This window comes from Frankia sp. ACN1ag (genome assembly GCF_001414035.1).
Lineage (GTDB): Bacteria > Actinomycetota > Actinomycetes > Frankiales > Frankiaceae > Frankia > Frankia torreyi.
Window position 1 is genome coordinate 173,015 of the sequence record NZ_LJPA01000006.1, and the last position, 55,243, is coordinate 228,257.

Annotated in this window: 59 protein-coding genes, 1 other RNA gene and 4 pseudogenes (2 of these 64 cut by a window edge); 37 read left to right on the forward strand and 27 right to left on the reverse strand. The window is 71.4% G+C overall.

Going from position 1 to position 55,243, the window contains the following annotated elements; translation table 11 throughout:
* From UK82_RS07255 to UK82_RS33535, 6 genes are all read left to right on the forward strand, one after another.
* Window positions 1–297, forward strand: the 3' portion of a protein-coding gene (locus tag UK82_RS07255; protein WP_055406681.1) for a hypothetical protein. The gene continues 111 nt to the left of window position 1, outside the view; only the last 297 of its 408 coding nucleotides appear in the window; its start codon lies beyond the left edge, outside the window; it ends in the stop codon at window positions 295–297.
* Complete coding sequence (locus UK82_RS07260) at window positions 294–563, forward strand: hypothetical protein (RefSeq protein WP_044884588.1); 270 nt, start codon at window positions 294–296, stop codon at window positions 561–563. The genes UK82_RS07255 and UK82_RS07260 overlap by 4 nt, the downstream gene beginning before the upstream one ends.
* Window positions 560–1,756 carry a hypothetical protein gene (locus UK82_RS07265; RefSeq protein ID WP_055406682.1) on the forward strand — a complete coding sequence of 399 codons (1,197 nt, stop codon included), beginning with the start codon at window positions 560–562 and terminating at the stop codon, window positions 1,754–1,756. The genes UK82_RS07260 and UK82_RS07265 overlap by 4 nt, the downstream gene beginning before the upstream one ends.
* Complete coding sequence (locus UK82_RS07270; RefSeq protein WP_044884586.1) at window positions 1,753–1,980, forward strand: hypothetical protein; 228 nt, start codon at window positions 1,753–1,755, stop codon at window positions 1,978–1,980. Before UK82_RS07265 ends, UK82_RS07270 begins: the two co-directional genes overlap by 4 nt.
* On the forward strand, window positions 1,977–4,148 hold the full coding sequence (locus UK82_RS07275; RefSeq protein ID WP_055406683.1) for an FtsK/SpoIIIE domain-containing protein: 2,172 nt from the start codon (window positions 1,977–1,979) through the stop codon (window positions 4,146–4,148). The genes UK82_RS07270 and UK82_RS07275 overlap by 4 nt, the downstream gene beginning before the upstream one ends.
* 585 nt (window positions 4,149–4,733) lie before the next feature.
* The gene (locus UK82_RS33535) at window positions 4,734–4,895 is read left to right on the forward strand and encodes a hypothetical protein (RefSeq protein ID WP_161849097.1); all 162 of its coding nucleotides are present in this window, start codon (window positions 4,734–4,736) and stop codon (window positions 4,893–4,895) included.
* 30 nt (window positions 4,896–4,925) lie between these two features.
* Here the strand turns inward: UK82_RS33535 and UK82_RS07290 are convergent, their stop codons facing one another.
* Genes UK82_RS07290 through UK82_RS07300 form a run of 3 tightly spaced genes read right to left on the reverse strand, consistent with a single transcriptional unit; the run spans window position 4,926 to window position 6,703 of the window.
* Window positions 4,926–5,645, reverse strand: a complete 720-nt coding sequence (locus tag UK82_RS07290) for a hypothetical protein (protein ID WP_055406686.1) — start codon at window positions 5,643–5,645, stop codon at window positions 4,926–4,928.
* Complete coding sequence (locus UK82_RS07295; protein WP_055406687.1) at window positions 5,642–6,031, reverse strand: hypothetical protein; 390 nt, start codon at window positions 6,029–6,031, stop codon at window positions 5,642–5,644. The genes UK82_RS07290 and UK82_RS07295 overlap by 4 nt, the downstream gene beginning before the upstream one ends.
* Window positions 6,032–6,073: 42 nt before the next feature.
* Window positions 6,074–6,703 carry a hypothetical protein gene (locus UK82_RS07300; RefSeq protein WP_055406688.1) on the reverse strand — a complete coding sequence of 210 codons (630 nt, stop codon included), beginning with the start codon at window positions 6,701–6,703 and terminating at the stop codon, window positions 6,074–6,076.
* On the opposite strand from UK82_RS07300, the gene UK82_RS07305 reads away from it, so the two are divergent.
* Window positions 6,684–7,124 (forward strand): hypothetical protein, encoded by a 441-nt coding sequence (locus UK82_RS07305; RefSeq protein ID WP_236705609.1) that lies wholly within the window; start codon window positions 6,684–6,686, stop codon window positions 7,122–7,124. The genes UK82_RS07300 and UK82_RS07305 overlap by 20 nt on opposite strands.
* On the opposite strand, the gene UK82_RS07310 is transcribed toward UK82_RS07305, so the two are convergent.
* A partial coding sequence (locus tag UK82_RS07310; RefSeq protein ID WP_236705610.1) for a hypothetical protein occupies window positions 7,121–7,669 on the reverse strand: 549 nt, incomplete at its 5' end. The genes UK82_RS07305 and UK82_RS07310 overlap by 4 nt on opposite strands.
* A gap of 329 nt (window positions 7,670–7,998) precedes the next feature.
* Between UK82_RS07310 and UK82_RS07315 the strand changes: the two genes are divergently transcribed.
* Window positions 7,999–9,216 (forward strand): helix-turn-helix domain-containing protein (locus UK82_RS07315; RefSeq protein ID WP_236705611.1); only part of this gene is annotated, 1,218 nt, incomplete at its 3' end.
* 119 nt (window positions 9,217–9,335) lie between these two features.
* Window positions 9,336–9,905, forward strand: a complete 570-nt coding sequence (locus UK82_RS07320; RefSeq protein ID WP_055406690.1) for a GNAT family N-acetyltransferase — start codon at window positions 9,336–9,338, stop codon at window positions 9,903–9,905.
* A gap of 3 nt (window positions 9,906–9,908) precedes the next feature.
* Here the strand turns inward: UK82_RS07320 and UK82_RS32480 are convergent, their stop codons facing one another.
* A complete protein-coding gene (locus tag UK82_RS32480) occupies window positions 9,909–10,526 on the reverse strand; it encodes a hypothetical protein (RefSeq protein WP_152989819.1) in 618 nt (205 codons plus the stop codon).
* 188 nt (window positions 10,527–10,714) lie between these two features.
* Between UK82_RS32480 and UK82_RS33540 the strand changes: the two genes are divergently transcribed.
* Together UK82_RS33540 and UK82_RS07330 are read left to right on the forward strand one after the other, a co-directional pair.
* Complete coding sequence (locus UK82_RS33540; protein ID WP_161849098.1) at window positions 10,715–10,882, forward strand: hypothetical protein; 168 nt, start codon at window positions 10,715–10,717, stop codon at window positions 10,880–10,882.
* 91 nt (window positions 10,883–10,973) lie between these two features.
* Window positions 10,974–11,423 (forward strand): hypothetical protein, encoded by a 450-nt coding sequence (locus UK82_RS07330; RefSeq protein ID WP_055406692.1) that lies wholly within the window; start codon window positions 10,974–10,976, stop codon window positions 11,421–11,423.
* Between the two features lie 99 nt (window positions 11,424–11,522).
* Here UK82_RS07330 and UK82_RS07335 read toward each other — a convergent pair whose 3' ends face one another.
* From UK82_RS07335 to UK82_RS31075, 11 genes are all read right to left on the reverse strand, one after another.
* Window positions 11,523–12,065 (reverse strand): BRO family protein, encoded by a 543-nt coding sequence (locus tag UK82_RS07335; protein ID WP_055406693.1) that lies wholly within the window; start codon window positions 12,063–12,065, stop codon window positions 11,523–11,525.
* A gap of 46 nt (window positions 12,066–12,111) precedes the next feature.
* Window positions 12,112–12,789, reverse strand: a complete 678-nt coding sequence (locus UK82_RS07340; protein WP_063897445.1) for a recombinase family protein — start codon at window positions 12,787–12,789, stop codon at window positions 12,112–12,114.
* A 70-nt stretch (window positions 12,790–12,859) separates the two neighbouring features.
* A complete protein-coding gene (locus UK82_RS07345) occupies window positions 12,860–13,111 on the reverse strand; it encodes a hypothetical protein (protein WP_152989820.1) in 252 nt (83 codons plus the stop codon).
* Window positions 13,112–13,190: 79 nt separating this feature from the next.
* Entirely contained in the window at window positions 13,191–13,571 is a 381-nt protein-coding gene (locus UK82_RS07350; protein ID WP_152989821.1) for a hypothetical protein, read from the reverse strand.
* Window positions 13,572–13,645: 74 nt separating this feature from the next.
* Entirely contained in the window at window positions 13,646–14,236 is a 591-nt protein-coding gene (locus tag UK82_RS07355) for a hypothetical protein (RefSeq protein WP_055406697.1), read from the reverse strand.
* Window positions 14,237–14,286: 50 nt separating this feature from the next.
* Window positions 14,287–14,526, reverse strand: coding sequence for an AlpA family transcriptional regulator (locus UK82_RS07360; RefSeq protein WP_152989822.1), 240 nt, complete (start codon window positions 14,524–14,526; stop codon window positions 14,287–14,289).
* Window positions 14,527–14,875: 349 nt separating this feature from the next.
* A complete protein-coding gene (locus tag UK82_RS07365) occupies window positions 14,876–15,751 on the reverse strand; it encodes a hypothetical protein (protein WP_055406698.1) in 876 nt (291 codons plus the stop codon).
* Window positions 15,752–17,802: 2,051 nt separating this feature from the next.
* On the reverse strand, window positions 17,803–18,996 hold the full coding sequence (locus UK82_RS07375) for a hypothetical protein (protein WP_152989823.1): 1,194 nt from the start codon (window positions 18,994–18,996) through the stop codon (window positions 17,803–17,805).
* 83 nt (window positions 18,997–19,079) lie between these two features.
* Entirely contained in the window at window positions 19,080–19,298 is a 219-nt protein-coding gene (locus tag UK82_RS32485) for a hypothetical protein (RefSeq protein WP_152989824.1), read from the reverse strand.
* Between the two features lie 396 nt (window positions 19,299–19,694).
* Window positions 19,695–19,874 (reverse strand): hypothetical protein, encoded by a 180-nt coding sequence (locus tag UK82_RS31070; protein WP_083507082.1) that lies wholly within the window; start codon window positions 19,872–19,874, stop codon window positions 19,695–19,697.
* Window positions 19,871–20,131, reverse strand: a complete 261-nt coding sequence (locus tag UK82_RS31075) for a helix-turn-helix domain-containing protein (RefSeq protein ID WP_083507083.1) — start codon at window positions 20,129–20,131, stop codon at window positions 19,871–19,873. The genes UK82_RS31070 and UK82_RS31075 overlap by 4 nt, the downstream gene beginning before the upstream one ends.
* Before the next feature lie 636 nt (window positions 20,132–20,767).
* Between UK82_RS31075 and UK82_RS07380 the strand changes: the two genes are divergently transcribed.
* From UK82_RS07380 to UK82_RS36405, 6 genes and pseudogenes are all read left to right on the forward strand, one after another.
* Entirely contained in the window at window positions 20,768–21,949 is a 1,182-nt protein-coding gene (locus UK82_RS07380; protein WP_055406701.1) for a tyrosine-type recombinase/integrase, read from the forward strand.
* Window positions 21,950–22,324: 375 nt separating this feature from the next.
* Window positions 22,325–22,433 (forward strand): tautomerase family protein (locus tag UK82_RS41375; protein ID WP_255354263.1); only part of this gene is annotated, 109 nt, incomplete at its 3' end.
* Between the two features lies 1 nt (window position 22,434).
* Window positions 22,435–22,549: pseudogene (locus UK82_RS36395) on the forward strand (4-oxalocrotonate tautomerase family protein); the annotation flags it as partial.
* 70 nt (window positions 22,550–22,619) lie between these two features.
* A complete protein-coding gene (locus UK82_RS33545; RefSeq protein ID WP_157871709.1) occupies window positions 22,620–22,925 on the forward strand; it encodes a hypothetical protein in 306 nt (101 codons plus the stop codon).
* Between the two features lie 232 nt (window positions 22,926–23,157).
* A partial coding sequence (locus tag UK82_RS36400) for an RCC1 domain-containing protein (RefSeq protein WP_396230480.1) occupies window positions 23,158–23,819 on the forward strand: 662 nt, incomplete at its 3' end.
* 1 nt (window position 23,820) lies between these two features.
* A pseudogene (locus tag UK82_RS36405) lies at window positions 23,821–24,348 on the forward strand (RCC1 domain-containing protein); the annotation flags it as partial.
* A 115-nt stretch (window positions 24,349–24,463) separates the two neighbouring features.
* Here the strand turns inward: UK82_RS36405 and UK82_RS32490 are convergent.
* Complete coding sequence (locus tag UK82_RS32490) at window positions 24,464–24,652, reverse strand: hypothetical protein (protein ID WP_152989825.1); 189 nt, start codon at window positions 24,650–24,652, stop codon at window positions 24,464–24,466.
* 1 nt (window position 24,653) lies between these two features.
* On the opposite strand from UK82_RS32490, the gene UK82_RS07395 reads away from it, so the two are divergent.
* The 5 genes from UK82_RS07395 to UK82_RS07415 all read left to right on the forward strand — a co-directional run bounded on the left by UK82_RS07395 (window position 24,654) and on the right by UK82_RS07415 (window position 29,718).
* Window positions 24,654–24,926 carry a hypothetical protein gene (locus UK82_RS07395; protein ID WP_044884557.1) on the forward strand — a complete coding sequence of 91 codons (273 nt, stop codon included), beginning with the start codon at window positions 24,654–24,656 and terminating at the stop codon, window positions 24,924–24,926.
* 308 nt (window positions 24,927–25,234) lie between these two features.
* Window positions 25,235–26,224, forward strand: a complete 990-nt coding sequence (locus UK82_RS07400; protein WP_128423273.1) for a terpene synthase family protein — start codon at window positions 25,235–25,237, stop codon at window positions 26,222–26,224.
* A gap of 323 nt (window positions 26,225–26,547) precedes the next feature.
* Window positions 26,548–27,210 (forward strand): response regulator transcription factor, encoded by a 663-nt coding sequence (locus UK82_RS07405; protein WP_011602538.1) that lies wholly within the window; start codon window positions 26,548–26,550, stop codon window positions 27,208–27,210.
* Window position 27,211: 1 nt separating this feature from the next.
* Entirely contained in the window at window positions 27,212–28,786 is a 1,575-nt protein-coding gene (locus UK82_RS07410; protein WP_055406702.1) for a HAMP domain-containing sensor histidine kinase, read from the forward strand.
* Window positions 28,783–29,718, forward strand: coding sequence for a TAXI family TRAP transporter solute-binding subunit (locus UK82_RS07415; protein ID WP_044884555.1), 936 nt, complete (start codon window positions 28,783–28,785; stop codon window positions 29,716–29,718). Before UK82_RS07410 ends, UK82_RS07415 begins: the two co-directional genes overlap by 4 nt.
* Before the next feature lie 37 nt (window positions 29,719–29,755).
* Here the strand turns inward: UK82_RS07415 and UK82_RS07420 are convergent, their stop codons facing one another.
* Both UK82_RS07420 and UK82_RS07425 read right to left on the reverse strand, forming a co-directional pair.
* A complete protein-coding gene (locus UK82_RS07420) occupies window positions 29,756–30,565 on the reverse strand; it encodes an ABC transporter permease (protein WP_236705612.1) in 810 nt (269 codons plus the stop codon).
* Window positions 30,558–31,571, reverse strand: a complete 1,014-nt coding sequence (locus tag UK82_RS07425) for an ATP-binding cassette domain-containing protein (protein ID WP_055406703.1) — start codon at window positions 31,569–31,571, stop codon at window positions 30,558–30,560. Before UK82_RS07425 ends, UK82_RS07420 begins: the two co-directional genes overlap by 8 nt.
* Before the next feature lie 142 nt (window positions 31,572–31,713).
* Between UK82_RS07425 and UK82_RS07430 the strand changes: the two genes are divergently transcribed.
* Window positions 31,714–32,565: a TetR/AcrR family transcriptional regulator gene (locus UK82_RS07430; protein ID WP_236705613.1), complete on the forward strand. Its 852-nt coding sequence runs from the start codon at window positions 31,714–31,716 to the stop codon at window positions 32,563–32,565.
* An 88-nt stretch (window positions 32,566–32,653) separates the two neighbouring features.
* Here UK82_RS07430 and UK82_RS07435 read toward each other — a convergent pair whose 3' ends face one another.
* Entirely contained in the window at window positions 32,654–33,646 is a 993-nt protein-coding gene (locus UK82_RS07435; protein WP_236705614.1) for an SPFH domain-containing protein, read from the reverse strand.
* 436 nt (window positions 33,647–34,082) lie between these two features.
* Between UK82_RS07435 and UK82_RS07440 the strand changes: the two genes are divergently transcribed.
* Window positions 34,083–34,580, forward strand: a complete 498-nt coding sequence (locus UK82_RS07440) for a pilus assembly protein TadG-related protein (RefSeq protein WP_044887728.1) — start codon at window positions 34,083–34,085, stop codon at window positions 34,578–34,580.
* Here the strand turns inward: UK82_RS07440 and UK82_RS07445 are convergent.
* Complete coding sequence (locus UK82_RS07445) at window positions 34,522–35,640, reverse strand: hypothetical protein (protein WP_055406704.1); 1,119 nt, start codon at window positions 35,638–35,640, stop codon at window positions 34,522–34,524. The two genes, UK82_RS07440 and UK82_RS07445, sit on opposite strands and share 59 nt — an antisense overlap.
* Window positions 35,641–36,449: 809 nt before the next feature.
* On the opposite strand from UK82_RS07445, the gene prfB reads away from it, so the two are divergent.
* Together prfB and UK82_RS07455 are read left to right on the forward strand one after the other, a co-directional pair.
* A complete protein-coding gene (prfB, locus tag UK82_RS07450; RefSeq protein WP_044887729.1) occupies window positions 36,450–37,550 on the forward strand; it encodes a peptide chain release factor 2 in 1,101 nt (366 codons plus the stop codon).
* A 568-nt stretch (window positions 37,551–38,118) separates the two neighbouring features.
* Window positions 38,119–38,955 (forward strand): polysaccharide deacetylase family protein, encoded by an 837-nt coding sequence (locus UK82_RS07455; protein WP_052681426.1) that lies wholly within the window; start codon window positions 38,119–38,121, stop codon window positions 38,953–38,955.
* 120 nt (window positions 38,956–39,075) lie between these two features.
* Here the strand turns inward: UK82_RS07455 and UK82_RS07460 are convergent, their stop codons facing one another.
* On the reverse strand, window positions 39,076–40,233 hold the full coding sequence (locus tag UK82_RS07460; RefSeq protein WP_055406705.1) for a uroporphyrinogen-III synthase: 1,158 nt from the start codon (window positions 40,231–40,233) through the stop codon (window positions 39,076–39,078).
* Between the two features lie 311 nt (window positions 40,234–40,544).
* On the opposite strand from UK82_RS07460, the gene nirB reads away from it, so the two are divergent.
* The 3 genes from nirB (at window position 40,545) to cobA (ending at window position 44,491) form a co-directional block, all read left to right on the forward strand.
* Window positions 40,545–43,217: a nitrite reductase large subunit NirB gene (gene nirB / locus UK82_RS07465; RefSeq protein WP_055406706.1), complete on the forward strand. Its 2,673-nt coding sequence runs from the start codon at window positions 40,545–40,547 to the stop codon at window positions 43,215–43,217.
* A complete protein-coding gene (gene nirD, locus UK82_RS07470; RefSeq protein ID WP_044887703.1) occupies window positions 43,214–43,558 on the forward strand; it encodes a nitrite reductase small subunit NirD in 345 nt (114 codons plus the stop codon). Before nirB ends, nirD begins: the two co-directional genes overlap by 4 nt.
* A 126-nt stretch (window positions 43,559–43,684) precedes the next feature.
* Window positions 43,685–44,491, forward strand: coding sequence for a uroporphyrinogen-III C-methyltransferase (cobA, locus tag UK82_RS07475; protein WP_055406707.1), 807 nt, complete (start codon window positions 43,685–43,687; stop codon window positions 44,489–44,491).
* Between the two features lie 1,420 nt (window positions 44,492–45,911).
* On the opposite strand, the gene UK82_RS07485 is transcribed toward cobA, so the two are convergent.
* Complete coding sequence (locus tag UK82_RS07485; protein WP_236705617.1) at window positions 45,912–47,153, reverse strand: sorbosone dehydrogenase family protein; 1,242 nt, start codon at window positions 47,151–47,153, stop codon at window positions 45,912–45,914.
* Window positions 47,154–47,311: 158 nt separating this feature from the next.
* Window positions 47,312–47,497: a hypothetical protein gene (locus UK82_RS07490; protein ID WP_044887705.1), complete on the reverse strand. Its 186-nt coding sequence runs from the start codon at window positions 47,495–47,497 to the stop codon at window positions 47,312–47,314.
* Between the two features lie 423 nt (window positions 47,498–47,920).
* Here UK82_RS07490 and ftsE point away from each other — a divergent pair, with 423 nt between their 5' ends.
* The 5 genes and pseudogenes from ftsE (at window position 47,921) to UK82_RS07510 (ending at window position 51,461) form a co-directional block, all read left to right on the forward strand.
* Window positions 47,921–48,694 carry a cell division ATP-binding protein FtsE gene (gene ftsE, locus UK82_RS07495; RefSeq protein WP_044887733.1) on the forward strand — a complete coding sequence of 258 codons (774 nt, stop codon included), beginning with the start codon at window positions 47,921–47,923 and terminating at the stop codon, window positions 48,692–48,694.
* Window positions 48,694–48,803 (forward strand): annotated as a pseudogene (locus UK82_RS36415) (cell division protein FtsX); the annotation flags it as partial. The gene ftsE and the pseudogene UK82_RS36415, both read left to right, overlap by 1 nt.
* Window position 48,804: 1 nt before the next feature.
* A pseudogene (locus UK82_RS07500) lies at window positions 48,805–49,566 on the forward strand (permease-like cell division protein FtsX); the annotation flags it as partial.
* A gap of 132 nt (window positions 49,567–49,698) precedes the next feature.
* A complete protein-coding gene (gene smpB, locus UK82_RS07505; RefSeq protein ID WP_044887707.1) occupies window positions 49,699–50,178 on the forward strand; it encodes an SsrA-binding protein SmpB in 480 nt (159 codons plus the stop codon).
* Window positions 50,179–50,240: 62 nt separating this feature from the next.
* Window positions 50,241–51,461, forward strand: a complete 1,221-nt coding sequence (locus tag UK82_RS07510; RefSeq protein WP_083507084.1) for a class I SAM-dependent methyltransferase — start codon at window positions 50,241–50,243, stop codon at window positions 51,459–51,461.
* A gap of 76 nt (window positions 51,462–51,537) precedes the next feature.
* Here UK82_RS07510 and UK82_RS07515 read toward each other — a convergent pair whose 3' ends face one another.
* Both UK82_RS07515 and UK82_RS07520 read right to left on the reverse strand, forming a co-directional pair.
* A complete protein-coding gene (locus tag UK82_RS07515; RefSeq protein ID WP_055406765.1) occupies window positions 51,538–52,224 on the reverse strand; it encodes a YoaK family protein in 687 nt (228 codons plus the stop codon).
* A gap of 87 nt (window positions 52,225–52,311) precedes the next feature.
* Window positions 52,312–52,785 (reverse strand): VOC family protein, encoded by a 474-nt coding sequence (locus UK82_RS07520; protein ID WP_055406709.1) that lies wholly within the window; start codon window positions 52,783–52,785, stop codon window positions 52,312–52,314.
* Window positions 52,786–53,000: 215 nt separating this feature from the next.
* On the opposite strand from UK82_RS07520, the gene ssrA reads away from it, so the two are divergent.
* Window positions 53,001–53,368, forward strand: a transfer-messenger RNA (tmRNA) gene (gene ssrA / locus UK82_RS30675).
* 343 nt (window positions 53,369–53,711) lie between these two features.
* On the opposite strand, the gene UK82_RS33550 is transcribed toward ssrA, so the two are convergent.
* Window positions 53,712–53,867 carry a hypothetical protein gene (locus UK82_RS33550; protein ID WP_157866984.1) on the reverse strand — a complete coding sequence of 52 codons (156 nt, stop codon included), beginning with the start codon at window positions 53,865–53,867 and terminating at the stop codon, window positions 53,712–53,714.
* 380 nt (window positions 53,868–54,247) lie between these two features.
* Here UK82_RS33550 and UK82_RS34310 point away from each other — a divergent pair, with 380 nt between their 5' ends.
* On the forward strand, window positions 54,248–54,388 hold the full coding sequence (locus UK82_RS34310) for a hypothetical protein (protein WP_199865498.1): 141 nt from the start codon (window positions 54,248–54,250) through the stop codon (window positions 54,386–54,388).
* Between the two features lie 395 nt (window positions 54,389–54,783).
* On the forward strand, window positions 54,784–55,243 hold part of the coding region annotated (locus UK82_RS36420; protein WP_236705618.1) for an SDR family NAD(P)-dependent oxidoreductase (this coding region is incomplete at its 3' end). The annotated region continues 26 nt past the right edge of the window; 460 of 486 annotated nt are visible.

The window sequence follows — 55,243 nt, forward strand, 5'->3', positions numbered from 1 at the left end:
GCGGGCCGCTTCGACCCGACTCGGTCGCCGGCCGAGCAGCGCGAAGCCTGGCAGCGCGCGCTCGGCATGTGCCAGGCCCGCGACACCATCCCCGACGTCTTCGAGGGGCGCCCGCAGGCGCTGGCCGATGGCCTTCTGGCCCTGCGGGCGAAGGCGGACGACCCGACGCTGCTCGACGACGAGCGGCAGGACTTCGACTGGCAGTCCGACGGCTACGCGGACGCCCTGCTGACCTTCGACGCCGCCGTGCGCCCTCTGCTCGGGAGCACGGCGACCAGCACGGAGGAGGCCCGATGACCGCGAAGACGATCCCGCTTACCGACCTGCTCCCCGACGACGTTGTTCAGGGGTTCGCCGATCGGACGTTCGCGCGGGCGATGACGGCCGAGCAGCTCCAGGTGCAGACGGCGTACGGCTCGATCTACGCGGAGGTCCTGGTCGACGCGATTGACACGAACGACGTCGAGCTGGCCGCGGCGGCGGTCCGCTGGCTGGTCGCGCACGTCCGTGCCGGCCGGGCCCGCTGGCACGAGCTCGACCAGCGCGCCGGGGGTGCCCAGTGAGCGGCTGGGCGACGCAGCGGTTGGCCGACCGGATGGCGGCCCGCGAGCAGAACCGGCTCGACCTGGATGCGGCTGCCGCACGGCAGGCCGTGGCGCTGGCCCAAGCCGACGAGCGAGCCGAGAAGCAGCGGGCCGCGCGGGATGCGGCCATGTCTCGCCGGCGGGCGCGGCGGAGTGCGGCCCGGCAGGCGGCAGCCGGCTGGCTCGCCGTGCACACCGTCGAGGTGCTCATCTACTCCTTGGCCGTGCTCTGCGCGGCGATGGCGGTCCCTGCGATGGCCGTCTACGGGCTGCGGATCTACGGGGCCGTGACCGGCGTCCTGCTGCCCGCGTTGACCGAGCTGGGCGCGTGGGCGTTCGCCGGCGCGGTGCAGGCGTCCCGGCGGCGGCACCCGGACCGGCCGGTGCGCTGGCTCGCGGTCGGCGTCATCGTCTTCGCGGCGACCGGCGCGGCGCTGAACCTGGCGCACGGCTGGTCGACTCACGGCCCGCTCGCCGGCGTGGTGATGGCCGCGGTGTCGGTGGCGGGCATCGTCGCCCATCAGCTCGCCGTCGCCTCGCCGCCGCGCTCGCGCGCCGAGCGGACGGCGGCTCGGCATGGCCGGCTAGTCGAGCGGCGGTTGGCGCGGGCGCGGCGGGCGGCGGTGCGCCGCGCGGTGGTCGAGCTGTCCCCCGACGGCACGGTCCGTCTCGTCTACCAGACCGGCGTCTACGGGACGCGCCGCCGCGGCCTGGCCCCGGCGGTCGCTCCCGGACTGCCCGTCGACCCGGTGGACGGCTGGGATGCCGGCCTGTCCGTGCTGCTCGCCAGCGCCCTCCCTGAGGGTGTCGTCGAGCCGGCCGGAACGGACCTGACCGACCCGACTCCCGCGCACCCGACTACCGAGCTCGACCAGCAGGTTTCCGACGGGGAGTCGGCCGACTCGGTGGGCCGGTCGGGTGGGGTGGCGCTCGCGGACCCGCCGCCGTCCGATCCGCCGGCGACGAAGACGGGTGGACGCCGGGTGAACCCGCAGGCGCGGCGGAAGCTGACCGCTGACGAGGCGCTCGCCGCCGCCCGGCGCTACGCCCGCCGTAAGGGCCGCCCGGTGACCGCGGAGGAGCTGCGGGAGCGGCTCGGCGTCGGCGCGGTGACCGCCCGCCGGCTCCGCGACAAGGTCAACGCCGAGCAGGCCGACGGCGGTGCCAAGTGACCGGCGGGGGAATCCGCGCGGACCTGCGCGCGCTGCCCTGGTGGGTGGCGACCGGGCTCGTCGTCCTGGCCGTGGTCGTACTGGCGGTCCGTGCGGCCGGTCTGGTCGTGCTCGCGGTCGTCGACGCGGCGGAACGGTTCGAGGCCGCGGTGTCCGGCGCGGCCGGGGTCCGGCCGCTGGCAGCGTCGGTCGTCGTGCTCCCGCCCGGTGGTGAGGGCCGATGACCGAGCTCGACGAGGCGCCTGCGGCGCACGGGGGCACGGTCGTCACCGGGCCCTGGGCGGCCGAGCCGATGGTGGAAGCCGGGCCTGTCGTGGGCGAGGTGCTGCCCGCGGCCGGTCCGGTGGCGGCCGGTCCGGTGGCGGCCCGCCCGGCGGTGCCGCTACGGCTCGACGATCCGCTGCGGCTACCGGTGTGGATGACCGACCGTGCGGTCGCCCGGGCCCGTGCTCGGCGTGCCGGGCTGGTCGCCGGCCGGCTGGCGGTGCGCTCGACGTGGCGGACCCCGGCGGCGGTGGCGCGGGGCTCGTGGCAGCTCGGGCGCTGGTGGTGGATGTGGGTGCGCGCGGAGGATCTGGCCGTCGAGCTCCGCGACCCCGCCGGCCGGCTCGGCAAGGAGATCTTCGTCGTCCGTGAGCACCGCAAAGCCCGGTGGATCATCAGCGGTGGGGTGTTCGGCGGCAGCAGTCTCGCTGAGGCGCTGGGCGCGGTGATGGTCGGCGACTGGCTGCCCGTGCTGAGCGTCGCCGTCGGGGCGGGCGCGGCCGGCCTCGCCGGGCGGCGCCGGGCCCCGGGTGGTGTACTGGCCGTGGGCGGGATGGAGCCGGACCCGCGGGCGGATCTGGCCCCGGAGCATCTCAACGCGGCGTTCCGCGCCGCCGGGCTACTCAAGCCGGGCACGACGCTGGTGCTGTGCGCGCCGATCGTGCGGGACCGGCACGGCCGCGGCTGGGAGACCGTCCTGGACCTGCCCCGCGGGGCGGGGAAGACCGCCGCCCACGCGATCGCCAAGCTCGACGTGCTCGCCGCCGAACTCGGCGTCGACGAGATCCAGCTCATCCTGAGCCGGGTCCGCGCCCACGAAGGCGGCCACGGCCGGCGGCTGTCCCTGTGGGTCGCCGACGACGACCCCTACCTTGGCACCCCGATCCGCTCCCAGCTCATCGACCTCGACCGGTTCGACTTCTGGAAGCCGGTGCCGTTCGGTCGGGACGCCCGCGGGAACCGCATCGACGTCCTGCTGCTGTGGCAGTCCGCGTTCTTCGGTGGGCTTCCCAGACGCGGCAAGACGTTCTCCATGCGGCTCCTCGTCGCCGCCGCCGTCCTGGACCCGTGGTGTCAGCTCTGGCTCGCCGACGGCAAGGGCGGCGCCGACTTCCGCGCCGTCGCCGGCGTCGCCCACCGCTACGTCTCCGGCGCCGACCCGGACGACCTGACCGCCTTCGAGGCGATGCTCGACGAGCTGATCTCGGAGATGTCGCGGCGGTTCGCGTTGCTCGCGAGCCTGCCCGCGTCGGTCTGCCCGCAGGGGAAACTCACCCCGGAGATCATGCGCCGCTACCGGCTGCCGCTGATCCCGCTGGTGATCGACGAGTTGCAGGAGTACTTCGAGGCCGTCGAAGACGAGAAGGACCGTCAGCGGATCATCGGGAAGCTCGCCCGGATCGCGCGGCGCGGCCCGGCCGCGGGAATCATGCCGGTGTACGCGTCGCAGCGGCCGGACGCGAAGAGCGTCCCGACGAAGCTGCGGGAGATCGTCACCTACCGGTACTGCACCCAGGTCACCGACAAGACGTCGTCGGACATGGTGCTCGGGGACGGGAAGGCCCGCGCCGGCGCGGACGCGTCGATCCTTTCCGAGTCGGAGCATCACAAGGGCGTCGGCGTGCTGGTCACCGGCCCGGCGTCGTTCGTCGTGGTGAAGGCCGACCTGCTCGAGAACCCGGACTTCGAGGCCGTGTGCCAGCGCGGCCGGGAGCTACGCCTGGCCGAGGGCACGCTGACCGGGGAAGCCTGCGGCGATCTCGCCTCAGCCGCCGCGAGCGTCCGGTTCGTGATCCCCACGGTGATCGCCGACGTGCTGGAGGCGTTCGGCCGCCGCTCCCGTATGTGGACCGAGGATCTCCTGTCCGCCCTGGTCAACATCGACGAAGACACCTACGGCGAATGGGACGGCACCCGCCTCGCCTCCGAGCTGGAGGACGCCGGCGTCGTGCGGAGCATGAAGCAAGTCAAGATCGACGGGGAGAACCGGGCCGGCTGGCTGCTGCGCGACCTCGAAGGCGCGATCCCACCCGAAGCGCTCGCCGCACGGCCGGTAGACGGGGCCCCGTCTACCCGCGCCGCCAGCGAACCCCCCGCTACCCCGCTCGGCTCCACACCCGCCCCGTAGACGGGGCCCTCTACCCCAGTAGCGGGCCCGGTAGACCCCTCTGACCTGCACGGTAGCGGCAGTAGAGGGGTCCCGGGCCTGCCCTCAACCNCCCCCGCCAGGTCCGACCTGACGGGCTCGCCAAGGGAGACCCGATGCCCCTGCGACGTACCCGGGCCGACCGCCAGATGCCGGCGGCCGGCACGACCCCGCCCGAGCACTGCGCGGCCTGCGGCCACCCCGGCGGCCCGACCCGACCCCTGCGGTTCGACACGGGCAGCTGGGTGCACCACCCCGGCCAGCACGGCCCCCACGGCACCATGCTGATGCCCTCCGAGACCGACGGCGAGTACTGATGGGCCTAATCGACTGGCTCGCCGCCGGCCCGGCGAGGTCCGCGAGACGGAGCTGGGCGCGCGCCGACCGTGACCGGGCCCGCGCCCAGGTACGCGAGGTGACCGAAGGCCGGGGCCTGTCGCCTCGCGGAACGCCGACCCGCGCGCCGATGCCGACCTGTGAGAAGTGCGGCCGGACCGGACGCCCGCTCACCGTCCGCCGCGGCAGAGCCGTCTGCCGCACACGCTGCTGACCCGGAAGGAATCGCACATGGCCAGAAGGAAGATCACCCCGCATCCGGGCAATCAGGTGATCGTGTCGAACGGTGGGCCCTGCACGGTGTGCGGGCAGCACGCGACCACCCACATCGACGGCACGTGGATCCACGAGACGTGCATCCCCGCCTTCGTGAACTACTGCTCCGGCCAGTAGGAAGCCCCTCCAGCCAGCGCGACCCGACATCTACGGGGCGGCTGCGGCCCCGAGCAGCAGCCGCCCGGCGATGGTCAGCACCAGCGCGCCGCCCTTCGCGCGGGCCAGGGCGCCGGCCCGTACAGCCTGATCGGTCCACTCGTCGAATCTGGGCAGGGTGATGCCCAGCCGGCGGGCGACCGCGTCCGGGTTGATCGGCCGGTCGAGGTGCTCGGCGGCGATCGCGGCCCACGCTTCCCCGTCGCCGAGGCGGGCGGTGCGGACCTGCTCGGCGCGGGCGAGACCGGCCCGGGTCAGCGTCCACCGGTGCCCGTTGGTGAGCGCGAGCAGTTCCGCGGCCGTCCAGGTCGCCAGGCGCAGCGCGAGCCAGGTCCGATCGACCGGGCCGGCGGGCGCGTCGAGCGCGACGGCGATGGTCTGCGTGGTGGCGTTGCCGGTGCTCCGCCACACCCCGGCGACCGCCGCCCACAACTCCCGGCGGCTGATCCGGGCGGGCGGCCGGCAGCCGGCTGGGGTGAGGTCGTCGAGGCCGGCCCGGTAGTAGATCGACAGGCCGTGGCGGGTGCGCTGGGTGGCGAGGACGTCGAAGGCGGCGGTGAGGCCGGCCACGGAGGCGTGGAGGCGATCCGCGGCGCGCTGGGCGGTGAACCCACCCGACGCCCCGGCGGCCTGGTTGTGCGCCCAGAGCAGGACCCGGTGCAGCTCGGCGGGGTCGATGGCGCCGATCGGCCGGACCGGCGCGGGGCTCACGATCCGCTCCGCATGTCGGCGAGTTCGTGGTCGTCGGCGTGGGGCAGCTGGTCCAGCGCGCCGACGCGGACGGCGGCGGCCAGTGCCCGCCACACCGGTGCGGGTAGTTCGACGGTCCACCGGTTCAGGTAGCCGTAGTCGAGTTCGACCCGGCCGTCGTGGAGCCGGACCCGGCCGCCCGACGCCGTGAGCGACGTCCACGCCTCGCCGAGCTGGTCGAGCCGGCCGGCGCGGACCGCGCGGACGACGCCGAACCAGACGACCAGCGGCAGACGAAGGTCACACCGGGTGTGGCCGGTGTGGTGGCGGATGACGACGTCGGCGCCGGAGCGGGCGACGCGGACTGTCGGTGCGTCCGAGGCGACCGGGGTGGTCTGCCAGGACATGTGATCTCCCCCGTACGGTGGGTGCCGGACGGCTGCCGGCGGTCAGGTGGTGGCGGTCTCGGCGTCGCGGACGAGCGTGTCGAGCTCGGCGGCGAGGGTGGTGGGGATCCGGTGAGCGGTGGCCGTGTGGAAGGCCCGCAGGTACGGCACCAGGTCCAAGAACGGCCGCCGTGCCGCCCAGTAGGCGGCCGGGTCGGTGGCGTGCTTGGCGCCGCGCAGCACATACCCCACGCTGACGATCTTGTCGGCGGTGAGTGCGGCGGCGACCAGGTCGGGAAGCCGTTCCAGGCGGCGCAGCGCCATCGCCGGCGCGGTGTCGTAGCTGTCCATGGCGGTGTGCTCGCCGTACATCAGCCACACCATCGTCAGGGTGCGTTGGCCGCACTGGCGGGCGATGGTGCTGTCCACCATGTCGCTGCCGCGGTAGTCGAGCACGTCGTGCAGGAGAATCGCCGCGGTCAGCTCGGGTGGGACGGCGGGCAGGTGCCGGCCGAGGGTGAGTGCGACCCGGACCGCGTGGCCGAGCGCCGGCGCGCCGTCGATGATCTGTCCGGCGCACCAGTCGCGGGCGATGCCGAGCGCGTGCTCGATGACCGGCGCCCGTGGCCGGGTGAGTACGGACCTGCGGGTGGGGTGTGGCGATGATGGGCGGGTGGGGTTCGGCGAGGTCATGGATCATCCCTGGGATGAGGATGCGCTGTGCGCGGTCTGCCCGGGTCAGGTCCACGACCCGGGCCGGTTCGACGTGGTCGACGGCCCGCAGCCCGGCTGCCGGTACGACGCGGCCACCGGGTATCGGCGGGAGGCGGCGAGCGGGGTGCCGGTGTGCATCCACCCGGACCGGATCGGGGTGCGGCCCGGCCGGTACGCCACCGCGGGTGAGCGGTGGCCCGCGCCGACGTCGCCGGCCGCAGCGGCGGGGCCGATGCCGACCGACGCTGGCGCGCTGGCCGGGTGGATGACGGCGCTGGTCCGCCACGCCGGCCCGGCCCGGGTGGATGCGGTGCTCGGTGACGCCGAGCGGGAGGCGGCCCGCAGCTTCCCCGCCGTCGTGGTGGTCGAGGCACTGCGGGCCGCGCTCGGCGCTCTCTAACGGCCGAACGTGAAGAAGTGCGACCGGCCGCCGGCCTGGATCCCGATCGACTCGTAGTGCTCGAACAGGATGTCGAGACGCCGCTTCGTCTCGGCCTTGCCGAGCCAGTAGCGGCGCGGCAGCTCACCCCAGCCGGCGGCCCGGTACACCTCGTCGGTGTAACCGTTCTCGTCGTAGACGAACCGCTCGTTGTCCGTCGAGTGGATGAACGTCAGCGAAAGATCGACCTGGACCCGGGACAGGATCGTGAACTGCGCGGTCAGCGCGTGGACCATCTCGTCGACCGGCGCGGACACGTCGAGCTCGGCGGCCCGCTCATCTTGGGTGAGCTCGAACACGGCGGCCTTCATCGCCATCGTGCGCAGCGCCTCGACGAACAGGTGCGGCCCATCGGCGTCGAGGTCCCACTCGGCGATCAGCGGATAGCCGGTGAACGTCGCCCAGCACGTCGGGTACTGCAGGGTGCTCGCCCGCAGCCGACCGAACTCCGGGTGCGCCTCGATCCCGTCGAGGATCACCGCGGCACGCTCGCCGGCAGTGTGCGGNCTCGGCAGGTCGACGAGTGCCACGGCGCCCTGAGGCGGAGCCGGGGCGGTCGTGGCCGTGTTCTCGTGGTTCATGGCCGGGTCTCCTTTTCGATGGTGTGGGTTGAGGCTCCCCACCCGCGGCGTGTGGACACGACGAGGGCGCCGCGGGTGGGGGCTTCGCACGCAGGGCGATGACCGGTCCATATGGGGAAGTGGCCGGACTGTTTCCCGCCGTGCACGACCCATGACACAGCGGGTGACGTGGCGCCGGAACGGTGAGATCGTTCGCCCTGGGGGTGGGAGATGATGTCCCNCCCGACGCCCGCCGACGGCTGAGGGGAACCGCCGTGGATGCTGACGACGTCGAGGGCCTGAAGCAGCAGCTCGCGGCCCGGTTCCGACAGCTTCAGCACCAGCACGGTCTGTCCGGTGTCCAACTGGAAGCACGCACCCGCTACGACCGCAAGAACGCCTCCGCAATCCGGAACAACGGCCGGCTCCCGGCCCGGCATGTTCTCCAGGCCTATGACGACGTGTTCGGCACCGGCGGAGAGCTGACCGGGCTGGGTGATCGGATCCGCGCGGCGGACCAGGCGCTGCGACTCGGTGAACTACGAGCCCGCGCGGAGGCAGGCGGCGGCCAGGACCAGGACGGTCCGGCCCGAGAGGCCGAGGAGGAGACGACCACGGACCGACGAGAGTTCGTCCAGGCCGGCGCGTTGACGGTCGCCGCGGGGATCGCCGCCGAGGTGTCCCGGCGGGTCGCCTCCGCCGACCCGGATCCGCTGACCCTCGACGAGCTCGACGAACGGCTCGACGACATCGGCAGCAGATACACCACGATGCCGCACGCGACCCTGACCCCGCTGGTCCTCGGCGGGTGGCGGGACGCCGAACGGCTCCTCGACAGCCGGCTGTCAGCGCGGGTCCGTACCCGGGTGACGGTGATGGCGGGCCTGTTCTCGTTCACCGCCGGCCGGCTCGCCTTCAACCTCGGCGACGACGCGGCCGCCCGCCGCTTCGCCTCCCTCGCCGAGCTCTACGCCCGCGACGTCGACGACCCGCTCCTCAGCGGCTCGGTGGCAACGTTGAAGACGTCGATCGCCTACTACACCGGCCGGCACACCGCCGCCGCGGACATCGCCGGCCAGGCCCGCGCCGGTGCCCACCCCTACCTGCGCGCTCGGCTCGCCGCCTACGAAGCGCGGGCCCGCGCCGCCGCCGGCCAGCACGACCAGGCCCGCCAAGCCCTGCGCGACATGCAGGACGCCGTCTGGCTCGGCGAGCCGATGGTCGGCACCGAACCGTTCGGCGAAGAAATGATCCACTGCTTTCTGGCCGTCGTCTCCGGCCGGCTCGGAGATGGCGAACTCGCCGAACCGCACGCCCGGCGGTCGCTGGCGATCCTGCAGGCGACCGGCGGCGGGTACGAGGACATCGGCGGCACCTTCAACGCGCTCGCGCAGGCGTTCCTACGCCGCCACCGGCCGGATCCGGAACAGGCGGCCGACGCGGCGTCGCACGCCCTCGCCGCTCTGGAAGGCAGACCGACCAGGACCGTGATTNAGCGAACCGGCCAGCTCTGGCAGGAACTCGGCGCACGCTGGGAAGGCCAACGGGCCGTCGTCGAACTCGGCGAACGACTCCAGGTGCACCGACAGGCACTACCGGCAGGGAGCGGCGGATGACCCTCGACTACAGCACCCCCGACGACCAGGGTGTTCCCACCGTGCTCACGCCTCGATTGGTGCTGCGCGGCTGGCGAGCCGAGGACGTGCCCGCCTACCTGGAGATCGTCTCCGAGGAAGGGATGGCCGCGCACACCCCGCAGCCGAGCACCGAGGCCGCGGCATGGTCGCAGACCGCCTTCCAGATCGGACACTGGGCGCTGCGCGGCTACGGTATGTGGGCCGTCGAGGACCGGGCCACCGGGCAACTTCTCGGCCGCGCGGGCCTCTACGAGGCGCTCGGCTGGCCCGGCTGCGAGGTCGCCTGGACGATCCGCCGCGACCGGTGGAACCAGGGGCTCGCGACCGAGGCGGGCCGCGCCGCGCTCGAGTTCGCTTGCGACGTCATCAAACGAGACGACCTGATCTCCATCATGACCGCGGACAACATCGGGTCGATCAGAGTCGCCACGAAGCTCGGTCTCGCGTTCGATCGAGCCGAGACGATCCAAGGCGGCGAATACTCCATCTACACGATCACCCGCGCCGAGTGGGCGGCACGACCCGCGTCGGCCGCCGGGGGCTGACGTCTACGCGGCATCCTCGGTCGGGCGCTCAGCCTCACGCAGATAGGCCGCAGCCCGCTCCGGTAGACCATGACACCACTGCACATACTCGCGGAACGCACGCGCTTTCCGGGTTTCCTCACTGTCATAGCTCCGGCCCGGATCCCGCGGTGTTCCCATAACCTCGACCTCGTAGAACCGTTCCGCTGTCCGCGCCGCCTCGTAGTAGATGCCCGGTGCGGTCCACAGTGGGCCGACGATCCGCGCCCGTTCGGCGACCGTCTCCCCTACGATCAGTGGGTGCTTGAAGCCGGTGGTGATCCGGCCGATCAGCTCGATGCGGCCGACACAGTTCAGCGCGAGCGGGAGGCCCGCGGCGAGTAGTGCGGGGGCGCTGCGGGCCATGTCCGCGCACAGGGCTTCGAGGTCGTCGACGGAGTAGAACCCGCAGCCGCATCCGGTCGTAGGCGGATTTTCACAGCCCTTATCGCATTTCGGCCGGTTCTCGTGCGGCTGCCACCGGTACGGCGGAAGCCGGTTAACACCGGGCATCGAGTAGAGATAGCCGTATGGCTCCTTGACTGGGAAGGAACGCAAGTGTGGTCCGTTGATCGTGAAGAACCGCCAGCCGAGTGTAGGCATGATTCCCGTCTCCTGACACGCCGAAATAGAGCGGCGTGCTCGACGGCGGATTCGCCTGCCCGCGGCCTGACGGAAGCTACGCTCCCGGAGCCATGCTGATCGTACCGTCCACGGACTTTCCGGATGCTTTGGCGCGCCGCAGGTGCGACGGGATATACGTACATCCCCAGTTCCGCGCCCGGACCGGAGTGGATGATCGGAGCATCGGTGCGACCCTGGCCACTGCCCGGGTTGAGTTCGTCGCCACGGTGGCCGCGGGCGGCGCCGAGGAGGCCGAGGCCCGGCTACGGTCGGCGGCGGTGGGGGCGATCGCTGCGGCAGGGGAGGATCTGACCGGCTGGCAGACAGCCGGCTGACCGGCGTCGCCCATCCGACAGGCCACCCGATCAGCATGATGACGGCACGATAAGGTGCATCCCTCACGGAACGGAACACGGGGGGAACACCATGCACAAATCGATCATCCCTGCGCTGACTCTGGCCGCAGTCGCCGCACTCGCAGGCTGTAACGGCAGCTCAGGGGGCGGCTCAACGCCCAGCAGCAGCGGTGCGGCAGGCAGCAGCACGGCATCCGCGGCGGCGGTACAGCAGGCCCCGGCGACCACCGCCGCACCTGCGGCGCTGCTACAGAAGACGGGCACCGGGATCAACACGACCGAGCAGTTCACCACCAAGGGTCCGTGGACGTTGGACTGGTCGTACGACTGCTCCAAGTTCGGCACCGATGGGAACTTCATCGTCACCGTCGAGAAGGACAGCGGGGACAAGCTGACGACCGACGCGGGAGTGAACCAGCTCGGGCCGAAGGGGACCGGAACCGAGCATTTCTACGACAAGGCGACATTCCACCTGTCAGTCAACTCGGAGTGTGCGTGGACGGTCGCCGTCAAGGGGTGACAGATAGCGGGGTGTGCCGCCGCCCTGCCCGGGGTTGGGTGGGGCGGCGGTCGGCGTTCGGGGGTGTGTTGCGGGGCGCGCCACCTCAAGGGGTCCGAACTAGACCGGACCCCGCCGCGGCAGAGAGTCGAGGTCTTCGGCCTTCGGCTCCAGGACCTCGACCCGCGCCTCAGCTTCGACCCGCGCCGAGGACTCCAGCGCGAGCCGGGCTGCGAGCGTCCGCTCCCTCTGGAGCGCGGCCACGTACCGCTCGGCGACCTCCAGCTCATCGAGCGGCTTCGCCACCACCGCTGGCCGGGTCTCTGCCTCCCGGGTCTTCACCGCGAAGTACGTCTGCGCTGCGGCGATCTCCCGTTTGCGGGGGTCGCCGTTCATTGCGACCAGATAGGCGCCGTACCTGCTCAGGTGGACGTCGGGGATGGACCGGCGCTGGCCGCGAGCATTCGTAGCGATCTTATGGGCGCCCATAAGATCACGATCCGGATCGCCTCCGGCGTTCGCGCACGACACCCGGGCCCGCTCGATCGCGCTCAGGAGATCCTGCCACTTAGAGTACCCGAGCAGTCGCATCAGGTCCCGTCCGGACCAGTGCTCCCGCCCGTGCTCGTCGACCTGCCGTAGCGCGTCGAACGGGCTCCCCACCGTAGAGACGATCTCGCTCGGGCGGCAAAGCGATCCGGTGGGCTGCTCATGACTCGGCTGCCGCCGCCTCAGCGTGGCGTGAACGTAGAACGGACTGGATTGTCGAGGCATGCCAGACGACCCCGCCGCGGGCGGTGGGCACTCCCTCCTCGGTCAACGCACGGGCGATGGCGGTCAGGCCCATGCCTGCGGCGTAGTCGTCGCCGATCCGGCGCACCACGTCCGGCGGGAGCGCAGGCCGGCGGCCGAGGCGAACACCGGCCTTGCGCTTCTCGGTGAGCGCATCCCGGGTTCGCGCGCCGATCATCCGCCGTTCGTACTGAGCGATCTGGGCGACGATCCCGGCGAACATCTCACCGGCCGGGGTGGTGAGGTCGGCGCCGATGTCGAGGACGGTCAACTTCCACTGTTGCCGGTCGGCTCGCTGCAGGAGGGTCGCGAAGTCGAGGGTGGAGCGGCTGACGCGGTCGACCTTCGCGGCGACGAGGACGTCAACCTGGTGCCGGTCGAGCATGTCGAGTGCTCGGGTCATCCCTGGCCGGTCGAGGGTCTTGCCGGAGGCGACGTCTTCGATGACCTCGACGAGGGTCCAGCCGCGTCGGGTGCATTCGGCTTCGATGACGGCCCGCTGTGCGGCGAGTCCGGCGCCGCTGTCCCCTTGCTCCGACGTGCTTACCCTTGTGTAGCCGAGCGCTCGCACTGTGCCAGTGTCAATGGGGACCATAGATCCATCTTACAGAAAACGTCCGTTTTCCGTATCAGAGTGGGGCTACGCAGGGTGAACCACGCCAAAGTCAGACCCCGCCGTCACCCTCGGCGCCGACAGAATGACAAAAAGCCTCCAAAGCGGTGGCGCTGCCATACAGCCGCTCGGCGAGACCCGCAGGGGCGCTCAACGTCCCGGCATCGACCAGAGCGAGGAACCGGCGCAGGATCGCGGCGGCCTCGACGACACCATCGGCAGCGGTTGGGCCGGCAACCGAGCCGACCTGGCCGCAGGCTCGGCACCGGCCGATCTCGCTCGTCGGGCAACCCACCAAGACCATTACCTCCACGTGATCTTCTCCTTGCTTTGGCTGCCGGGTGACATCCCGTTCTGCCACCCGGCGACCGAAGGTGGTGTGGTCAGCGACCGGTCCCCCGTCGGGTCTGCGCCCGAGCCGGCGGCTTCAGGGACGCACGCCGGGTTGCGGTTGTCTTCGCCGCAGTCGGGGCCGGCGCCGCCGCGGTGACGGCATCGAGCCGGGCGCGGAGCGCGTCCCGGCGGGCCTGCCGCACGGTGTCGATCCGGTCGTTCACTGCGTCGCGGCGAGCACGGAGTTGGGCGGCGCGAACCCTGCGGACCTGGCTGGCAAGGTCGTCGACGCGGGCGGCGGTGGCCCGCTGGGCACGGCCCGGGTCAGTAGCCTCTTCGAGGGCCTGCGCGAGCCGGCTGACCTCGTCGGTCAGCGACGGCGGCGGGGCGGAGGGCTTGGTGGGGCGGCGGGGCGAGTTGTTCTGGGGCACGATGCACTCCTGTTCGAGGTGGTTGCTGGGATCAACGTTCCGGCGGTTGATCACAGTCCTGACGTGCGCAGAAATCAGTACTGGCCGGAGGCTTCGATGCGAGAGGCGATGTCCCGCAGGCGTGCGGCGACCACCGCAGGGTCACCGCCGGGTTCGACTACGACCCGAACTTCGGGTTCCCGCCGCGGCGGGCCGGCGACGGCCAGCCCGGTCAGCGGGATGCGGACGCCAGAGACGAGGACTGCTCCGTCGTCGCCAATCTGGGGGCCTGCGGCGGACTGGCTGCCGACGACGTCCGCGGCAATCTCGGCGAGGATGATCGTCCGGGCGCGGAGCACCGTGGACAGTTCGGCACCGGCGGCCAAGGCCAGCGGCTCGGCATGCTCATGGTCAAGGCTGATGAGCTGCTCGGCGAAGGTGACCGTCTCCTGCCACCAGCGGCCGATGCTGTTCAGGGCTTCGGCGGCGGCGGGGCCGCGGCTGCGGGTGCCGTCGTTGTAGTTCGTGATCTCCAGGTTGGGGGCGCCGGGCCGGAGCAGGGTTTCGCGGTGGTGGGCGGTGCGGGCCCGGTGGTCGTCGACCAGCCGGACGGCTTGGTCGCGGAGCTGCGGGGGCAGGCCGTCGAGGTGAGGGTCGGCGGCGGATGTGGTGCTCGCGGTGACCATGGGGGGTTCCTCTCGGAAGGGGGCAGAGGGCTCGCGGTGGCGGCGGAACATCATCCGGCCGCGGTGATGTCGTTCTTGACGGCGATGTCGGGCCCGTCGTAGTTGGACCATGGCCCGTCCGTGAGCGTGGGCCGGTGCTCGGCGATCCACGCCTCGACGTCGTCGACAGCCCACGCACGCCCACCGGACAGGCTGCCGACCGGCGGCGGAAAGTCGGGGCGGTGGGAGAGCTGCCGGGCCCGTTCGCGGCTGACACCGAGACGGCAGCCAATCGGGCCGACAGTCCACACGAGGCCCCGGTCACAGACCGGCAGGCCGTTTACTCGGTGGACCGCCGGGCGCGGCTGGTGGCGTGTCCCGTCGAGAGTGGGTAGGTACGGCCGGCCGGCCGGGCATGCCCGGGTGCCGCGCTGGGGCGGATACGGGCCATCGGGGAGGCCGTGATGGCGCGGCAACGTCCAATCCATGATCCACCAATAGCGTCTCCAGGCCGTGGTCACGGACAGGCCGCACGCTCGGGCGGCACCGCGGATCGATGAGCCCGCCGAGACGAGCCGAGCGACAGCCAGGCCCTCGGCGATCTTGACGTCGGGTGGAGTCTGCCGGAGAAGGTGCGGGATCGGTCCGGCGCGGCGGCGGTCAGGCATCGCGGGATGTTTCACCTTCATCGTTTGCTTGGGATGCCAAGTTCGGGTCGTCCTGCTCGGGCATCGAGGGGAGCAGTCGGAGCCTGGAGGCCAAGCGGGCAGCCTCAGCCATGTCGCGGATCTTGTCTGCAACCTTGACCGCAGCGTCCGCGTCGTCGTTGAGGTAGGCGTATCCGCCTCGGTCGGCGATCGACACCCACGGGCGGCCTGCGCGCAGGGAGGCGGTGATGAAGAGCTCGATGTCGTCGTCGAGCTCGTCGACGTCGATGACGATGTTGCTCGGCCTGCGGGCATCGGGGCCGATCAGGCGCAAGGCTCCCTCGTCGATGGCGCGGTCCCGGGCGACCCGCCGGATCTGTGACAGTGCCATCGCGGCCAGGCTGAGTGTCTGGCCGTCGCTTATGCCGGCGATGGTGTCCAGCGCCTCGGCGACCGCTGCGAGGTCGGGTGAGAGGGCGCGGAGACAGCTCGTGCAGATCGGGCGGGCCGCGTCGATGTCACCGGCCGGGTGGCGGACCGGGGCAATACGCGCCCGGAACGGGGTGTGGCACTCCGCGCAGTCATGCACGGCGGTATCGAGGTGAACGTCGAAGAAGAAGGACGGGATGTCCTGAGCTGTCGTCACGGGGTTCCTTCCGGGGTAGGCGGTCTCGACGGTGTGGGCGACCTCGGTGCCGGTGTGGGTCCGGCAGTTGGGCCGACGCTGGACGCGGATGGCGGACGGGTCGATCGGATCGGGTTCGCCGGCAACCTGGCAGTTCGAGCAGCGCCACGCGCTCGGAGAGAGGAGGCCGACCCACGGAGCGACCGCCCGGATCGCGGCTTCGCTCCCGGGGCCGGTCGACGTCGCGGCGGGGGCCGCGGTCATGCGGCGGCGTCCAACGACGGCTGGATCGGGATGTCGCGGGTGGCACGGGCGGCGGCGAGGACGAGCCGGTGCCGGTCGCTGGGTGGGAGACGAGCCAGGCATCCGGGGCCGACGAGCAGCGCCCGGGATGTGGCGGCACGAAGAGGGCGGAGGCAGCAACGGCAGCGGGGCCGACCGTCGGCGATGCGGGGGGCTGTGGCCGAGGTCTGGGCGGTCATGACGCCTCCCGGCAGGTTGGGCAGCGGGGCTCCCCAATATCGGGTCGGAGTGTTTGGTGACCACACCCGATGCAGCGATCCCAGCGACCGACATACGGCGTGTGGCCAGAGATTGGATGCAAGACAGCGTCACTAGCGTCACCAGCGTCACGACCATGGTGTTCCCGCAGGTCAGAGGCTTGTCGGGTCGATGACGCTGAGGTTGGTCCAGCGTCATCATCAGCGTCATGCCTCGGGAGGGCTGTGACGCTACCGGACGCGAGCGGATGGCTAGCGTCATGGTTTGCGTCATCGTGTTTCCGCAGGTCAGATGTGGTGCGTGACGCTGATGACGCTGATGACGCTGGCTCGCGCCCCTTCTCGGGAGCTACACCGAGCACGAACTTCCGGCCCCTGCTCGTCCTCTGCGTCTCGGCGACGGTGATCCCGCTGGCGCGCAGCAGGGGGGCGATGCGGCGCAGATGGCCGCTGGCCCGGGTGGCGTCCTTCGGCCACGACTTAATCGGCTTGTCGGTGACGACCTTGGTCAGCAGGTCGGTCGCCGAGCCGGTCCAGTTCTTCCGCTCGGTTCGGTCGTGATATCGCACGAACGCTGAGACCGCCATCCCGAACGGGTCGCCGGTGAGCGCCTCGGTGGACACCGCGTTGGCCGCGTTCAGGTAGTCGTTCAGCGTCGTCCACTTCTCAGCGGACATGACCTTGTCGACAGCGGCGAGGATCCGGGCGAAGTCGGCCATCCGTGGCAGCGGCCCTGTTTCGAGCGTCGGCAGCGTGTCCAGCACCTGCGCAAGCAGGTCCAGCAGCGCGGCGAAGATCAGCGGTCGGGCGTCCTCGTAGGCGGCGTTCAGATCGGCCTCAGTACGTCGCTGGTCAGCCGGGACGGNTTCCAGGTCGACCAGGAGCAGCCGTTCGGCAAGGTCGCCGGCGAATGCCCCGGCGTCGATCGACGTCAGCACGATTACCCGGCGGAACGACAGCACGGTGACGTCGTCGTCGGTGTATAGAGCCCGGTCGACGATCCCGTCACCGGTCACCGCCTTACACAGCGTGTCCGACAGCCACGGAGCGATCGCGGAGATGTTGTCCAGGCAAACCGCCCACGACGCCGACGCTGTTACCGCCCACTGCTTCACGTCGCGGGGTGCTGAGCGCAGCGGCGCCGGCGAGGGGTCGACAAGGCCGACTGTCACCCGGGCCGCCGACGATTTGCCGGTGCCCTGCTCGCCCCGGAACGCCAGAACCGGATGCGGAATATCGGGGATCCAGGAGGCAATGATCCACGCCACGAGCAGCCGGAACGGTCCGTCGGCCATATTCAGCAGCTTGCGCAGCAGCTTTAGCCCGCCCGCGCCGTCTACCCGGGCCGGAGCGGGCATGGGGGAGGTGAGGTTGGTCCGCCGAAACAGCACCGGCGAACGGCCTTCGAGGCGCCATCCTCCTGGATCGACCACGATGCATCGGCCGTCTGGAGTGCCCAGGTCAATCACGATGCTCTCGCCGTGGCGGCCGAGTCGCAGATGCACCGGCCGTGGTTCGACGTCGGCAGCCCGGCCCTCCAGCACGGTCATCGTGTCCGCGAGAGCCGACTGTGACGGAACGACGCCGTCGGTTATGTCGACGTAGATCTTGGCGAGGGTGGCACGTAGGCCGGCACGTGCGCCGCGGAGCGGCAGGGCGATGTTCGGCCCGTCCTTGCGGACAGCGAATGGACGGGCGTCCTCCGACAAGAACAGCTCGAACCGCTCGCGGGCAAGCGTGGTGAGCTGCGATGCCTGCGACGGGCCCTTCTCCGATTTCCGTCCGGCGACCTCGACGGCCTGGTCGATTTCGTCGTCAGTGGCCAACGGGTGCCGTCCTCTCCTGGGAACGGAGTCCGCGGACGGCCGCGCGGGCGGCGGTGTCGAGCGGTAGGCCGCGGTCGACTGCGGCGCGGATGAGCTGGCGGATGAGGATGTTCCTGTCGGCTTCGGTGGCGATCTGGCGGGCTGCCCAGACGAGCCGGCCGCCCGTCCTCTCCGCCGGGCCGCCGTCGGCTACGAACCGGGCGAGCCCGGCGACATTAGGGCCGGCGGCCGCCAGCAGCGAAGCGATGGTGTGCCATGCAGCGCGGACGTCCCCGCCGTGGTGCAAGCCCGCGTACACGTCGAGCTTTGTCGACGTGCCGACCGGGAGTTCCGACCCGGACGTGAAGACGTGCAACACCGGCGGGTCGTCGTGGCTGACGGCGCTGGTGCCGCTCGTCTTCCCTGGTCGGGTCCAGTGCCGCTCGCCGTGGCAGTTATCCCGGGAACAGGTCCAGCCGGCGGGTTCCAGCAAGGTCGCCCAGTCGGTCTCCGCCGACCAGCGGGCGGTGACCTCCGCGGCATCGGCGCCGCCGGACGCGGGCCGGACGAAGGCCGTCGACCGCTCCGGTTCCGGTTCCTGAGCGGGAATGAGCGAGGCCAACTCATCGAGGCTATGCCTCGGTCCGGATGCAACGATCTCAACGACGGGCCGGCCGGGGTACTTGTAGTTGATCGTCCCGGGGAGTCGCAGCACCCGGGCAAGGTCGCCGGTCTGGTCGACGTGCCACCCGAGGCCGTGGGCCCGGCCACGGACCAGATCGGACCACCCGCGGACGATCCGCTTCGCGTCGACGAGGTCGACGGCAGCGTGCCGGTTGAAGATCCACCAGGCGTGAACTCCCCCGCCGGTGGCGACGAGGTAGGTGGGATCGGGCAAGCCGGCGAGGATGCCCACCGCGGCCTCCTGCGACGGGGGCAGCGGGAGCCCGGTGTCGGTGGTGGCGGCGTGCCCGTCCCCCTCGACGTCGACGTCGACAGCGAGAGCAGACAGCCCGGCCGTGTCAGCGGCGCCGCCCCGCCCGCGGGCGGGAATCGCGCCAAGAAGCTGAACGCCTGTGTACTGGTCGGCACCGGCAGCAGCGATCCGGATGCAACGAGCCGCGACATCCTCGACGTCGACATCTGGGCTCGCGAAGCGAGGCACGAACCCGTCCCGCCCGGCGACCCGGTAGGGAACGGCCAAGATGCCAGCTCGGCGGCTGCCGTCTACGTCGGTCGCGAGGGCGACCAAGAGCCGAACGGCATCCCGATGTCGCTGATCGCCGGTCACACGCCCACCCGAGCGATGCGGGCGATCTCGGCGGTGCGGCGGGCGTGCTCGTGCCGTTCCTCGCTTTCCCGGGTGCGGAGCGGGCGGCCGCTCCGGGCGGCGCGGGCCGCGAGCATGCGGCGGATGGCGGCAACAGCGAACACCTCGCTGCCGGAGCCATGGTCACGGATGTGGACATCGGAATACGCAACATCCGGGTCAGGTATACTATTCACGTTGACCTTTGACTGGGGTCGTAGGGTAAGGGCAGAGCCGGCGTCGTGGGGACGCCGGCTTTTGTCATTTCTGGGATTAGGCCGCGTCGGTGCTGGTCGCACGCTCGGCTTGTTGCCGGGCCGCGGCCGCCGTCCGCGCGGCGGCAGCTGCGGCAGCAGCCGGGGCGACCGCGGCAGACCGCTGATCGGGGGTGAGCCGCGCCCAACGCGCGCGCGCCGCACGCGAATTGCGGGTGGATATCTCGCGCTGACAGCGCGGGCAAAGAGATGCCATTTGCGGATTCCTTTCCGCCGGGTTTTTGTTCTGCGCCGGCCGGCCCGTCCGGCATGTTAGCTCGCCGTGCGCCGTATGGTGCGACTAGCGCCGCACGAATATTTATGGAAAGCGTCGTGGGGTCAGGCAGCCGGGTCGTAGATGGCGGGCGCCGTGGCCATGAGAGCGGGCGCGAGCAGCACTCGAAGCTTCGCTGCCTGCGCGCCGGTAAAAGACGGGAAGGTGTCGACTAGCCGGCGGATGTGCGCGGCCACCCCGCCTTCGCCGCCGGCTTCGGCCGGGTCGACGGGGGACGGGGTCATGCCGACGCCCGGCCGGCGCAGTAGGGCGCACGTTCCCGCTCGGCCCGCTCCTGCTCGGCCAGCCAACGGGTGACCTCTGACCTGCGGTAACGCACCCTCCCGCCGACCCGGAAGCTCGGTGGTCCGTAGCGGCGGTGTCGCCACTGACGGGCCGTGCCTTCGGGGATCTTGAGCCAGGCGACGAACTGGGCGGTGGTCAGGAGCTCGTCGTCCTCAGGCGTAGTCCGGGCTGTGCGGGGTAGTCCACTGCGCGACATGTATTGCTCTCCAAAGGGCATGCTGAATAGGCGCGTGAATGCGCGCGGGAGAATATGTAAGGGCTTTCATTTCCCTTTGATTAGCTTGTTCGGCTGGTGGACTCACGTTACATGGCAGTACACACATGCGGGCGGCGTGTCTCGTGGTCTTACTGGCTTCCCCATGGTCCTCAGCCCGCTGACGGTAGCTGTCAGTACAGACCCCAAATCGCATTACCGCTCGGATCGGCTTCGTGCGGCTTCGCGCGGTCTCGTGCCGCCCGCCGGAGCCCGCCGGAGCCCGCCGGAGCCAGCCGGCTGGAGCAGCGGTCGCTCACAGTCAATGTCGGGCGACCCAAGTTGATGCCTTCCGCCCTGGCTATATACATGTATGAGCCATCGGCGGCCGAGGGTCATCCTGAGGTTGACTACAGATTGTGACCATCGATGTGATGGAGGACACGCGACTTGGTGTGTCGTGTTGGTGGCAGCTCGGCTCCAGTAGGGCACGACGCCCGGGCAGGCCAGCCTGGCGGTCCGCAGCGACATGCAATACTTTCCCCGCCGGCTTTCCAGGCGAGAGCGAAAAGCCTTTCGGTGAGGTGGCTCCGGTGACGTCAGGTCTCAGAGCTCAGGACGGGGAAACTGTGTGTTTCGATGAGCGTTAAGAAGCGCCCCGACGGGGCATGGCGCGCGCGGTACTACGACGCGGCCGGCAAGGAGAATTCCAAGCACTTCAAGCGCAAGACCGACGCAGAAGGATGGGAACGCGATCAGCGTGCCGCCGTTGCCCGAGGCGTCCACGTCGACCCGCGCGCCGGTCGGGAGACGGTCCGAGCGTTCGGCGAACGCTGGCGCCTGGCCCAGGTTCAGCACCGGCCACGCACTGCCCGCCAGGTCGAGATCGTGATGCGGGTACACACGTATCCGACGCTCGGCGATCACAGGATGTCGGCGGTCAGCCGGACCGCGGTGCAGGCGCTCGTGACGTCCTGGGCCTCGACTGCGGCGGCCCGGACGGTCGTGATGCGGTTCGCCTTCCTCCGGGCGATGTTCGCCAGCGCCGTCGACGATGGGGTGATCGGCAAGAGCCCGTGCGTCCGCATCAAGCTGCCGGAGATCGTGAAGGAAGCGGTCGTACCCCTCACGGTCGTCCAGGTCCGAGCCATCCACGACACCATCGCCAAGGCATACCGGCCGGCGATCCTCGTCGGGGCCGGATGCGGCTTGCGGATCAGCGAGGTCCTGGGGCTGACCGAGCCAGCGGTCCGGCATCTCGCGCGTGACCTCGACGTGCGGTGGCAGCTCTCTGAAGCGCCACCGTGGGAGCTGCTGCCGCTGAAGACGAAGAACGGCCCCCGGGAGGTGCCGGCATCGGCGTTCGTGCTCGACGCGCTGTCGACGCTGACGGCGGGGGAGATGCTGGGGACCCTGCTCCACCGCGGGGAGACCGCGAAGGGGGAGCCGACCTCTGCGCGGATGGTTCACCTCGCGTTCGCGGATGCCGTCGAGGCGGTGAACGCGGCGGCCGCCGAGCGCAAGCGGGACCGCAAGGCCAGGCGGACGACGTCGTCGGAGCTTCCCGCCGTCCCGGCCGACACGACCTTCCATGATCTCCGTCATCACTATGCGTCGACGCTGATCGATGGCGGGGAGTCCGTGACCGTGGTGGCTGCCCGACTCGGAAACGACCCGGCGGAGACGTTGCGGACGTACTCCCACCTATTCCCGGACTCGGCGGACCGGACGCGCCGGATCGTGGACGCGGCGTGGACGTCTACGGACTTGCAAGATCATGCGGACGGATTGCGGACCGCGGGAGAGCGGCCAGGTCGCTGACCTGGCACAACGCTCGTTGAGCGGTCAACGGCCAGTTCACCGTCGTCATCGACCAGTTCCGCGCGGACCGAACCCAGCCCTGACCAGACCTTTCACTGCTTCCTGGAGCAGGAAATCCGAAGATCTGCATCATCGAGATCGGTGATCTCGCCCAGGATGGCGAAGACGGCCGGTACGAGCTGACCACGCGGAGGCGCCCACCAGGGCCGTTCGTGCCTGCGCGATGTCAGGCTGATCCGAGGATGACCGTGGCCGAGACGGTGCGGAAGACGCCTGACTTTCGTCGGCATGCCTGGGTACACCCTGGTCAGCCCGGCTGCCGGACGGCGGCCGGGGTCAGGGGCACAGCGTTGGAGGTAGGTGGAGGTAACGGACATGCCGTTCGTCAACGTGAAAGTGATCGAAGGCGTATTCACCCCCCAGCAGAAGCAGGAGATGATCGCCAAGTTGACCGAGGTCATGGTCGGCATCGAGGGCGAGGCGANGCGATCAGTGACCCATGTCGTCGTCGAGGAGGTTCGTAGCGGGGACTGGGGCATCGGAGGACGGTGCCTGACCACCGAGGACGTGCAGAAACTCCAGGCCAGCGAGAGCACCTGAGGAGTCGAAGCCGAAGCCGCCGACTACTCGCCGAGGAAATCGGCAGCGCATCCTCCTGCTGACACAACGGGTGGACCTGAAGGTCGATCGAGGCGGTGCGGCCCTGGCTTGCGGCCCGGTCGGTCAACTCGCGCAACAGCCGCGACTTGCCGATGCCGCCGACACCCGTGGCATTGAAGACGCGCGGTCCCGCGCCGATGCGCGTCATGTCCTCGGCGAAAGCCGCCAGTATCGGTTCGCGGTCGACGAAAGGACGCTGCAGAGCCGCCACCCGGCGAAAACGTGGCGCTGGCGCCATGTAAATTTCCGGCCATCACAGACCGCAATGCCACCGAGGACGATGAAAAATCATAGTCGTGGTCGGCATGCCGGTTGATTCCCCTGCTCGACCGGTCCCGATCGCCGCGGGCTCCCCCGTCGTCCGCGCAGCAACGGCCCATCGCCCGGCGGTCGTATGTCCAGGAGTGTGAGCAACACGCAGCGCAACGAATATATCACTCAGATAACGGCGTAGTGGCTCCGTGTGATTACTCTTCGTGGCCAACGGGTGTCGATGACGGCACCCATGGTTCTGAGGAGCGGACATGTTTCGTCGAGGACGGCTGGGGATGGGGGCGGTGGCGCTGGCCGCCGCCGGCATCGTGGCCCTGCCGGCAGCGGCCACCGCGGCCCCCGCATGGGGGACGCCCTCCAGGCAGCACCTAGCCGTCGCGGGGCCTGGCACCGAATGGTCCTGGGGTTACAACGGACTCGGGCAGCTGGGCAACGGCACCACCACGAACAGCGCGGTACCCGTCCGGGTCAGCGGCCTGACCGACGTGGTCGGCGTCGCCGCGGGCAGGTACGCCGGGTACGCGGTGCGCCGGGACGGCACCGCCTGGTCCTGGGGCTATAACGCCTACGGGCAGCTTGGCAACGGCACCATCACGAACAGCAGGGTGCCCGTCCGGATCAGCGGCCTGTCCCGGGTCGTCGCCCTCGCCGGCGGCGCCGCCAACGGGTATGCGCTGCGCCAGGATGGCACCGTCTGGTCCTGGGGCTACAACAACTACGGGCAGCTTGGCAACGGCACGACCACCAACAGCCGGGTGCCCGTCCGGGTTCGCGGCCTGTCCCGGGTCATCGCCATCGCCAGCGGGGGCCTGACCGGGTATGCGCTGCGCCAGGACGGCACCGTCTGGTCCTGGGGCTACAACGACGAGGGGCAGCTCGGCAACGGCACCACCGCCAACAGCCCGATACCCGTCCGGGTCAGTGGCCTCAGCGGGGTNACCGCGATCGCCGGCGGCCGGGAGACCGGGTACGCGCTGCGCCAGGACGGCACCGTCGGGGCCTGGGGCGCGAACGACGAAGGGCAGCTGGGCAACGGCACCACCGTGTCCAGCACGGTACCCGTCGCGATCCGCAACCTCTCGGAGGTGACCGCCATCGCCGCCAGCAGCGAGGGCAACAGCGGGTACGCGCTGCGCGGGGACGGCACCGCCTGGGCCTGGGGCCTCAACAACACCGGGCAGCTTGGCAACGGCACCGACGACACCTCCCTGGTACCCGTCCAGGTCAGCGGCAGCACCGGCCTCGTCGGGGTCACCGCGATCTCCGCGGGCAGCTTCAGCGGGTACGCGCTGCGCGCGGACGGCACCGTGTGGGCGTGGGGCAGCAACTTCTTCGGGCAGCTGGGCCACAGCACCACTCCCCCCTACAGCCTGCTTCCCGTCCAGGTCAGCGGCGTCGCCGGGGCGGAAGCCATCGCTGGTGGTGGCTTCAGCGGGTACACGCTCGTCAACACCTTGATCAGGTGACCGGGCCCGACCGCCAGGTCGATGACGGGCGGGGAACCTGACCCCGCCCGATCCCCGCGGCCCCGGCCCGACATCCTCGTCGACCGGGGCCGCGGCACGTCCCCCAACCGCGGCGTCACCAGCGCCGCGGCGTCACCCCGGCGAGCCGGCCCGGCACGGTGCGCATGGTGTGCGCGCCCGCGGGAAGGTGTCCCCACACGTCGGGCGTTGCGCTGGACGTGCGCCGCGGGGTCGGCCGAGCCGTGACCCCTCGCCGCTCCACACCCCTGGCCCCGCCGAGACCAAGACCCACTGGGAGACTCACGATGATCCCCGCCCACGGCTACACCGCCTTCTTCAGGCCCAGCTCCGAAGGCGGTGACAAGAACATCGTGGGCGGGCTGCCCGCCAGCACGCGTGACGGGGAGAAGCTCGTCTGCCAGGTGCCGGTCGTCGCCTGGGGCAACAACGGCGAGGCCCTGGTTGCGGACATGGCAGACGGTTGTCTACGCAGTGTCCGGGGCGCCGAAGGGTTCATCCGCCTCACCCGGGCCGCGAGCGAGACGGTCGGCCACGGTGAATCCCGGTCGCCTGCCTGATCGCGCTTGCGGCGAGTGGTGATGTGACGAAATCCACGCCGGATCTGGAGCTGGAGTCGAAGTCGGAGCCGGAGCCGGATTTCGGTCGGCATTGGCAGCCAGCGATGCTCGATAAGTTCGGCTGAATGCCTCCGCCGGGCAATCCTGTCGCGCCATAATGACCGGCAGACGGTTCCCTGTCGGCCTGCCCTGTTTCCGTAGGGGCTGGTTCCCGGTCCGACTCGGCTCGCCCCACCTCACCAGCGTCTTCGCTATGTAGGCATGTCAGCCGGGCGGACTCCGCCCCCTCCCTGCACCGAGGCCACCGCATGAGTCAGCTCTGTCCCACCGGCGTGCCCAGACCCGATTTCGGGATCAGCATTCCCCAACGGGTGCATCCCGCGGCCGACCGCATCGGCGAACATCTCCTGGCCTGGGCCGCCGGGTTCGGGCTGGCCGTCGACGATGCCGCACGTGCCCGGTTGGACGCCGCCGGATTCCACCTGGCGGCCGCCCGGATCCTGCCCGATGCCGAGCAGGCCGACGTCGAGCTCTTCGCCCAGTGGGCGGTGTGGCTGTTCCACCTCGATGACGAGCAGGACGAAGGGCCCATGGGCCGCGACGCCGCGATCGTGCGCGAGACCTACGCCTCGATCACCTCGATCACCTCGACGGCCGAAGGGCAGCCCGCGCCCGCCGGCGCCCCCGCGTCGGTGACGGCCCTGGCCGACCTGTGGCCCCGCACCGCCCGGGGAATGTCCGCGCCGTGGCGTCGCCGCATCCGTCAGCACATCCACGACCACCGCGACGCCTTCCTCACCCAGATCGCCCACCGGCAGAACGGCACGGTGGCGACCCCCGAGGAATACCCGACGCTGCGCCGGAACGACAACGCCATGTTCATGTACGACCTGGTGGAAGTCGCCTACCGGACGGAAATCCCCCCGGACCTCGCGGCGACGAAGAGCTGGACCGAGCTGTGTGCCGCGTCGAGTGACATCATCGCGTGGACCAACGACGTGGTATCCCTTCCGCGGGAAGCCGCCCTCGGGGAGACCACCAACTACGTCATCGTTCTCCAGCGCGCCACGGGCTGCGACGAACGCACCGCCCTCGAACAGGTCCACCTGTACATCACCCGACGGCTGCGCGCTCTCGACGACGCCCAACGCGCCTTCCTCGTCGACGCGCAGAGCCTGGCGCCGACGGCGCACTGTGACCGGCTGCATCCAGACCGGCTGGACCGGGTCGTCCGCACCGTCTGCGACATGCCGGGAGCACACCTGGCCTGGATGTTCACCTCCGGCCGCCACCGGTAGCGGTCTGCGCCCCGCTACCGCCGACACCTCCCCGCGGGCGCAACCGATCGCCCTCGGCCGCCGTGATCCAGAAGGGCGGTCGGGATGGCGTCGCTCGATGCCGGGCGGCCGAGGCCGGGCGGGTCCGGCGCCGGCGGCGAGGAATCGCCGAACGACGTGTCGCCGGGGCCGCATCGCGGCCGAACGCGTCGCACTGGCCCGAACGTGCCGCCCCGAAGCCGTTTTCGGGCTACTACGCGGGGGCCTGCCTGCTGGTGTCGTTGCTGATCCACGTATTGATGGAGGAGACCTCACCAGTCGGGGCTTGAAGATCGGGGCTGACAATGCGTGTGTTGCTGGTCGAGGACGACCACGGCGTCGGCGGCGCGATCAAGGATGTCCTGGATGCGCGCGGCCACCCGGTCGAGTGGGTGACCCGGGGGGCGGACGCCCTGCTCCGTCATCGCAACGCCGACCTGCTGCTCCTTGACCTCGGGCTGCCGGACATCAGCGGGCTGGAGGTGCTGCGTCGCCTGCGCCGGCTCGCCGCGACCCCGGTCCTCGTCCTGACCGCGATGGGCACCCACGAGCGCGACATCGTGCGGGGCCTGCGCCTCGGCGCCGACGATTATCTGATCAAGCCGGTGCGGATGGACGAGCTGCTAGCCCGGATGGAGGCCATCCTGCGCCGCACCGAGCGCGGCGGTGCCACCCCGGTCGGGCGGGTGCAGGTGAACGACATCGCCATCGACCTCGACACCCATCTGGTGACGGTCGCCGGCGAGGAGGTCGTGCTGACGCGGATCGAGTTCGAGATCCTGGCCGTGCTCGCCCGCAAGGCGGGCGCGGCCGTCAGCCGCGAGCAGTTGCTCGACGAGGTGTGGGGCGACGCCTACGTGGCGGTGTCGCGGACGTTCGACGTGCACCTGTCGAAGCTGCGCAAGAAGCTTGGCCGGCCGAGCCCGCTGCACAACATCCGCGGCTTCGGCTACCGGCTGGGCGACTGAGATGCGCCGACGGCTGCTGATCGTCCTCATCGTGGCCGGTCTCGGCGCGCTCGCCGCGTTCGCCGTCCCGCTGCTCTACACCACCTCGGCGGAACGCTCCGACCGGTTCGTCAGCCGGCGCACCGCCGACATCAACCGGTTCGCCGAGCTCGCGCTCACCGGCTCCGACCAGCTCGAACCGGAGATCGATGCGCATGCCGACCTCTATGGCGACGCCGTGGCCGTCGTCGACGCGGCGGGCCGGCCGATCGTCTCGCGCGGCGACCTCGGTGATCTCGGCGGCGGCGGGCAGGTCGCGCAGGCGATCGACGCGGCGCTGCGCAACCAGCGCCAGGCCAGCCTGCCCGATATCCGGCCCTGGTCGTCCGGGCGGGTGCTGTTCGCCCGCCCGGTGGGCAACGGCGTCGAGGTGAGCGGCGCGGTGGTGCTGGTGTCGAGCCGGGGCCGTGCCGCGGCGGACGTCGGGCGGGTATGGGGGCACGTCCTGCTCGGCGTGCTCGCCGTCGCCGCGGTGTTCGCGACGGTGATCCTGCTGATCGTCCGCTGGGTGCTGCGGCCCATCACCCAGCTCGAGCACGGCCTGCGGGCGGTCGGCAAGGGGGTGGTGGCGGCGCACGTGTCGCCGCAGCAGGGGCCGTCGGAGGTACGCACACTGCTCGCCTCGTTCAACCGGATGTCGGACGCGGTCGCCGACTCGGCGCGCCGTCAGCGGGCGCTCATCGACGACACCTCCCACCAGTTGCGCAACCCCCTGATGGCGATGCGGCTGCGGATGGACATGCTGGCCGGCTCGTTGCCGGACGAGGCGCGCGACACCTACGCCTCGATGGTCGCCCAGGCCGGGCGGCTGCAGGTCCTGCTCGATGGCATGCGCGCGCTCGCCGTCGCCGACGCGGCCGCCACCGAGCTCGCCGCCCATCCCGCGACCCCGGCGGCCTGCGACGCGAGCGCGACGGTGCTCGAGCGGATCGACTTCTGGCTGCCCGCCGCCGTCGCCCGGGACGTGACGCTGGTCGATCACGTCCCGGCGGAACCCATCCCGCTGCTGTGCGCCGATACGGACCTGGAGCAGATCGTCGACGTGCTGATCGACAACGCCATCAAGTACGCCCCGGGCAGCACGGTGACCGTGACGGTGACCGCTCGCTGGCCGACGGGGCGGGGCCGGGTGACCGTGGCCGACGACGGCGTCGGCGTGCCACCCGGCGAGCTGCCGCGCCTGACCGAACGGTTCCACCGCGGCAACCACGACCTGTCCGGCTCCGGGCTCGGCCTGGCGATCGCCGAGCGGCTGGTGACCAACAACGGCGGGCGGCTGATCCTGGAGACGGTGACGCCGCACGGGCTGTCCGTCGCCGCCGAACTGCCCGTCGGAGAACGGCCCACGTCCCCGCCGGTCGACTCCGCGCCCACGGGCACGCCGGCGAACGGCGGGCGTGGCTCGGGGTTGCCCGGCCTGTCGCGGTCGGGCGGGACCGACACGATGCCGACGATCTGGCTGCCCAGGTCCCAGCGCCGCCGGGCCCGACGGCGCGACGACCCGGCGAGTGCCACGACGCCCGGAGCCGCCTCGTGACCGTCTCTCGCCGCGCGGTGCTGCTCGGCACCCTGGCGGTCGGGGCCACGGCCGTCACCGTCGCCAGTGCCGGCGGTTGCTCGTCGGACGACCCCACGGTCTCGATCGCGGCCGGGGAGCCCGACGGCTTCTACATCGAGTTCGCGAACCTGCTCCGACCGTTGCTGCACGCCCAGGTGGTTCCGACGCTCGGCAGCGTGCAGAACATCCGCAGCGTCTCGGCCGGCACGGCGGACCTCGGGCTCGCCCTCGCCGATGCCCTCGACGCCGCGCAGAAGGGTCTGCCCGCCTTCGGCCGCCCGGTGCAGCTCTACGCGCTCGGCCGGGTCTACGAGAACTACATGCAGCTCGTCGTGCGCGCCGACAGTCCGGTGCGCGCCGTGGCGGACCTGGCCGGCCGGGCCGTGTCGCTGGGCGCCAACGGCTCCGGCGCCGCGCTGTTCGGCGAGCGCCTGTTCGCCACTGCGGGGGTGATGCTCGGCCAGGCACGCCACCTGTCGCTCAAGGACGCCGTGGGCGCGCTGCGCGAGGACATGATCGACGCCATGCTGTGGTCGGGCGGGGTCCCGACGGAGGTCCTGGCGCAGGCGGACCGGGAGTGGGGCATCCGGCTGCTGGAGCTCGGCGCCTACGTCCCCGAACTGCGCCGCCGCTACGGCCGCTACTACAACGAGGTCGCCCTGCCGGCCGGCACCTACCGGGCGGCGGGCGCCGTGCATACGGTCGGCGTTCCGAACCTGCTGGTCGCCGGGTCGCACTGCCCCGATCAGGTGGTCCGCAACACCGTCCGGGTGCTGGTCGAGCACGCCGGGCAGCTCGTGCCGAAGCAGGCCCGGGGCACCCAGTACCTCGACGTCGGCAACCTCATCAACACCGAGCCGCTGCCGCTGCACCCGGCCGCCGCCGAGACCTACCGGGCGCTGCGGGGATAGCCCGGCCACCCGTCCCAGGAGGCCGCCGCCTCGCTCGTCAGCGGGTCCGGCGGTTGAACAGGACGCTCGAGGCCACGACCGAGACCGCGATGATGCCCAGGCTCCACAGCACCGCGTGCCAGGCGACGGAGCCGACCGGCCTGCCGGTGAGCGCGGCGCGGGTCGTCTCCACCACGGTGTTCACGGGTTGGTCACGGGCGAAGCCCCGCAGCCAGGACGGCATCGTGTCGACCGGGACGAACGCGCTGCTCGGGTAGGCCAGGAAGCTGACGAGGAAGGTGAACCCGTTCGCCGCCTCCGGTGAACCGGCGAGGATCCCGACCGTCGCCGACAGCCAGGACAGCGCCAGCACGAACAGCGCCAGCACGCCCACGGCCACCAGCCAGTCGCCGACACCGGCGGACGGGCGGAAGCCGATGGCGAGGGCCACGGCGACCACCAGCGCGGTGGAGACGAGGTTGCGCACCACGCTCGCCACCACGTGCCCGGAGATCAGTGCGGCGCCGGAGACGTCCATCGACCGGAACCGGTCGATGACGCCGGTGGTCAGGTCGCTGGACACGGTGACGGCGGTGGTCGCCGCCCCGAAGCCGGCGCAGACCAGCAGCACGCCGGGCACGACGTAGTCCACGTAGTCGATGCCGGTCTGCAGCGCCCCGCCGAACAGGTAGACGAACATCAGCATCAGCATGATCGGGAGTGCGAGCGCGGTGATCATGCCGTCGACGCTGCGCACGGTCAACCGCAGGCTGCGGCCGATCATCGTCGCCGCGTCGCCGGCGGCGTCGACGAACGCCGGCCGGGGCGCGGGGCGGACGGCCGCTTTGGGCAGGGCCAGCTCAGACATGAGCGCTCCCCCTCTGGAGGGCGGTCGGGCGGATCTCGGTGGGCGACGGGCGGGTCTCGGCGCGTGCCGGCCGGGCGGTGAGGGTGAGGAAGACGTCGTCCAGGGTGGTGCCGTGCACGTCGAAACGGGCGACGCGATCGCGGCCGGCGTCGATCTCGTCGAGCAGGGCGCGTACGTGGGCCGCCGTGCCGTCGGTGGCGATGCCGAAGGTGCGCCGAGCCGGATCGGCGGTGACGGCGCGCGGGCCGAGTTGGCGCACGACGGCCGCGAACGCCTCGGGCCCGGCGGCCGCCGTCAGCTCCACGTCGAGGCGGTGCCCGCCGACCTGCTCCTTGAGCTGCGCCGCGGATCCCTCGGCGACCACCCGCCCGCCGTCGACGATCGCGATGCGGTCGGCCAGCCGGTCGGCCTCGTCCAGGTACTGCGTGGTGAGGAAGACGGTGACGCCGGCGACGGCGAGCTCGCTGACGATCTCCCACATCGCGGCCCGACTGCGCGGGTCCAGGCCGGTCGTCGGCTCGTCCAGAAAAATGATCTCCGGCTCGCCGACGAGGCTCGCCGCGAGGTCCAGCCGGCGGCGCATCCCGCCGGAGTAGGTCTCGACCCGGCGCCGGCCGGCGGCGGTCAGGTCGAACCGTTCCAGCAGCTCCGCGGCGCGCCGGCGGACCAGGCGGGGCGGCAGGTGCAGCAGCCGGCCCATCATCCGCAGGTTCTGCTCGCCGGTCTGCGCCTCGTCGAGGGCCGCGTACTGGCCGGTCAGGCTGATCCGCCGGCGGACCTCGCGGCGCTGGGTGTCGACGTCGTGGCCGGCGACCCGGACGCGCCCGGCGTCGGCGCGCGTCAGGGTGGCCAGGATCCGCACGGCGGTGGTCTTGCCCGCGCCGTTCGGGCCGAGCAGCGCGAACACGCCGCCGCAGGACACCCGCAGGTCGACGTGGTCGAGCACGGAGGTCGAGCCGTAGGACTTGGCCAGCCCGACAGCCTCGATCGCCAGGTCAGTGGACATCGTGAGGGCTGCTCCTCGTCGCGAAGGTGAACTGCGTATGGCGTACGTTCAATAGCGTAGATGGTACGCAGATCTAGGATGGCGTCAACGGCGGTGCGGCGAAGGGCGGCTGTCGGATCCCTGACGCGGCGCGGAGGTGACGATGGCCAGGAGCCCCGGACCGGGCGGCGGCCCGGCCAGCGTGCCTGCGGACTCGGGTGTCGTGCCCGCGGCCTCGGGTGTCGTGCCCGCGGCCTCCGCCGTGGGCGGCAGGCCGGAAGCGCCCGGCGTCTTCGCTCTTCCGCCGGCCGTCGAGATGCTCTGGGGGATCCGGGAGCGGCCGAGCCGGGGTCCCCGCCGCGGGCTCAGCCTGGAGCGCATCGTGTCCGCCGCGGTCGACGTCGCGCAGGCCGACGGCATCGGCGCGCTGTCGATGAGCCGGGTCGCCGCCGAGCTCGGCGCCGCGACCATGTCGCTCTACCGGTACGTCGCCGCCAAGGACGAGCTGCTGCTGCTGATGGTGGACGCCGCGATGGGCAGCCCGCCCGGCCCGCGCGAGCCCGACGACGGCTGGCGGGCGGGCCTCAGTCGCTGGGCCCAGGGCGCGCGGGCGGCGTACCACCGTCATCCCTGGGCCCTGCGCGTCCCGATCAGCACCCCGCCGCTCGGCCCGAACATGGTCGCCTGGATGGACGACGGCCTGCGCTGCCTGGCGCACACCCCCCTGACCGAGCAGCAGAAACTGTCCTCGGTGCTACTGCTGAGCGGTTTCGTCCGCAACGAGGCGACGCTGTCCGCCGACCTCACGGTGGCGTCCGGCGGGGAGAAGATGATGCCGGGCTACGGCGCGCTGCTCTCGCGGCTCATCGATCCGGCGCTGTTCCCCTCGTTGCAGCGCGCGATCGATTCCGGCTCGCTCGACGATGACGACGACATGGACGGCGAGTTCGACTTCGGGCTCGCCCGCCTGCTCGACGGCATCGCCGTGCTCGTCGACCGCCTCGCCGCCACCTGAAAGCCGCGGCAGATGCGTTCTCGGCGCTGTGGACGACCGCACCACCCGCGCCCTCGGACTACTGCTGATCTCGCCTCCGCCAGGCGAGCTACCTTCCCGGGGCGACCGCGACCTCCGCCCCGGGCGCGTAGGTCGTCACATTCGGCGGAATCGCCTTGAGCTCATCGATCTTGGCGCAGGCCGGGCACTGTGCATAACCCGACTGGCGCTGGCGGTTCGCCTCCGCGTCGGCTTTCGCCTCGGCGACTCGTGCCTGTGCCTCGGCAATCCGTGCAAACGCGGCCTGGGCGCTGTTCACGGCCCCCTGGACGTTCGCCGGCAGGGTTACCCGGGCGAGGGTGAATCGCAGGTTCTCCAGGAACGGGCCACCGAGATTGGCGTTGAGGTCGGTCGCCAGCGACTTGTTGATCGCGTTCTGGACGGCCTGGATGTTGCCGTTGCTCGACGCCGCGTTGAGCGTCGTCGAGGCCCCGGCCTGCTGTTGCGCGCCCATCTGGACCAGCGCGCAGGAGGAGACGAGGTCGGCGCAGGTGAAGTTGTTGATCTGCTCGCGAAGGTCGTTGTCGATGACCGGTCGGATGATGGCGCCGAGGAACGCGGACCAGCCGTCGTCGCCCGACCAGGCGTAGTAGAGCTTCCCACCCTTGCTCGCCAGCGGGAACTTCCGGGTGCCGAACTTGTCATCGAACTGGCGCAGGACATTGTGGTCGAGATTGAGAGTGAAGTAGAACGTTCCCTCGATCCCCATACTCACCCCGTCCTTCGACGGTGTCGTCACGACATCGACCGTGCCCCGGTCGCTCTCACCGACAACGGACGTGATCGTGTAGTAACGCTGCTGTGCCGGATAGTTGTGCGTCGAGGAATACATGCCGGCGTAGGTCAATGACGAGGCGGGATCGATGATCTGGCGGATCCGGTGATTGTCGAACGGGCCACCGTTGCGGACCACCGCGATCTGCCCGCCCGACGTCGACGCGAACGAACCGAGCGCGCTCGCCCCCACGACCAGACCGAAGACCACCGCCAACACGCCGACGACGGCAGCGGCTCCGATCCCGACACGCCTGCCTGATGGCACACCCACTCCCTTGATCGATGCGGCTCGTCGCCAGTATGTCCGGTTTCCGCGGTCGAATCGCGGGACTGTCCGGTTCTCGACCCAGGCGTCGTGCTGGGTCGCGGCGGCGGCCGGCCAGCCGGCTCCAGGGGACCGACACCAGGGGACCGGCACCAGGGGATACGCGAAGTGGTGACGGATCGTCATCCACATCCCGGACGACATCGAGGGTCGTGACGACAGGCGGGCATTTCCGCGGCGCGGCGGAGATCTGGCATTCCCGTTCCAGCCGGGTCTCGATCTCGTCCCGCTCGGTCTTGATCCTTCGTCCCCGGGGAGGTATACGCGCCCCATGATCCCTACGTGGCGCATTCTCCTATAATGCGGGATGTCGGGCGGCGAATCGGCGAAGGACGCCGGTGTGGGGCGACCGGCGATCCCGGACGGGGAGAAGCACATGCCTGGTGACCTGCGGCGGAACCCGGCGACAGGTGATGGGGCCGCGACCGGCGATCAGGCCGGGCCCGGCGGCGCCGACGGCGGGACGATTCTCATCCTCACGCTCGGCTACCTGATGGTCGCCGCGATGCTGGTCGTCGTCGTGACCGACGTGTCCGCCGTCTACCTGGCCCGCCGTTCGGTCGCCTCGGCCGCGGACGGCGCGGCGCTCGCCGCCGCGCAGCGCATCGACGAGAACGCGATCTACACGGCGACGGACGCCTTCCAGGAGCTTCCGCTCGCGGACATCAACGCGACCGTCGAGCAGTACCAGCGGCAGTCCGACCCGAGCGGCCGCACGACCCTCACCTCCAGCCTCGTCGACGCGACGACGGTGGAGGTGGAGGGTTCGCGCCTGGTCGACCTGCCGGTCGTGGGCTACCTCGGGGTCGGGCCGGTCACAGTGCGGGCCGGGGCACAGGCACAGTCGGTGGTCCGCCAGCCCGCTGCACCATGACGCCGGACGGGCCGGGGACGCCGAAGCGCGCCGCCGGCCGCTGCGGGTCCCGGTCGGCCTCCCAGCTTTCGTGCAGCCAGGGGGTGGTGGCGTCGACGAGATCGTCCAGGCCCTGCCCGGTGCGCAGGTCGGCCAGCTCGGAGACGTCGCGCACGAGCCGGGCCAGCCACTGCGCCGGCCGACCGGTGGACAGGGTCACCGCCTGACCGGCGTAGGCGGCGGCCTCGTCCCGGTCGGGGATCTCCCGGGCGAGCGCGGCGCGGGCCTGCGCCATCCGCACCGAGACCACCATGCCGGTCTGGCCGGAGCCGGCGATGAGCGTCTCGGCCCGCTCCAGGTGCGGTGTGGCCTCGTCTGCGGCGCCCACGGTGGTCAGCGCCTCGGCGCAGGCCAGCGCGAGGTCCGCCGGGGAGTAGGTCTCCAGGGCGAAACCGGGGGAGCCGAAGTCGTCGTCGTCGAGGCGTTCCATCGTCTGCCAGGCGCGGGCGACCGCGTCGCGCACCCCGGGGGTGTCGCCGGTGGCCGCGCACGCGCTCGTGACGACCTTGCCGGCGATGAGCGCGCGGGTGGGGCTGAACCCGGCTATCCGCGCGGCCACCCCGGCGATCTGCAGGGCGACCGCCGGGCTGTGCGGGCGGACCATCCGCGCACGCAGGGCCAGTGCCCGTGCGGCGAGCGGCCCGTCGCCGGCGGCGCGGGCGAGGGCGGCGGCGCGGTCCGCCCGGGTGGCGGCGTCGGCGTGCCGGCCGCGGTCGTACGCCACAGCCGCCGCGGCGGTCGTCACGGCGGCGTGCAGGCGCATCCAGTCCAGGGCGGCCCGCCCGCGTAGCCGGTGCTCGCGAGGCACCGTCCTGGTGGTGCGTTCGAGTGGGACGAGGGCGGCGGCCGTCGCGCTGAGATCGGTGGTCTCGTAGGCGTCCACCGCGGCGCTCAGCGCGGCGGCGCAGGCGTCGTGCAACCCGGCGGCGTCCGCGGTGGCGTCGGCTCCCAGGCTCATGGAGCCGACCGCCGCGAGGCCGGTGGCGACCAGTACGGACCGTCGGTTCGAAACTTCGGCCACGATGGCACCCTTCGCGCTCGGGTGGGGGTGATCGCGCCGCCGTCTACCTGCCGGCGAAGCGCGACGGGACGGTGAACCGCCAGGTCTAACTGCGTACCCCGGTTGGTCTGCTGACTGAGCTGGGTTCCCATGGCGGCCTCCCTCGCTTTCCCTGACAAGCGGCCCGGCACTGACTGTTCCGCCTCCTGGCGGCCCGCATTAACCGTGTGTCCGTGTTCGTTGGTCTCCTGACCATGACCTGGTGGCGGCCCGGCGACTGGCGGGACCACGTTGCCCCGCGGGACCACGTTGCCCCGCGGAACCAGATGCCCGGCGCATTCGTCGGCGAAGCGCCGTGGTCAAAGATATCGTTCGGGAACGACAAACGCCCGGGGTCGTGTGCGCTCGGCGATGTGGGACAGATCTCTCCGCGGATTGGCATCGACCAGCGTCCCGGCGGTGGCCCGTCGGGGTGGGTGGTGCGGTTACCGTCAGGATTGTCCGCGGTGCGGGTGTCGGTTGGCCGGATATTCACGAGTCCGCATCCCGTGTTTCAGGATGATGTCGCCACGCCTTTGCATGTTTCATCGATGTGGCTTTTCACGACCGCTGCCCGGTGTCGGCGCGACGGCGGCGGGCGGTGTTGGCCGCGGTCGCCGGCCATCTGCGGCGGTCGGTTGGTTCGTAGACGGACGATCTCCCGCCGCCCCGATCGGCCCCGCGCCGAGGGACGGCCGGCCCGGCCGCCGTGGTCCGCCGCGGTCCGTCGCGGATCGGGTCAAGATCAGTCCTGCCCGTGGTCGGCGGGAGGCGCCGGTAAGGTGAACACCATGGCCGTCGACCTGTCCGAGGAGATCAAGCAGCTCGATGCAACGCTGAGCGGCATCGAGTCCGTTCTCGACGTGGAGGGGCTGCGCCGTCGCGCCGAGGAGCTGGAGCGGCAGGCCGCGGATCCCGACCTGTGGTCCGACCAGGACCGGGCGCAGGTCGTCACCCGGCGCCTGTCGTCGACCCGCGGCGACATCTCCCGCGTGGAGGGGCTGCGCCGCCGGCTCGACGACATCGCCGCCGCCGCGGATCTCGGCGACGACGACCTGCTCGCCGAGGCCGCGGCCGATCTGCCGGCGCTCAGCGGCGACATCTCCGCGCTGGAGGTGCGCACCCTGCTGTCCGGCGAGTTCGACGAGCGGGATGCGATCGTGCAGCTCTCCGCGGGTGCCGGCGGCGTCGACGCCGCCGACTGGACGGCGATGCTGCTGCGGATGTACCTGCGCTGGGCCGAGCGCCACGGCTACCCCACCGAGGTCTTCGATACCTCCGAGGCCGAGGAGGCGGGCCTGAAGTCCGCCACCTTCCAGGTCAAGGCCCCCTATGCCTATGGGACGCTGCGCAGTGAGCACGGGGTGCACCGGCTCGTGCGCATCTCGCCGTTCGACAATCAGAACCGGCGGCAGACCTCCTTCGCCGGCGTCGAGGTGACCCCGGTCGTCGAGCTGTCCGACCACGTCGACATCGACGACAAGGACCTGCGGATCGACATCTTCCGGTCCTCCGGCCCGGGCGGCCAGGGGGTCAACACGACCGACTCGGCGGTCCGTATCACCCACCTGCCCACCGGCATCGTGGTCACCTGCCAGAACGAGCGCAGCCAGCTTCAGAACAAGGCCGCCGCGATGATCGTGCTGCAGGCGAAGCTCCTGGAGCGCCGCCGCGCCGAGGAGGCCGCGGCGAAGCAGCGCATCACCGGCGGCCCCCAGGACGTCTCCTTCGGATCGCAGATCCGCAACTACGTCCTGCATCCCTACCAGCTCGTGAAGGACCTGCGCACCGACACCGAGACCTCGAACACCGGCGGTGTGCTCGACGGTGAGCTCGACGATTTCATCGATGCCGAGATCCGGTGGCGCCGGGCCGTCGAGAACCAGGCGTGAGAATACCCGCCCCAACGGCCGGTGCTGTTCCCGTCTGCTCTCCAGGCCCGCGCGGGTCGGTCGATCGAAAATCTTATCCGCCGCCCCGGCCGGCAACTTTCGCGTTTGTCGGTCATGCCTTCCGGGGGATCGCCCATCCGTGTTCCCCCGATTTACCGGGTGCCTTTGAATGCGACCGTAGCCGCGATGAACACCCGGTGAAATGGCAGTGACCCGTCCGGCGGCCTGATCCGGGCCGTGTAGCGAGTGGGTCGGGACCGTGCAGACCACCCTCGGGTGACGTCTCCGGCGGATCTCCCGATGCCATTGGCACGCCCGGTATGCGCGTGTAGAGTCCCGGGTAGTTCGCGGACCGTTCGATGTTTTAGTTTCGGCCTCCTGGGCTGGTTCGCGCACTACTTCACTCGATGGGATGTTCGCCCGTGTCACCTGTTCGTCCACGATTGCGCACCGTCGTCGCGGAGGGAGTACGGCCTGTGTCCCTGCAGATGAATGCACACAGGTATATGCACGGAAATGTCCAGCTCGATCCGGGCGTGACGGCGATCGTCGCGGGTACGGGAACGAGGTGACCACCCTGGCGACTGCGCTGCCCGGTGCCGCCTCCGGCGTGCTGGACGAGGCGCCCCCGATGCCCCTGCCCGTCCTGATGTACCACAGCGTGGGTGACTCCGTGAGTGCCGACTTCCGGAGCTGGGAGGTCCCGCCGGGCGTGTTCGCCGAGCAGCTCGGCGCGCTCGCGGCCGGCGGCTACCACCTCACCGGGCTCACCGACGCCCTCGCGCACCCGCACCGCCGGCAGGTGGCCATCACCTTCGACGACGGCTTCGAGGATTTCGTGACGACGGCCCTGCCGGCCTTGCAGACGGTCGGCGCCGGCGCCACCCTCTACATCCCGACCGCCTACGCCGGCCGGCGCGCCACCTGGCTGGACGGCTACAGCGAGCGCAATCTCCCGTTGCTGGGCTGGGCCGACCTGGCCGACCTCGCGGGGGAGGGCATCGAACTGGGCTCGCACGGTCATCGCCATCTCGAACTGGACGTGGTGCCCACGGCGCTGGCCCGCTATGACGTGACTGCCAGCCGGCGCATGATCGAGGAGAAGACCGGACGCAGCCCGGACAGTTTCTCCTATCCATTCGGATACCACTGCGCGTCGGTTCGGCACGTGGTCGCGGCGGCCGGATTCGATTCGGCCTGCGAGGTCGGTTACCGACTGCATCAGCCGACCCAGTCCCGTTTCGGCATCAGTCGGCTGGTGGTGGACCGGGCGGCCGGGGCGGCCGACATCCTGCGCCTGGTTTCCCTCGGGCACCGCGACGCGTTCACGAGTGCCCGCCGCGGGTTGCGGTCCGGCTGGCGGGCCTATCGCGCGGCGCGCTGGCGGCTCGGCCGGGGCGGCTGACCGCCGATCCGGCAACGGAGCGGCGGAAACGTGCCCAGGCGGAGGCGCACGTCGTTTTCCGATGACGTCGTTTTCCGATGACGTCGTCCGACCGCCTCCGGTGAACGGCGAAAAGCCCACTCAGGCGATCGCTAGCCGGTAGCCCCGCTTGATGACGGTCTCCACCGCGCGGCCGGCCGGGCCGAGCGCCGTGCGCAGGCGGGCGACGGTCATCTCCACCGCGTGTTCGTCCGTCAGCCCCGCGGTGCCCGTGCGGCGCAGCAGCTCCGCGCGGGAGAGCACCCGACCGGGACGCTCGGCGAGCGCGTCGAGTACCGCTGCCGTCTTCGGTGCCAGCATCACCGGCTCCCCGTTGACGATCACCGCCGTGCCCTGCACCCGCAGCACGTGTCCGGCAGCCTCGACGGTGCGCACCCGCCGACGCGGCAGCTCGTCGGCCAGCGTGCGCACGAGCGCTCCCAGGCGGTAACGCTCCGGCGTCACGACGGGGATCCCCAGCCGGACGAGCGGCGCGGCACACACCGGTCCCACGCAGGCGGCCAGCACGTCGGCGCGCAGCGCGGCCAGCGTCTCGTCGAGGCGGCCGGCCTCCCGTGCGGTCCCCAACAGGCTCAGCACGGCCGGCGCGCTGGTGAAGGTCACCGCGGACACGCCGCCGGTGACGATCAGCTCCACCATCCGCCGGACCGGGCGCAGGTCCTCGGGTGGCTCCCACCGGTACACCGGGATCTCGACCACCTCCGCTCCGGCAGCGCGCAGCCCCTCGACCATGTCCGGCAGCGGCTCGCCGTGTAGCTGCACGGCGATGCGCAGGCCGGTGAGGTTGGTGGCGAGGAGATGGGTCATGAGCTCCGCGCCCGACTCCGACCGGGGCGACCAGCACTCGGTCAGCCCCGCCGCCCGGACCGCGCCGGTCACCTTGGGCCCGCGGGTGAACAGCCGGGCCTGTGCCAGCCGATCGCGCAGACCGTCGCCGAGGCCCCAGCCTTCGGCGGCCTCCAGCCAGCCGCGAAAGCCGATCGCCGTCGTGGCGATCACCGCGTCGAGGCGCCCGGCGAGGCAGGCCCGGGTGGCGGCGAGCAGTTGTCCGTCGTCCGCCAGCGGGACGATGCGCAGCGCCGGCGCCTGCACCACCCGGGCGCCGCGCCGTTCGAGCAGGTTGGCGAGCTCGTCGCGGCGCCGGGCCGCGGTGATCCCGACGGTGAACCCGAGCAGCGGAGGCAGCTCCGCCACCGCCGCATCACCGGATTCGGACCGTCCGGAACTGGGGGTTGGCAAGACGACGACCTCCTGGCCTGTGGACCCACGCCGATCTCAGGTCCCTGGCAGGATCAGGCACCCCGATGTCCGGGCGCTTACCCGCAGGCAACGGCGCGGTTAACCGGCGTCGTTCCCGGTCCCGTGACGGCCACCCCGGCCGGGCCGAGAGTCTCACATCCGGCTGTGGCCGGGGGTGCGTGCCTTGTTTCCGCACCGACGTGGACCTGAGTCGGCAGCGACATCCGCCGCTCGTACGGTCAGCGACCGTAGCGGGTTCCGCCGAGGGCGGCGGGCCCCTGGATCGGACCTGGGACAGGGGTGATGCGCGGATGTCTGCTCGGTCGCTGGTGGTCGTCGGTCACGGCATGGTCGGCCATCGGCTGTGCGAGGCGGTGCGGGAACGGGACGCCGGGCAGGTCTGGGACGTCACCGTCCTGGCCGAGGAGCCGCGGCCGGCCTACGACCGGGTCGGCCTGTCGGCCTACTTCACCGGGTCGACGGCGGACGACCTGAGCCTGGTCGCGGCCGGCTTTCTCGATCATCCCCGGCTGCGGGTGCGCCTCGGTGAGCCCGTCGTCGCCGTCGACCGGGCCGTCCGTACGGTGCGCACCGCCCCCGGACACACCTACCGTTACGACGCCCTGGTGCTTGCCACCGGGTCCGTCCCGTTCGTCCCGCCGGTTCCCGGGTGCGAGGCCGCCGGCTGCCATGTGTACCGCACCATCGAGGACCTGGACGCGATCAGCGCGTCGGCGCGGTCGAGCCGTACCGGCACCGGCGTGGTCATCGGCGGCGGCCTGCTCGGCCTGGAGGCGGCGAACGCCCTGCGCAGCCTGGGCCTGACCACCCACGTCGTCGAGTTCGCCCCCCGACTGATGCCCGCGCAGGTCGACGACGCCGGCGGGCAGACGCTGCGCGCCCACATCACCGGGCTCGGGATCGGCGTGCACACCGACACCGCCACGGAGCGGATCGAGGCCGACGCCGCCGGTCGGGTCGCCCGGCTCGTCTTCGGTCGCCACCCCGAGGGCCTGGCCGGCCTCGACGCCGACGTCGTCGTGTTCTCCGCGGGCATCCGCCCCCGCGACGAGCTGGCCCGTGGGTGCGGACTGGCCGTCGGGGAGCGCGGCGGCGTCGTCGTCGACGAGGGTTGCCGCACCAGCGACGAGCACGTCTACGCGATCGGCGAGTGCGCGGCGGCCGGCGGGCGGGTCTACGGGCTGGTCGCCCCCGGCTACGCGATGGCCGAGGTCGTCGCCGACCGGCTGCTCGGCGGCGCGGCGACCTTCACCGGCGCGGACCTGTCCACCAAGCTCAAGCTGCTCGGCGTGGACGTGGCAAGCTTCGGCGACGCCTTCGGCACGACGCCCGGCGCGCTGCCGATCACGTTCGCGGACCCGGTCACCGGGGTCTACAAGAAGCTCGTGCTCTCCGACGACGCGACCAGCGTGCTCGGTGGCATCCTCGTCGGCGACGCCGGTGAGTACGGCACCCTGCGGGCGCTGGTCGGCGCCGTCGGCGCGGTCCCGGACGACCCGGCGCGGCTGATCCTGCCGGCCGGCGACGGTGCCGGTGCCGGCGCCGGGGTGACGCTGCCGGCCGAGGCGCAGATCTGCTCGTGCAACAACGTCACCCAGGGTCAGATCTGCGCGGCGATCAGCGACAACGGGCTGACCGACGTCGCCGGGATCAAGGGCTGCACGAACGCGGGCACGAGCTGCGGAAGCTGCGTGCCGATGCTGAGGACGATCCTCGGCCAGCAGCTCGCCGCCGCCGGCATCGAGGTGTCCACGGCCCTGTGCGAGCACTTCGACCACAGCCGCGCCGAGCTGTTCGAGCTCGTCCGCGTCCGCGGGATCACGACGTTCTCCCAGCTCGTCGCCGAGCACGGGCGGGGCCGCGGCTGCGAGGTCTGCCGGCCGGTGGTCGCGTCGATCCTCGCCTCGATCCACAACGGCTACATCCTCGACGGCGAGCGGGCCGCGCTGCAGGACACCAACGACCACATGCTGGCGAACATGCAGAAGGACGGGACGTACTCGGTCATCCCCCGGCTGCCCGGCGGCGAGGTCACCCCGGAGGCGCTCATCCTCATCGGCGAGGTGGCCCGCGACTTCCGCCTCTACACCAAGATCACTGGCGGTCAGCGCATCGACCTGCTCGGCGCCCGCGCCGAGGACCTGCCGAAGATCTGGAAGCGGCTCACCGACGCCGGGCTGGAATCCGGGCACGCCTACGGCAAGTCCCTGCGCACGGTGAAGTCCTGCGTGGGGGAGACCTGGTGCCGCTACGGCGTGCAGGACTCCACCACCCTCGCCATCGACCTGGAGCTGCGCTACCGCGGGCTGCGGTCCCCCCACAAGATCAAGATGGCGGTCTCCGGCTGTGCCCGCGAATGCGCCGAGGCCCGCTCCAAGGACGTCGGCGTGATCGCCACGGAGCTCGGCTGGAACCTCTACCTGGGCGGCAACGGCGGTCACCGGCCGCGCCACGCGGAGCTGTTCGCCGCCGATCTCGACACCGAGACCCTCGTCCGCTACATCGACCGGTTCCTCATGTTCTACGTGCGCACCGCCGACCGCCTGCAGCGCACCGCGCCGTGGGTGGAGGGCCTCGACGGCGGCCTGGCGCACGTCCGCGAGGTGATCGTCGAGGACGCGCTGGGCATCTGCGCCGAGCTGGACGCGGCCATGGCCCACCACGTCGACACCTACCAGGACGAGTGGAAGGCGACGCTGGCCGACCCGGTGGCGCTGCGCCGGTTCACCTCGTTCGTCAACGCCCCCGACACGCCCGACCCGGACATCCTGCACGTGCTCGACCGCGGCCAGCCCCGGCCGGCCCGCGACGGTGAGCGGGCCGCGCTGATCGCCGGGACGACCCTGCCGGTCGTGCGCCAGCCCGGCCCGCACGAGTCCGTCGCCGCCGCCTCCCCCGCCCCCACCGCGACGCCGGCACTCGCCCTGCCAGACCCCGCCGAGATCACCTGGAGGTCAGCGTGAACTGGACCGATGTCTGTGCCCTGGAGGACCTCACCCCGGACCGGGGGGCCGGCGCGCTCGTCGACGGCGCGCAGGTCGCCGTGTTCCGACTCAGCGACGGGCCGGTCGTCGCGGTCGGCAACACCGACCCGATCTCCCGGGCCAACGTGCTCTGCCGCGGTCTCGTCGGCTCCCGCGGTGCGCGCGCGGTCGTCTTCTCTCCGCTGCACAAGCAGGCGTTCGACCTGGTCACGGGCGAATGTCTGGACGCCGAAGGAGTGCGCATCCCGGTCCATCCGGTCGAGGTGCGGGCCGGTCGCGTCCTGGTCGGCCCGGCGGGCACCGCCCGGCGCATCGCCTGAGCACGTCCGCACGGAAGGCGCGATCCGCCCCGAACGGGCTGGTCAGGCCGCACACTGGGAGAGTCGTCGCGGCCGGGACTCGCGCGCCGGCAGCGGGACAGGCCCGGTAGGGCAACAGCGACGGAGGTGACCGGCGTGGACAGACCCTCCGGGGGTTGGGTGGCGCTCGTCGGCGGCGGGCCCGGCCGGGCGGATCTCATCACCGTGCGCGGACTGCGTCTGCTGCGGATCGCGGACGTCGTGGTGGTCGACCGCCTCGCTCCCCGCGAGCTGCTGGCCGAGACCCGCTCCGGCGCCGAGATCATCGACGCGGGCAAGGCGCCGCACGGCCACAACCTGACCCAGGACGAGATCAACGCGGTGATCGTCGACCGTGGCCGGCGCGGGCTCGGTGTCGTGCGGCTCAAGGGTGGCGACCCGTTCGTCTTCGGTCGCGGCGGCGAGGAGGCCCTGGCCTGCGCCGCGGCCGGGCTGCCGTGCGAGATCGTCCCCGGGGTGACGAGCGCGGTCGCCGTCCCGGCGCTCGCCGGCATCCCGGTCACCCACCGTGGCATCACCCAGGACGTGTCCATCGTCAGCGGGCACGTCGACCCCTCCCATCCCGGCTCCACCGTCGACTGGGACGCGCTGGCCACGGGGCCGGGGACGGTCGTGGTGCTGATGGGTGTGGCGGCGCTGGCGGGGATCACCCGGGAGCTGGTCAAGCGCGGCCGGCGCCCGGACACGCCGACCGCGGTCATCCACGCCGGGGGCACCGCCGACGAGGTCGTCCTCACCGGCGTGCTGTCGGACATCGCCGAGCTGGCCGCGGAGGCCGACCTCGGCTCGCCCGCCGTCATCGTCATCGGGGACGTGGTACGCCTGCGCGACCAGATCGCCGGCGCCAGGGCTGCCCGGCGTGCCCCGGACCAGCCGGCTGACGAGCGGAGCTGACCGCCTCCTCGGCCAGCGTGCCGGTCGGCATCGCGACGGGAGCAGTGCCTGTCCGAGTTCGGCGTTCCGCCGCGCAGGGGCGAGCACCAAGGGCCCGGAAAGACCAAAATCCACCCTTACGTTAGGGTCGACTTTTCGATGGCGCATTGCCGAGGCGCGGTCGGGAGAATGTAGGCCGCTGCCGATCGAGGGGGTGTTCGGTCTTGGGGACCTCACGGGAGGCCGTCGGATGATCATCCAGGTGATGTTCGCCCGGCGAGCAGCGGATCCCTGCTCCCGGATCCTCCGCGCGCAGCGGCGGGCGGCGTCGGCGGGCCGGCAGCTCCCCGGGCGCGGCGGCCACCTCCGCTCGCCGCTGCTGCCACGGTCGCGGTTGCGGTTGCTGCCACTGTTGCTGCTGCTGGTCATCGGGCTGCTGGCCGCGGGGCTCGGGGCCTGTTCCCGCTCGCCGGAGCCGGCGCCGGCGGGGGTGCACTGGGTGTCCGGCACCAACGGCAACTACCCGACCGACGTGAACGCCTGGGGTACGTTCACCGGCCGCGAGATCGGGGTTGCGGTCGTCTTCACCAGCCGTAAGGACTGGTACAACCTCGTCTCGGCGGACTGGCCGACGGCCGCCTTCACCGAGGACAAGTTCCCCGGCGCACTGTCGATCGCGCAACCGCCGTTCCCCGAGGACGGCGACGAGGCCACCTGCGCCAGTGGCGCCTATGACGCCAACTGGCGCACCTTCGGCGCCACGCTGACGAAGTTCGGCCGGGGCGACGCCTATGTCCGCCTCGGCTGGGAGTTCAACGGCGCCTTCAACTACTGGCACGTGCGCGACGTCGAGACCTGGAAGACATGCTTCCGTCGAACGGTGACCGCGATCCGGTCGACCGCGCCGAAAGTCAGAATCGACTGGAACATGAACGCCCACGCCGACACGCTGCCCGGCAGCGGGCAGGACGTGTGGGATGCCTATCCCGGCGACCAGTACGTCGACGTCGTCAGCATCGACGCGTACGACTTCTATCCCCCGTCGATCAACGAGGCGAGCTGGGGCCGACAGTGCCACCAGCGGTCCGGACTGTGCACGGTGATCAAGTTCGCCCATGATCACGGCAAGAAGTTCGCCGTCCCGGAGTGGGGGGTGGCCTGGTCGAACGGCGGCGGGAAGGACAACCCCTTCTACATCAGNAAGATGCACGAAACGTTCATGGCGAATGCGGCGAACCTGGCCTACGAGGCCTACTTCAACACCTCCGAGCCGGCGAACGTCCTGTCATCGCTGTACAAACCGGACCTGAACCCACAATCCTCGAAGCGCTACCTGGAGCTGTTCGGTGCCCACTGACCCGTGGCCCCACTGACCCGTGGCCCCGTAGCCCACGCGTGCCGGGACCGCCCGCTCGGCGAGGCCGCGGGCGGCTGGCGCCGGCTAGCGCAGGGCGACGATGCGGTCGTCGCCCGGCTTCGGGGCGCCGCGGCCGTCGGTGTTGTTGGTGAGCAGCCACACCGAGCCGTCCGGGGCGGCCACCGCGGCGCGCAGCCGGCCCAGCTCGCCGGTGAACAGCGCCCGCGGCCGGCCTCGCACGGCCGTCCCGGCCAGGTCGAGTTCCCACAGCCGCTGCCCGCGCAGCGCCGCCACGTAGAGGGTGTCGCCGCGGATCGCGATCCCGCTCGGGGACGCCTCCGCGGTGGTCCAGGTGGCCAGCGGGTTGCGCAACCGGCCGCCGTCGGTGTCGCCGGTGCCCTCGACGCCGGGCCAGCCGTAGTTCCCGCCCGGGACGATCAGGTTGATCTCGTCGAGCCTGTCCTGGCCGAACTCGGACGCCCACAGGCGGCCGGCGGAGTCCCAGGCCAGGCCCTGGACGTTGCGGTGGCCGAGGCTGTAGACGAGGGAGCTGGGGAACGGATTGCCCGGCGGGACGCCGCCGTCGGGGCGCATCCGCAGGATCTTGCCGTTGAGGCTCGACCGGTCCTGCGCGCGCGAGCGCACCCCGGCGTCACCGACTCCGGCATAGAGCAGGCCGTCGGGTCCGAAGCGGATCCGGCCGCCGTTGTGGACCGCGGCGTCGGCGAGCCCGGTGAGGATCGGGGTGGGCGCCTCGGCGCGGTCCCCGGACAGCCGGAAGCGCACGATCCGGTTGTCGGTGGCCGAGGTGTAGTAGGCGTACACGAGCCGGTCGGTCGCGAAGCTCGGGGAGACCGCGAGCCCCAGCAGCCCCGACTCGCCGCGGTGGACCACGCCAGGCAGCCTCGCCACCTCGGTCGCCCGCCCGCCGCCCGCCGGCAGCCGAATGATCCGCCCGCTGTCGCGTTCGCTGATCAGAGCCTCGCCGGACGGCAGGAAGGCGACGTCCCATGGCGCGGCGAGCCCCGTGACCACGATGCGCAGCCCCGGCGCGGCCGTCCCTGCCCCAGCCGCCCCCGCTTCCGAGGCGCCCGGCCGGGTTGCCCCCGAACGCGGGCTCGCCGCCTCCCCGGTCACCGGACCCGCGGTTGCCTGTGTGGAGGCGGCCGCGCCGGCGGCGGGCTCGGATCCACCGCCGCACGCGACCACCCCGACCCCGACCACGGCGAGTGCCGTGGTGAGCAGGATCAGCCGGCGGATTCGTTCCCGGCCTTCGCGGCGCGGTCCGGCCCGCCCAAGGCGCCCAGCGAGCACAGGTGCGGACATCGACGCTCCAGGACCGGCAGGAACCGGGCATCGGCGGATTTCACACCCGGACTTTCTCGACTGCCAACGATCGTCGGGGTGCTTGAGTGCCCGGCTTGCACGCGCCCGGGCGATGACGCGCGAAGGCCGGAAGGTGGGCGTCGTGGCCCGAGCGGGGCTCAGGTGGCGTGGCGGACGGCCAGGGCCGTGAGCATCATGATGATCGCGAGGATCGCGAGGATGAGCTGCGGGGAGATCGTGACGGAGTTCCGGCGCAGGTACTCGCGCGACGCGCGGCAGGTGGGGCACCGGCCCTCGATCACCAGACCCGAGCAGCTCGCGCAGACCAGATCTTCGCTGCCCATGCCGCCTCCTTCCCGCTTCCCGCCGCGGCACGTCGACCGCGGATCCGAGGGATCGTCGTAGATCCCTCCCGGGGTCCGGCCCGGCGCCGCGCCGGTCGTTCCCCGCCCGGTCGCCGGAACGGGATCCGGACGATCGACTCCCTCTTACGGTACGCCCGCGGGCGCCCCTTCGCCCTGCCGGCGGGCATTGGGTATCCGCTACCACACGGCGCACCGCTTCGCGGTCTGGCTCGGTTCGCGGTCTGGCGCCGCCAGGGGCTTACGCGGTGCGGCTTGCCGCGTGCGGCCGGCGGTGCGCCAGCCCGGCGGGGATCCGGGCCGAAGCGGCTCGCCCTCGCGTGCCGCGCCGGCCGGCTCCGGCTACGTCCTACCATCTCTGTCACAGAATGTATGCGACCTGATGCTCGACGTGAGGATGGTGTGGTGATCGTCCTGAGCTCGGTGAGCAAGTGGTACCCCAACGGCGCCCGGCCCGCTCTGATCGACGTCAGCGCCGAGATCGGCGCCGGGGAGTTCGTGTTCCTGGTGGGACCGTCCGGATCGGGCAAGTCGACGCTGCTGCGGCTGCTGCTGCGCGAGGATCGCGCAACCAGCGGGCAGGTCATCGTCGCCGGCCGGGACGTCGCCCGGATTCCGGATCGGCGGGTTCCGCAGTTGCGCCGGATCGTCGGCTGCGTGTTCCAGGACTTCCGGCTGCTGCCGAACCGGACGGTGGCGGCCAATGTCGCGTTCGCCCTCGACGTGGTCGGGCGTCCCCGACATGTCGTGCGCAGCGTCGTCCCCGAGGTGCTGGATCTGGTCGGGCTGGGGGAGAAGGCGGACCGCTATCCCGACGAGCTGTCCGGGGGCGAGCAGCAACGGGTCGCGATCGCCCGGGCGTTCGTCGGTCGGCCACGGGTGCTGCTGGCCGACGAGCCGACCGGAAACCTCGACCCGGCTACCAGCATCGAGATCATGAGCCTGCTCGACGCCGTCCACCGCGCCGGCACGACCGTCGTCATGGCCACCCACAACGCGTCCCTGGTCGACGCGATGCGGCGCCGGGTGCTCGAACTCGGCGACGGCGCGCTGATCCGCGACGAGGCCGGCGGCCGCTACGACCAGACCGTGCCGCAGCCCCTGCCGCCGTCCGTACCGCCGCCGTCCGTACCGCCGCCGTCTGTACCGCTGCTGACGCGCACCGGCCCGGTCGGCTGATGCGTCCGGGCCCGCTGGCCTCGTTGCTGTGGACGGGACTGCGCCGCAACCTCGCGATGACCGGGGCGGTGATCGTCACGGTGACCATCTGCCTGGCGATGCTCGGCGCNGGCCTGCTGCTGCGGGCCCAGGTGCACACCATCGACGGCTTCCTGCTCGACCAGATCGAGGTCGTCGTCGACCTCTCCGACGGCATCACCCCCGCCGAACGTTCCGAGCTGGAGGCGGAGATGCGCCGCGACCCGCTGATCGTCGGCGTCCACTACGAGACGAAGAAGCAGGTGTACGAGCGGTTCCGCCGGGACTTCCGGGGCTCGCCCGACGTCGTCGCCGGGGTCGGGCCCGAGGACCTGCCCGCGGCCCTGCGGCTGACCCTGGCCGATCCCCGGGCGTCGCGCGACATCGTCGTCACCTACACCGGGCTCGACGGGGTGGAGGCGGTCCGGGACCAGCGCGCCCTGCTCGATCCGCTCTACCGTTTCCTCGACGCCTTCACCGTCGGCGCCTTCACCCTGGCCGCCGTGCAGGCGCTCGCCTCGTTCGCGTTGATCTACACGATGATCCGGATCTCCGCGCACGGCCGCCGCCGGGAGACAGCGATCATGAAGCTGGTCGGGGCGTCGAACGGGACGATCCGGGCGCCGTTCGTGCTGGAGAGCGCGGTCGCGGGACTGGCCGGTGGGCTGCTCGCCGCCGGCGTGCTGGTCGCGGCGAAGGTCTTCCTGGTGGACGGCCAGTTCGCGCGGCAGACGATGTTCCCGCTGTTCGGCTGGTCCGCGGTCTGGGAGTCGGCGGTCGTGGTCCTCGCCGCCGGCGTGCTGGCCGCCGCGCTGATGGCATCGATCGCGCTGCGCCGCCACCTGCGCGTCTGAGCCGCCGCCGCATGATCGATACAATGGTGGATGGCTGCCCGGCCAAGGCCGTTCGGGCGTGGGGGCGCCGCCAGGACGTAGGTTCGGAAGCGTTCCGCGAACGTGTGGCAAGTGGGAAGAGGGTCGCAGACGGTGCCGAAGGAGACGGGGCGCAAGTCGATCGCGCAGAACAAGCGTGCCCGGCATGACTACGACATCCTCGACACGTACGAGGCCGGGCTCGTGCTGCGCGGCACCGAGGTCAAGGCGCTGCGGGCCGGGCGGGCCTCCCTGGTCGACGGCTTCGCCCAGGTCAGCGACGGCGAGATCTGGCTGCACAACGTGCACATCCCCGAGTACACCGAGGGCACCTGGACGAACCATGCCCCGCGGCGCAAGCGCAAGATGCTGCTGCACCGGGCCGAGATCGAGAAGCTGATCGGCCAGACCCAGGAGGGCGGCCTCACCCTCGTGCCGCTGAGCCTGTACTGGAAGGACGGCCGCGCCAAGATCGAGATCGCCCTGGCCCGCGGCCGTAAGTCCTACGACAAGCGGCACGCCCTCGCCGAGCGGGACGCCACCCGGGAGATCAGCCGGGAGATGGGCCGCCGCGTCAAGGGCCGCTACCGCTGACCGGCGCCGATCCCGAGCGCCTGGCCCAGCTCGACGCCCTGCTGACCGCCGACGGCGGTGCGGTGCTCGCCGCCGCGGCCGCGGTGTACACCGGCGGGAGCGGGAGCGGGAGCGGGAGCGCGGCGCGGGAACTCGCCGTCGGCGCGCGGCTGCGGGCCGAGGGTGTGCCCGCCGAGCTGGTCGCCGCCGCCTTCACCCAGGCGGAGCTGCGGCATCGGGCGGCGGCCAAGTTCGCCCGCGCCGAGGAGATGTTCTTCACCCGCGCCGGGCTGGAGCAGGCGTCCTCCCAGTCCGCGGCCGAACACCGGGCGGCGCGGTTCGCCGGCCGGCGTCGCCTGGCGGACCTGTGCACCGGGATCGGCGGGGACGCCCTCGCCCTGGCACCGGGGCGGGAGATCCTGCTCGTCGACCGGGACCCGGTGCACCTGCGGATGGCCGCGCTGAACGTCGCCGCCCACGGGGCGCACCGAGTCGACACGCTGCTCGCCGACGTCCGCGACGCCGACCTGACCGGTTATGACGGGGCCTTCGTCGACCCGGCCCGGCGTACCAGGGACCGCCGGCTGGCCTCGCGGGCCAGCGAGCCGCCGCTGCCCTGGTGCTTCGCCCTCGCCGACCGGGTCGCGGCCGTGGCGGTGAAGGCGGCCCCGGGCCTCGCGACCGACCAGGTCCCGCCCGGCTGGGAGATCGAGTTCGTCGCCGACGGCCGCGACCTCAAGGAGGCCGTGCTGTTCTCCCCGGCGCTGGCCACGACCGAGCGCCGCGCGACCGTGCTTCACCCCGCGTCGCCTGAGGGGCGGCCGGTCAGCCTGGTGGGCATCCCGGACCCGGCGGAGCCCGGCGGCCCGGTCGCCGCCCCTGGGCAGTACCTCTACGACCCGAGCCCGGCCGTCACCCGGGCCGGCCTGGTAGGTGAGCTCGCGCGCCGGCTCGGCGCCTGGCAGATCGACCCGATGATCGCCTTTCTCAGCTCGGATACGCCCGTCGCCAGCCCGTTCGCCCGGTTGCTGCAGATCTGCGCGAGCCTGCCGTTCGACGTCCGCCGGCTCGCCGGCGAGCTACGCGGGCGCGGGATCGGGTCGTTGGAGATCCGTCGTCGTGGGCTCGCGGGCGACGTCGACGAACTGCGTCGCCGCCTGCTGCCCCGCCGCCGCGATCTGGTCGCCGGCGGTCCGGCCATCACCCTGGTGATGACCAGGCTGCGCGACGAGCCCTGGGCCTTCCTCTGCACGCACTGGTTTCCTGATGCCCGTCCCCTGCCGCGCCCGTCCCTCATCGGATGAACCAGACCCGTAGCCGGCCCTGTCCGTCGTCGCTCGCCTGCAGAATCGTGCCGAGGCTTGTGCGCGGTTTGCCGTATCACGGCGCGGTGAGCCGACCCGTGGCCGCAGCGGTGAGGCAGCCGGCGGCGATGGCGGCGGCCAGGGCGAGTGGCACGACCCGGTCGACGTGCAGCAGAAGGGCGCTGCCGACCAGTGCGCCGGTGAACATGGCCAGGGGCGCGGCCAGCCGGCGCGGAGCGTGGAAGCCGGGGCCGCCGGCCAGCCGTGAGTCGATGACCAGCCCCGTAAGGGTGGTGGTCAGCACATTGGTCGGTACCTCCGGGACCGCCACCCGCCGCGCCGTCGCGTGCTGCAGGCCCATCGCGGCGGCCAGCGGCGCGATGATCCCGTAAGGCCGGTCCGCCCTGCCCTCGCCGGTGAGTGAGGCGGCGATCAGCGCCGCGATGATCAACCCGGTCTGGATGGCCAGGGCGACCGTCAGCCACCGAGCCCCGCGTCCACGGCGCAGCGCCGGGGCCGTGCCTGCCCGCCCCGCGAGGACCGCGCCGGTCAGGAAGCCGGCCAACGCGAGCGCGGACAGGTCCGCGGACAATCCGGGCGCTCCCGCCAGTGCGAACGCGAGGAGCACGACGTTGCCGGTCATGTTCGCCACGAACACCCGGCCGAGCCCGAGAAAGCTGGTCGCGTCGACCAGCCCCGTCAGGCTCGCCAATGCCAACAGCAGCGCCACCTGTCGCCGGTCGCGCGCGGTCGACGGCGTCATCGGCACAGTGTCACCCCGACCTCGAGTCGCCCGGCACCGCCACCGCCGGCCGGGCGGGGCGTGGTGCGGTGCCGGCGGCGGGTGCCGTTACAGGCGCAGGGGACGGATCGGGGCGGCGATCAGGTGCGGCTCCGACTGCCAGTCGACGCCCGGCACGTCGACGTAGAGCTCGATCTCGTTGCCGTCCGGGTCGAGGATGTAGAGGCTGTGCGTGATCGTGTGATCCGACGCCCCGACGATGTCGACGCCCGCCTGCCGGATGCGGGCCAGGACCTCGCGCAGCTCGTCGTCGCTGTCACCGACCTTCAGCCCGAAGTGGTAGAGCCCGATCCGGCGGCCGGCCGGCACCGCCGCCGCGTCCTCGCCGACCTCGATGAGCAGCAGTTCGTGATGCGTGCGGCCGGAGGAGAAGGCCGCCGCGGGCACGCGCAGCGGGTTGCCGGCGGAGTCCGCCGGGGTGGGGAACACCTGCCGCCAGCCGAGGACGTCCCGGTAGAACGCGACCGAACGCTCGATGTTGCGGACGTAGAGGACGAGATGTCCCAGTTCCTTGATCTCCACAGTGGTCTCCCCGGGGCTGGCGGACGGGATGCCGTTGCTCGTACAACTACCACGGGGGGTCCGACATGCCCGCCGCCGCACATCGATTCCGCGTCTGCCCGGCCGGGGAGCCGCCGGCCGTCGTCGACCCGGGCGGCGTCCGCCGGCTGCGGCGCAGGACCCCGGTCGCCAGCGTCCTGCGGTAGCATGGAGTGTCAGGCAAGACAACCGTACCTGGGGGTGATCGGTTTCGACTTCGGACGTCGAGGCAGGGGAAGCGGGCCNAGGATGAACGGTTATCTCGTTAACGATCCGTTCAAAAAAATAGCTGCCAACAAGAAGCAGCCCCTTGCCACTTTCGCCCTCGCGGCTTAAGTACTAGGCAAGCGTCAGCCTGGGAGAGCCTCCGGCCCAGGACCTGACGTCGCTAGGAGGATCACCGACTGACCCGGTCGCGGGGCCAGCCGGAAAATCAAACAGCGACTGAGCCTACGTCGGCTTGCCTGTGAGTCCGACGGGGCTGAGAAACAAGTAGCAGGCTCCGCCCGGAGAAGCCCTGTGTCGGTGCCGGAGGACGCGGGTTCGATTCCCGCCACCTCCACGAGCTGGCCCGCCGTGGTCGCTGGACTTCGTCCAGCTTCCCGGCGGGCCGCGATTTTTCCGGGGGGACGACCCCCCGAACCCCCCGAGTTGGCCCGCCGTGGTCGCCGATCTTCGATCGGCTTCCCGGCGGGCCGCAATGCCTTCCGGGGGGACGACCCCCCGAACCCCCCGGGCTGGCCTGCCGAGGCACGGACCAGATTCCCCGTCCTGGCCACGGTGAGGCTGGGCGGCCCGCGCTACCTCACCATCGGACTGGGCACCGACGAGACGCTGGTCGGCGTCGACGAACCGCTGTCAGCCCCATGTCCATCTGGCTTGCGCTCCCTACCCGCCCTACTCGCTAGTTAGCCGACATCCCTGTCTCGCACCATCTTGGCAGGTAGGGCCAGGAACTGGCCGACCTCCAGCACCCGATTGTTTCCCGCGAGCGCTCCCGCCATACCGTCGAGCAGGGTGTCGGCGCGTGTGGAGCCCGTGGCCTGGGCGAGTTCCAGTCCCATGGCGCGGAAGGCTTCTTCCCCTGCTCTCCGGAGTCCAGCGTCGCTGCGCATCGAGAATAGACCACCAGTAACAGCCCAGCTACGGACATCGAACGCCTCTCTGTCCGAGCCGGCCCGACGGATACTTCCAGTTCCCCGTCGAACCCGAAGATCTCGGGCGTGAGACGTCTGTCTGCGCAGGTCACGGGCCCATCAAGCCGTGAAGTAGACCTTCATGTCCGAGGGAACTTCCCACGTTCCAACACGAGGGAGAGTGGGGTCGTCCGGTCGCCGGCACCCCCCGAGCCGGTGGCCGGACCTGGCCAGCTCACGCGTACCCCGACTCGCCGAGCTGCGTGCTGGCGGGCCACCGCCAATCAAGATCATGTGGAGATGTCGACGTGACGACCTCTGCCGTGATGACCCTGGCCTGGGAGAGTACCTGGTTGGTCCGACCCGACACGCCCATCACCGCCTTCGCCAGGCGCATCCACGGCATCGGCAACGACGACGTCACCGACTTATCCGAACCAGGTGGATGATCCCGAAGAGCACCACCCCCTGGGTGCGAGGTCCTTATGGGGTGCTCGGATCGAACTGCCCGCTCTCGTTGGCGAATGCGACTATTCGAGCAAGCCGCTTGCCGACCCGATTGTGCGTAGGTCGATGTATAAGGCGAGACCGCCGTCCGCCGCCGCCCCGCAGTCGGCTCCGATCACTGAGGTGAGTCAGCGCACCAGGCAAGGGGGGCTCTCACAGTACCTGTATCACCAGGGTCTCCCAGACGTCCAAAACGCCTGTCAACCTGGTTGAGTCGAAAGCGCCGACAACACTCCATGGACACGCCCTGCAGCTTTACCCCCATCAGTTCAATTCAGCTGCCCCGAATGCGCGACCGTGTCGGCGCATTCTTCCACGACAGATGGGACGGAGACCAATGGCGGACAACCAATTCACCGCTCACACGGAACTTTTCGATCTGAGTGGGAAGTACGCCCTTGTCACTGGCGGCACCAGGGGCATTGGGATGATGATAGCGCGCGGCTTCCTCCAGGCGGGCGCCCGCGTCGTCATCAGCTCACGCAAGGCAGACACGTGCGCGGAGGCACAGCATCTACTGTCCGAATTCGGTGACGTTCAAGCAATCTCCGCCGACCTGTCCAGGCACGACGAGTGTCAGCGCCTCGCCGATCTTGTCAAAGTCGACTCGGAACGCCTGGACATCCTTGTCAACAACGCGGGAGCGATGTGGCGCGAGCCGCTGGCGACGTTCCCGGACGAGGCCTGGGACACAGTGATCGACCTCAACCTCAAGTCGCCGTTCTGGCTGGTGCAGGCGCTGCTCCCCGCGCTTCGCAGGGCGGGCACCGCCGATGATCCCGCGCGGATCATCAACA

Excerpts from the sequence above, each read along its gene's own strand:
- UK82_RS07260 (WP_044884588.1), top strand. The coding sequence starts at position 294 with ATGACCGCGAAGACGATCCCGCTTACCGACCTGCTCCCCGACGACGTT.
- UK82_RS07275 (WP_055406683.1), top strand. The coding sequence starts at position 1,977 with ATGACCGAGCTCGACGAGGCGCCTGCGGCGCACGGGGGCACGGTCGTC.
- UK82_RS33535 (WP_161849097.1), top strand. The coding sequence starts at position 4,734 with ATGGCCAGAAGGAAGATCACCCCGCATCCGGGCAATCAGGTGATCGTG.
- UK82_RS07295 (WP_055406687.1), bottom strand. The coding sequence starts at position 6,031 with ATGTCCTGGCAGACCACCCCGGTCGCCTCGGACGCACCGACAGTCCGC.
- UK82_RS07300 (WP_055406688.1), bottom strand. The coding sequence starts at position 6,703 with ATGACCTCGCCGAACCCCACCCGCCCATCATCGCCACACCCCACCCGC.
- UK82_RS07320 (WP_055406690.1), top strand. The coding sequence starts at position 9,336 with ATGACCCTCGACTACAGCACCCCCGACGACCAGGGTGTTCCCACCGTG.
- UK82_RS32480 (WP_152989819.1), bottom strand. The coding sequence starts at position 10,526 with ATGCCTACACTCGGCTGGCGGTTCTTCACGATCAACGGACCACACTTG.
- UK82_RS07330 (WP_055406692.1), top strand. The coding sequence starts at position 10,974 with ATGCACAAATCGATCATCCCTGCGCTGACTCTGGCCGCAGTCGCCGCA.
- UK82_RS07340 (WP_063897445.1), bottom strand. The coding sequence starts at position 12,789 with ATGGTCCCCATTGACACTGGCACAGTGCGAGCGCTCGGCTACACAAGG.
- UK82_RS07345 (WP_152989820.1), bottom strand. The coding sequence starts at position 13,111 with ATGGTCTTGGTGGGTTGCCCGACGAGCGAGATCGGCCGGTGCCGAGCC.
- UK82_RS07355 (WP_055406697.1), bottom strand. The coding sequence starts at position 14,236 with ATGGTCACCGCGAGCACCACATCCGCCGCCGACCCTCACCTCGACGGC.
- UK82_RS07365 (WP_055406698.1), bottom strand. The coding sequence starts at position 15,751 with ATGACCGCGGCCCCCGCCGCGACGTCGACCGGCCCCGGGAGCGAAGCC.
- UK82_RS31070 (WP_083507082.1), bottom strand. The coding sequence starts at position 19,874 with ATGACCCCGTCCCCCGTCGACCCGGCCGAAGCCGGCGGCGAAGGCGGG.
- UK82_RS31075 (WP_083507083.1), bottom strand. The coding sequence starts at position 20,131 with ATGTCGCGCAGTGGACTACCCCGCACAGCCCGGACTACGCCTGAGGAC.
- UK82_RS07380 (WP_055406701.1), top strand. The coding sequence starts at position 20,768 with ATGAGCGTTAAGAAGCGCCCCGACGGGGCATGGCGCGCGCGGTACTAC.
- UK82_RS07395 (WP_044884557.1), top strand. The coding sequence starts at position 24,654 with ATGATCCCCGCCCACGGCTACACCGCCTTCTTCAGGCCCAGCTCCGAA.
- UK82_RS07400 (WP_128423273.1), top strand. The coding sequence starts at position 25,235 with ATGAGTCAGCTCTGTCCCACCGGCGTGCCCAGACCCGATTTCGGGATC.
- UK82_RS07405 (WP_011602538.1), top strand. The coding sequence starts at position 26,548 with ATGCGTGTGTTGCTGGTCGAGGACGACCACGGCGTCGGCGGCGCGATC.
- UK82_RS07410 (WP_055406702.1), top strand. The coding sequence starts at position 27,212 with ATGCGCCGACGGCTGCTGATCGTCCTCATCGTGGCCGGTCTCGGCGCG.
- UK82_RS07420 (WP_236705612.1), bottom strand. The coding sequence starts at position 30,565 with ATGTCTGAGCTGGCCCTGCCCAAAGCGGCCGTCCGCCCCGCGCCCCGG.
- UK82_RS07425 (WP_055406703.1), bottom strand. The coding sequence starts at position 31,571 with ATGTCCACTGACCTGGCGATCGAGGCTGTCGGGCTGGCCAAGTCCTAC.
- UK82_RS07430 (WP_236705613.1), top strand. The coding sequence starts at position 31,714 with ATGGCCAGGAGCCCCGGACCGGGCGGCGGCCCGGCCAGCGTGCCTGCG.
- UK82_RS07440 (WP_044887728.1), top strand. The coding sequence starts at position 34,083 with ATGCCTGGTGACCTGCGGCGGAACCCGGCGACAGGTGATGGGGCCGCG.
- prfB (WP_044887729.1), top strand. The coding sequence starts at position 36,450 with ATGGCCGTCGACCTGTCCGAGGAGATCAAGCAGCTCGATGCAACGCTG.
- nirB (WP_055406706.1), top strand. The coding sequence starts at position 40,545 with ATGTCTGCTCGGTCGCTGGTGGTCGTCGGTCACGGCATGGTCGGCCAT.
- UK82_RS07485 (WP_236705617.1), bottom strand. The coding sequence starts at position 47,153 with ATGTCCGCACCTGTGCTCGCTGGGCGCCTTGGGCGGGCCGGACCGCGC.
- UK82_RS07490 (WP_044887705.1), bottom strand. The coding sequence starts at position 47,497 with ATGGGCAGCGAAGATCTGGTCTGCGCGAGCTGCTCGGGTCTGGTGATC.
- UK82_RS07515 (WP_055406765.1), bottom strand. The coding sequence starts at position 52,224 with ATGACGCCGTCGACCGCGCGCGACCGGCGACAGGTGGCGCTGCTGTTG.
- UK82_RS33550 (WP_157866984.1), bottom strand. The coding sequence starts at position 53,867 with ATGGGACTGGAACTCGCCCAGGCCACGGGCTCCACACGCGCCGACACC.